The sequence below is a fragment of the Lentzea sokolovensis genome, assembly GCF_033949975.1.
Taxonomy (GTDB): Bacteria; Actinomycetota; Actinomycetes; order Mycobacteriales; family Pseudonocardiaceae; genus Lentzea; species Lentzea sokolovensis.
The window spans coordinates 1-57671 of the sequence record NZ_JAXAVU010000005.1 but is presented as its reverse complement, the minus strand read 5'-3'; the positions used below and the strand labels follow the sequence as shown (position 1 = coordinate 57671).

Below are 57671 nucleotides of genomic sequence, written 5' to 3'. Positions count from 1 at the left end.
GGCACGTTCGCCGCCAGCACGTCATCCAGATCCACGCTCACTCCGGACAGCTCAGAGAACCAGGCCCTCGATCACCCACACCATGAACGCCACGGCCAGCGCCGTGATCACCAGCCCACCGCAGACGAACAGGGTCAGCATCTTCCAGCCGATGCCCCCGACTCGCTCGTCGACCTCCTCGGGCGCTTCCTCGATCTCGAACTCTTGGACTTCGGCGTCCGGGTCGATCGTGTCCACATCACTGTTCTTGCCGTCGCCGAACAAGGCATCCAATTCCACGCACAAGAGGACGCGCGGAGTAGCCGTCTGGTTGCAAGATCAGGTTTGGGCCCACGCGGCAATCGGGAGGCTGAGGTAAACGCCCACGTCAGCGAGGCCACATGCGTCGGCGATGGTCTTGCACAGGTCGTCGACTCGGTCCTGGCGGTTGGCGGCGCGGCTCTCGAACCACTTCGAGCGGACCTCGACAACGATGTCCATGCCGCTGACGTCGAACGGGCCGCGCGGGCGGAAGCGCAGTTCCACGTCGCCAGGCTGGAGGTCGCCGTCGTAGGGCTCCTCCGGGCACTCGACCGCCACCGAGACGGCGTGCGGGAGCATTGCCGCCAGTTCCTTGAGCACTGCGTGAGGGACGTGGGGTGCGTAGGTGATCTCGACGAGCGGCACGGCGTCCAGCAAAGCAGAGGGGCGCGTCCCAGCTGGAACGCGCCCCTCGACCAGTTGATCTCAGCCGCGGATGGTCAGGCCGACCTTCTGGAACTCCTTGAGGTCCGAGTAGCCGGTCTTGGCCATGGCCCGCTTGAGGGCGCCGAACAGGTTCGTCACGCCGCGCGGGTCGGCGGACGGGCCGAACAGCAGCTTGCGCAGGTCGAGCTCCTGGTCCACCGCGTCGGCGACGAGGCTGCGCGGCACAGACGGGTGCGCGGACGACGCCGTCCAGTACAGGCCCTGGCCCGGTGCCTCGGTCGCGGCGGCCAGCGGCTCGCCGAGCATCACGGCGTCGGCACCGCAGGCGATGGACTTCGCCACGTCGCCCGAGGTCGTGACGCCGCCGTCGGCGATGACGTGCACGTAGCGGCCGCCGGTCTCGTCGAGGTAGTCGCGGCGCGCGGCCGCGGCGTCGGCGATCGCGGTGGCCATCGGCACGCCGATGCCCAGCACCGAGTCGGTGGTGGTGACGCCGGGCGTGTAGCCGTAGCCGACGATCACGCCCGCCGCGCCGGTGCGCATGAGGTGCATGGCGGTGCGGTAGTCGCCGACACCGCCGGCGATCACCGGGATGTCGAGGTCCGCGATGAACGACTTCAGGTTCAGCGGCTCGCCGTCACGCGACACGTGCTCCGCCGAGATGATCGTGCCCTGCACGACCAGGATCTCGACGCCCGCGGCCAGCAGGTCCGGCGTCAGCTCGGCAGCGCGCTGCGGGCTGACGCGGACTGCGACCGTGACGCCCGACTCGCGGATCTGCTTGACCGCCTCGGCGATCAGGTCCATCCGCAGCGGGGCGGAGTGCAGCTCCTGCAGGACCTTCACGGCCGCCGCCGGGTCGTCGCTGTCCTCGGTCGCCTGGACCAGGCGGAACAGCGCCTCGTCCACGTCGCCGTGGCGGGCCCAGAGGCCCTCGGCGTTGAGCACACCGAGGCCACCGAGCTCACCGATCGCGACCGCCGTGCCCGGCGACACGATGGCGTCGGTCGGGTGGGTGATCAGCGGGATGTCGAAGCGGTAGGCATCGATCTGCCACGTCGTGGAGACGTCCTTCGACGACCTCGTCCGACGCGACGGGATGATCTCGATGTCGTCCAGCTCGTAGGCCCGCCTCGCGGTCCGGCCCATGCCGATCTCGACCAGATCGCGCACCTGTGGTTCTCCTTCGTCCAGGGGTCTGGGGGCCGCCCCCAGAGAAAACACGGCGAGCGAACGTGGTCCGCGCTTTCTGCGGACACACGTCGCCCTGAGCGAGCCCAACGGCCCGCAGACCCTAACGGGTGGTGTAGTTCGGGGCTTCGACGGTCATCGTGATGTCGTGCGGGTGGCTTTCCTTCAGGCCCGCCGCGGTGATGCGCACGAGCTGCTGGTTCTGCAGCTCGGCGATCGTGTGGGAGCCCGTGTAGCCCATCGCCGCGCGCAGGCCGCCGTTGAGCTGGTGCACGACCTGCGACAACGGGCCGCGGAACGGCGTGCGGCCCTCGATGCCCTCGGGGACGAGCTTGTCCTCGTTGAGCACGTCGTCCTGGAAGTAGCGGTCCTTCGAGAACGACTTGTTCTCGCCACGGGACTGCATCGCGGCCAGCGAGCCCATGCCGCGGTAGGTCTTGAACTGCTTGCCGTTGACCAGGATCAGGTCGCCGGGCGCCTCCTGGGTGCCCGCGAGCAACGAGCCGAGCATCACGGCGGACGCGCCGGCCGCGATGGCCTTGGCGATGTCGCCGGAGTACTGGATGCCGCCGTCACCGATCACCGGCACACCGGCAGGGGTGCAGGCGAGCGACGCCTCGTAGATCGCGGAGATCTGCGGCACGCCGACACCGGCGACGACGCGCGTGGTGCAGATCGAGCCGGGACCGACACCGACCTTCACGCCGTCCGCGCCCGCGTCCACCAGAGCCTGGGCCCCGGCCCGCGTCGCGACGTTGCCGCCGACGACGTCCGCCGAGTCGCCGAGCTCCTTCTTGATGCGCGCGACCATCTCCAGCACGCCGCGCGAGTGCCCGTGGGCCGTGTCGACCATCAGCACGTCGACGCCGGCCTCGGCGAGCGTCATCGCGCGGACGAACGAGTCCTCGCCCACACCCACGGCGGCGGCGCACAGCAGGCGACCGTCCGGGTCCTTGGTGGCCATCGGGTACTGCTCGGTCTTGACGAAGTCCTTGACCGTGATCAGGCCCTGCAGCTTGCCGTCGCCGTCGACGATCGGCAGCTTCTCGACCTTGTGCCGGCGCAGCAGGCCGAGCGCGGCCTCCGCTGACACGCCGACCTGCGCGGTGACCAGCGGGCCCTTGGTCATGACCTCGATCACGCGCTTGGTGTGGTCGAGCTCGAACCGCATGTCGCGGTTCGTGATGATGCCCACGAGCTTGTTGTTCGAGTCCGTGACCGGCACGCCGGAGATGCGGTAGCGCGCACACAGCGCGTCGACCTCGGCCAGCGTGTCGTCGGGAGAACAGGTGACCGGGTCGGTGACCATGCCGGCCTCTGACCGCTTGACGGTCTCGGCCTGACGGGCCTGGTCCTCGATGCTCAGGTTGCGGTGCAGCACGCCGATGCCGCCCTGACGTGCCATCGAGATCGCCATCCGGCCCTCGGTGACCGTGTCCATTGCGGCGCTGGCCAGCGGAATCCTGAGGGTGATGTTGCGCGAGATCCTGGTGCTCGTGTCGACGCCACTCGGAACGACGTCGGACTCGGCAGGCAGCAGGAGCACGTCGTCGAAGGTCAGTCCCAGCATGGCGAACTTCTGCGGGACTCCATCAGCGTTGAGCTCGCTGGTCATAGCGGGTGACATGCCTTCCGTCGTGCGGTCTGCGCTCTGCCTGCCCTTTTGGGGTCCTGCGTGTCCAGTTTCCGCAGGCGGAGGCGGTGCGACCCATGGTATCTGGACGACCGAGGGGGTACGGCGGGTACCGTGCGGGGTCGTGCCGCACGACGCGTTGCCACCAGACCCCTTCGCGGGTGACCCAGAAGACCCCGCACTCTCTCTGGGCGAACCGCACCACGACCACCCCCCGATGGACGAAGACGAGCGAACAGAGCTGGTCAGCGACCTGAGCGACCTCGCCGTCTACCAAGCGCTGCTGGAACACAGAGGCGTGCGCGGCATCGTCGTGGACTGCGGCGAGTGCGAGGAACCGCACTATCACGACTGGGCACTGTTGCGAGCCTCACTCGAACAACTCCTCGCCGACGGCCGCATGCGCCCGCACGAGCCGGCCTTCGACCCGAACCCCGGCGCCTACGTCAGCTGGGAGTACTGCCGGGGATACGCGGACGGCGTCACGGCCAGCGAGTCGGCCCGCTGACCGCAGGACCGGTCACATTCCACCTGACGTGTGAACGCCTGAGCATGTGAACGGCCCCTGACCTCGAAGGATCAGGGGCCGTTCACACTGCGTCTCAGTTGGAGCCGGTCGTCTCGCCGATGGTCTCACCGGCGGTGCCGGTCGACCCGCTCTCGCCACCGGGGTCCGGCGGAGGAGGCGGCGGCGGGTTCTCCCCGCCGTTCGACGTCGGCGGTGCCGGAGTCTCCGACGAGGGCGGCGTCGACGGCTGCGTGGTCGACGGCTCGGTCGACGGCGTGGAGGACGGCGTCGTGGGCTCCGAAGACCTGGTCGGCTTCGGCGGCTTCGGCGTCGTCGTGGACGGCGGCGTCGAGGTGTTGGTGTCGAGCTCCTTCTCGAGCTCCTTGTGCTTCTCCTCGAGCTTCTGCTTGCCGTCGGCCGTGGACACCGACTCGAGGCTGGCGCCGATCTTGTTCAGCTTCTCGCGGGCCTCGTCGACCTTGCCCTCGCGCAGGGCGAGGCGGGCCGACTCGAGGTCGGTGTTGATGATGGCCGCTGCCTCGATCGACTTCGCGTGCTCGGAGTACAGCACTCGCGTGAGACCCCAGAGCGCGTCGCCGGGCTGGGCGTCGCGGGCCACGAGGCTCACGCCGGTGAAGGCGATGGCCAGGACCGCCGCGGCGCTCGCCAGCGGGATCAGGAAGCGGTGCCTGCTCACCGGCTGCGGGCGCGCGGCCTGGATCGTGGCGATCGCCGTGTCGGTGTCGACGAGCTCGCCGAACGGCTCGGTCTCCACCTCGTTGCGCCATGCGAGCAGCAACGCGTTCAGCTCGTCGTCGGCCACATTGCCGGCCGCGCCCGGTGTCGCCGACCCCAGCGCGTCCAGCAGCCTGTCATCAGCCTGTACAGCCGAAAGATCATCTGCGACGGGTTCGTGCGGGGCTCTATCGTCCTGTCCGCGCACTTCCTCGTCGTCCTTCCCGTGTTCGTCGGCCACTCAGACCACCTCCTCCGCTGCCAGCGACTTGCGCAGCCGAGCCAGCGCACGGTGTTGCGCCACCCGAACCGCACCCGGAGTCGAACCAACCGCCTCGGCAGTTTCCTCGGCGGACAGTCCGACCACCACCCTCAACAGCAGGATCTCCCGCTGCTTCTCCGGCAGGACGCGCAGTAGGACGGCCATCCGGTCGGAGAGTTCGCCCTGCATCGCCCGCTGCTCCGGACCAGCTTCGGTCTCCGGCGCGTCGGGAACTTCGGGAACGGGCTCGGAGCGATTCCTGGCGGCAGACCGATGTGCATCGGCGACCTTGTGCGCCGCGATCCCGTACACGAACGCGAGGAAGGGCCGACCCTGATCGCGGTAGCTGGGCAATGCCGTGAGCACCGCGAGACACACCTCCTGGGCCACATCGTCCGCCGAAGCGAAGCTTCGCTCCTGCCTTCCAACTCGGGCGCGGCAGTACCGCACCACCAGAGGACGAATGGAGGCCAGCAGGCGTTCGATCGCCTGGCGGTCGCCGTCGACGGCCGCGCCCACTTCGGCGTCCAGTCCGTCCCCCAAGTTGGTCATCGCAGACAACAGCCCTGGTGTTACTTGTTGGCGTACCGACATAGAACAGCACGAGTCACTCACAGCGACTCGTTGCAGCGCCTTCACCGTACCGGTCTTCAGGACTTCTGTTCATAGGCGGGGTATGGACACCCCGCGTGAACAGCAGACACGCCCGAACGACTGACAGCCCGGCGACATTGTCACCGGGCTGGGCTAATTGCGCGACCTGAAGAACCACCGGCCGCGTGAGTGAGCCCTCTCACGCCACCGGCCCCGCTTCCCCACATGCGGCATATGAGGACGCGGGGCCGGTGCGGCGAGAGCGACTACTGAACGAGGCCTCGCCGGAAGCCGTGCGCGACCGCCTGAGCGCGGTCACGAACACCGAGCTTGCGGAAGAGACGACGGGCGTGCGTCTTGACCGTGTCCTCCGACAGGTAGAGCTCGCGGCCGATCTGGCCGTTGCTCTTGCCCTGGCTCATGCCACGCAGCACCTGGAGCTCACGCTCCGTGAGCTGCACGCCCGGGTCGGAGGGCTGACGAGGTGCCGGCACCGAGGTGCTGGCGAGCGTGTGCGCGAGGGCCGCCACAAGCTCGGGACGCGACGCGTCCCACCTCAGATAGCCACGAGCACCGCCGGCGATCGCCGCGGCGATGCTCCCGGCGTCGTCGGGGGCTCCGAAGACGATGACGTTTGCCTGCGGATTCGCTGAGACGAGCCGACGGGTAGCTTCAACCCCGGTCGGGACAGCGCGCTGAGTTCCCACCAGCACGACGTCGACCGGCTGCCTTGAAAAGCGAGCCAACAACTCGTCACCGTGCGCTACGCAGTCGATGCGGCTAACCCCGGGGACAGCCGACATCACGCGGGTGAGACCCTCCCGCACACTGCGCCGGTCGTCGCAAATAAGGACCGTGGTCACGGGGACTCCTTTCCTGCAGCCGAGTGACGTTCCATCTCCCCTATCGGACGCTGGCGGCCCAACCTTGACACGATCCGGTGCTTAATCCGTCAAGAAGTTCGTCTGAGGGTCTGCGTTCGGGGGTTCCCCGGAACGGAGCAGCCCGGTCGGCACCCACGGGGAGTCAAGGGCGACCTGTCGGCTGACGGCATCAGCTCTGCGTAACACGCAGCTCAGGGCCTCCGTCGCCCGGTCGATGGCGATTGCGCCCACCGTGGGGGCATGGCCCGCCAGGACGAGAGCGCTCGGCCAGATCAACGGATGAAGTCCCTTCGCGGCGCTGTGATTTAGCTCACACTCGACCAGTTCAACCCCGCGGTTCAGGCCGTCGGGTGTCCCCCACACGACCAACGAGGTGCCCAGAACGAGTGCCGACTTGAGCTCGTGCCGGAGCGCCTTTCTGCTCGTCGCCACGGCGTGGGCGACCTCAGCGGGCGCCACCGCGGCCTGCGCGCGGCCGGACGCCAGCTCAATCTCTGCGGATACCCAGCCCTTGCGGACCTCACTCCTCCACGAGTGCGTCTCAACTCGTGCGAGCAACCCGCGGGCCTCTTCCAGGCGTTGAGCACCCAGCGAATCGGCCGCGAGACCGAGCAGGGCGTCCGTCCGGGCGCCTGCGGCGTCGATCCCGTCCGGGTCACCGCGGTCCGCTGACTGGACGCGGGCGAGCGCCGCGCCGTCGAGGGGACGGGCGAGGTGATGGGCGCCCAGCTGACGGTGGTGCGACGCGCGAGTCGAGAGGGAGAGGGACGCGATCACCGGGTCGGGGTCGTGACGGAGCGCGTCCAATGTGGTGGCAGCGGCCGCGTAATGGCCCCGACCACCCAGAACGACGGCCGCGAGCCACCGGGCGCGAGAGCTGGGGGACGCGAGCGCGGACCAGACGTCGAGATCGGGTGAGTCACCGAAGGCGGCTCGGCGCAGCTCCTCTTCCATCACGGCGAGGAGTCTGCCGTCAGATGAGGAACCGCGGGCGTGGGGTCAGGTGACCGCGGCCTCGACGGCCTCGACAGCGGTGGCGAGGTCCTCGACCCGCTCCGCCGGAGCCGTCACCACACCCCGTCGCCAGCCTGGCCCGCCCACGAACAACCTCACCTGCTGCCGGGTGCGCGGCAGAGCGGTGATCACCCCCGGATCGGCGTAGCGCGGCAACTGCGCCCACAGCACCACCGCGGCGGGCGCGGTACGGCGTACGGCGGCGGCCAACGCGTCCATCGGCAACGCCGCCCCGAGCTGCCGGGCGACGACTCCTCGGTGCGCCAGTTCCGCGGCCAACGGGTAGAGGGGAAGGTTGTGCCTCTCTTCCGGCATGCACGCCAGCAGCACGGGCCGATGGTTGCGTCCGGACGTGACGAGCGGTGTCGCGCGCACGAACGCCGCGAGCACGCACTCGTTCAACAGGTGCTCGACCTCGACGCCGGCCCCGGAGAGCTGCCACCGCGCGGCGACGGCCGTCAGCACCGGCCGCACGACCTCGTTCCAGGTGGTGATCACGCCGTCGGACGCCAGCGAGTCGGCGAGCATCCCCTGGACGGCGATGGAGTCCATCGCGACGGCCGCGCGGCCCAATCCGCGCGCCAATCGAGACGCTCCGGGCAATTTCAGTCCACGTCCACCCGATGGTGCGACAGGAGCCACTCCGTGTGTCATCGACGATTTCGAGTCGAGCGCGAAACGGGCGGCTTCCGCGGACGACGCGCCACGAAGAAGAGCGCGTTGCATCAATTCGAGCCGGGCCACGTCCGGGGGCCCGTATTTCCGGTGCCGCCCCACGGTGTGGCCGGTCGGACCGAGTCCGTAGCGGCGGTCCCAGGTGCGAAGGGTGGCGGGTGCCACGCCGAGTCGCCTGGCCACCGCGGCCACTGAGAGAAGGGGCTCACTCGTGTGACTCCCGGCAGAGGTGTGCTCCGGCGGTGTCATCACGAGAGCCATGTTCCGTTCACCTCATCCGGGCGGCAACTCCGGGCGGTGAGTGATCGAACACGCGTGCCGTCACCCATCAGTTGATAAGGGTCTTCAGCCTCTTGAACAAGTTTTGACGCGGTTCTACGGTGGATCATCGTTAAGCCGAATGGAGCAGTCGTCACGGAGGCGGTCTCGATGGCGGACACCCGAAGGCTCCCCGGTCCCAACGCAGACCTGTGGGACTGGCAGATGCGCGGTTCGTGCCGGGGCATGGACAGTGCGTTCTTCTTCCACCCCGACGGTGAACGGGGCCCGGCGAGATCTCGGCGGGAAGCTCGCGCCAAGGCCGTCTGCCTCGCCTGCCCGGTGTTGGAGATGTGTCGCAGGCACGCGCTCGCGGTGCAGGAACCGTATGGAATCTGGGGCGGGCTCTCGGAATCGGAGCGCGACCACATCATCAAGGCACGAAAGCGGCAATTGGCAATTGTGTAGACGATAAAACCGGGGCGGTGCCAAACGAAATGGCACCGCCCCGGTTTTATTTGAGTTCGAAGAACTCGGCAGGTCTCAGTGGCCGTGCCCGTGGCCGTGGCCGTGTCCGGCCGCGGAGGAAGCGGGCTCGTCCGCCTTCTTCTCGACGATGGCGCTCTCGGTCGTGAGCACCATGCGCGCGATGGAGGCGGCGTTCGCCACGGCGGAACGCGTGACCTTGACCGGGTCGATGATGCCCTGCTCGAGCAGGTCACCGAACTCCAGCGAAGCCGCGTTGATGCCGAAGCCCCACTCGCCCTCGCGGACCCTGTTCACCACGACGGCGCCTTCGAGGCCGGCGTTCGCGGCGATCCAGAACAGCGGCGCGGACAGGGCCTTCGCGACGAGCGCGACACCCGTGGCCTCGTCACCCGACAGGCCGAGGCCACCGTCGAGCACCTTGGCGCCGTGCACGAGAGCGGAGCCACCGCCGGGGACGATGCCCTCCTCGACCGCGGCCTTGGTAGCGGCGACCGCGTCCTCGATGCGGTGCTTGCGCTCCTTGAGCTCGGTCTCGGTGGCGGCGCCGACCTTGATCACGGCGATGCCGCCGGAGAGCTTCGCGAGGCGCTCCTGGAGCTTCTCGCGGTCCCAGTCGGAGTCCGTGGCCTCGATCTCGCGGCGCAGCTGCTCCGCGCGGCCGGCGATGTCGGCCTTGGTGCCGCCGCCGTCCACGATCGTGGTGTCGTCCTTGGTCACGACGACGCGGCGGGCGGTGCCCAGCTGGTCGAGCGTGGTCTCGGACAGCTTGAGACCGATCTCCGAGGAGATCACCTCGCCGCCGGTGACGACCGCGAGGTCGTCCAGGAACGCCTTGCGGCGGTCACCGAAGAACGGCGCCTTCACGGCGACGACCTTCAGGGTCTTGCGGACGGCGTTGACCACCAGCGTGGACAGGGCCTCGCCCTCGACGTCCTCGGCGACGATCAGGAGCGGCTTGCCGGACTCCGCGACCTTCTCGAGGATCGGGAGGACGTCGGCCAGCGCCGAGATCTTCTCGCGGTGCAGCAGGATGCGGACGTCTTCGTAGACGGCCTCCTGCGCCTCGAGGTCGGTCGAGAAGTGCGTCGACACGTAGCCCTTGTCGAACTGCACGCCCTCGGTGATGACCAGCTCGGTCGCGAGCGTGGACGACTCCTCGACGGTGATGACACCGTCTTCGCCGACGCGCTCGATGGCCTCGCCGAGCAGGGCGCCGATGGACTCGTCACGCGAGGAGACGGTGCCGACCTGCGCGATGTTCTCGCGGCCCTTGACCGGGGTGGCCTTGGCCTTGAGCGCGTCCACGACGGCGTCGGAGGCGGCCTGGATGCCACGGCCGAGCGCGGTCGGGTTCGCACCCGCGGCGATGTTGCGCAGGCCTTCCTTGACCAGCGCCTGCGCCAGCACGGTGGCGGTGGTGGTGCCGTCACCCGCGACGTCGTTGGTCTTGGTGGCGACCGACTTGGCGAGCTGCGCGCCGAGGTTCTCGAACGGGTCGTCCAGCTCGATCTCGCGAGCGATGGTCACACCGTCGTTGGTGACCGTCGGGCCACCGAACTTCTTGTCGAGCACGACGTGCCGCCCACGCGGGCCAAGGGTGACCTTGACCGTGTCGGCGAGCTTGTTGACGCCGCGCTCAAGCGCCCGACGAGCGTCCTCGTCGAAGCTGATCTGCTTGGGCATTGACTGAAGCCTCTCTGAGTAGCGAAACGCCCCGGACACCCCGGATGGGGCGCCGGGGCGTCAGGCATGACAGCCGAGCGTCTTAGTTGACGACGGCCAGCACGTCGCGGGCGGAGAGGATCAAGTACTCCTCGCCGTTGTACTTGACCTCGGTGCCGCCGTACTTCGAGTAGATGACGACGTCGCCGACAGCGACGTCCAGCGGGACGCGGTTGCCTTTGTCGTCGATGCGGCCGGGGCCCACCGCGAGGACCTTGCCCTCCTGGGGCTTCTCCTTCGCGGTGTCCGGGATCACGAGGCCGGAGGCGGTCGTCGTCTCAGCCTCGGAGGCCTGGACAACGATCTTGTCCTCAAGCGGCTTGATGTTCACGCTCACCGGGATGACCTCCACGGGTCGTTGGCAGGTTCGTCTGTTTAACGGCTCCTGCCACCCCGCCGTCGCGGGGGTCGGGGCGGTACTGGTGCCGTGCAATTGGCACTCTACCCACGAGAGTGCCAAGCCTTCAACGAGACCCCCGAACCGATCACCATCCGGGAGCCGTATTCAGGGCATGTCCCCGTTGACGCGCCGAACGCTGCTGCTCGCAGGCGTGGCAGGAGTCACAGCGTTCTCGACCGCCGCCTCGGCCCGGCCGAGCGACCCTTTCACACTCGGTGTGGCCTCGGGCGACCCGACACCCGACGGAGTGGTTCTGTGGACGCGGCTGGCCGTCGAACCCCTCGCGGAGGACGGCCTGGGAGGCATGCCGAGCCGTCCGATCGAGGTCCAGTGGCAGGTCGCCGACGACGAACGATTCACCCGAATTGTTCAGCGCGGCTCCACCACGGCTCGACCCGAGGAGGCGCACAGCGTCCACGTGGAGCTCGTCGGGCTGGAGCCCGGCCGCGAGTACTTCTACCGCTTCAAGGCCCTCAACCACCTCTCGCGGACGGGCCGGACGCGCACGACACCGCCTACTGACTCGTTGCAAGTCCCACTGACGATGGCCTTCGCGTCGTGCGCGCAGTACGAGCACGGCTACTTCACGGCCTACCGCAGGCTCGCGGAGGACGAGCCCGACCTGGTGCTGCACCTCGGCGACTACACCTACGAGTACGAGAGCGGCATCCACGTCGCCCCGAGCGGCAACGTCCGGCACGTCGAGGGTCCGACCACGGTGACACTCGCGGGTTACCGGCGGCGGCAGGCGCAGTACAAGACCGACCCCGACCTGCAGGAAGCGCACGCCGTGGCGCCGTGGGCGGTGATCTGGGACGACCACGAGGTCGACAACAACTGGGCGGGACTGCTGCCGGACAAGCCGCAGCCGGACTTTCCCGCGCGGCGGGCCGCGGCCATCCAGGCGTACTACGAGAACATGCCTTTGCGCAGGTCATCGAGGCTGTATCGGCGGATCGGCTGGGGCTCGCTCGCGACGTTCCACATGCTCGACACCCGCCAGTACCGGACCGACCAGGCCTGCGGCGACGGGCTGCAGCTCTGTCCCGAACGACTGGAGCCGGAACGCACGATGCTCGGCGCCGCGCAGGAGGAGTGGCTGTTCGACGGCCTGCGCGGCTCGCGGGCGCGCTGGGACGTGCTCGGCCAGCAGGTGTTCTTCTCGCAGTACGACTACATCCCCGGCGAGGTCGACAAGTTCCTGCTCGACGCGTGGGACGGCTACGTCGCCGACCGGGACCGGGTCGTGGCGGCGCTCGCGGACGTGCGGAACCCGATCGTGCTGACCGGGGACGTGCACGCGGCGTGGGGTGCGGAGGTCAAACAGCGGTGGAACGACCCGTCGTCGAAGACCTTGGCGACCGAGTTGGTGACCACGTCGATCACGGCCGGTGGCGACGGGTCGGAGGTGTACGCCGAAACACCGCTGTGGCTGCGCGAGAACCCGCACGTGAAGTACTTCAACAACCGGCGCGGTTACACGTTGTCGCGGTTCACGGCCGATGAGCTGCGCACGGACTTCCGCGGGCTGGACTACGTGACGAAGCCCGGAGCCCCGGTGACCACGAAGGCGTCGTTCGCCGTCGAGGACCGGAACCCCGGGCTGAACAGGCTCTAGAAGATCTGGACCGTGCTGACCGGAAGGCCGGGCGTGGTCGAGATGTCCATCGGGGACGGCTTGGCGCCCGCCGCGACGAGGTGGGCGCCGAGCGCCGCGATCATCGCGCCGTTGTCGGTGCACAGCCGTGGCCTCGGCACGCGCAGTTCGATGCCCGCCTCGGCGCAGCGTTCGGCGGCGAGCCCGCTCAGGCGCGAGTTCGCCGCGACGCCGCCGGAGATCACCAGCGTGCCGACGTCCAGGTCCTTCGCGGCACGGATCGCCTTGGCGGTCAGCACGTCCGCGACTGCCTCCTGGAACGACGCGGCGACGTCGGCGAGCGGGATCTCCTCGCCGGCCCGCTCGGCGCGTTCGACCCAGCGGGCGACCGAGGTCTTCAGGCCGGAGAACGAGAAGTCGTACTTCGCGTCGCGCGGGCCGGTGAGGCCGCGCGGGAACGCGATCGCGCAGCCGTTGCCCTGCTTGGCGAGCTTGTCGATGGGCGGACCGCCGGGGTACGGCAGGTCGAGCAGTCGCGCGACCTTGTCGTACGCCTCACCCGCCGCGTCGTCCACGGTGGACCCGATCTCGGTGATCGAGTTCGCGAGACCGCCCTCGATCAGCAGCAGCTGCGAGTGGCCGCCGGAGACCAGCAGCGCGAGGCAGCGCTGCGGCAACGGGCCGTGCTGCAACGTGTCCGCGGCGACGTGACCCGCGAGGTGGTTCACGCCGTAGAGCGGCTTGCCGAGCGCGGCCGCGTACGCCTTCGCGGCGGACACGCCGACCAGCAGCGCGCCGGCCAGACCCGGTCCGGCGGTGACGGCGATGGAGTGGATCTGGGAGAGCTCGACCTTCGCGGTGTCGAGCGCCCGGCGCAGGGTCGGGACCAGCGCTTCGAGATGGGCGCGCGAGGCGACCTCCGGCACGACGCCGCCGAAGCGGGCGTGCTCCTCGACGCTGGAGGCGACCTCGTCGGCGAGCAGTTCGAGCGAGCCGTCCGGACCGAGGCGGACGATGCCGAAGCCCGTCTCGTCGCACGAGCTCTCGATGCCCAGAATCAAACGATCAGACACTTTGAGCAGGCCTTCCCATCGTGTACGCGTCGGCACCCGACGGCTGGTAGTAGCGGCGGCGCAGGCCGAGTTGGTCGAAGCCGTGCGCCTTGTACATCGCGATCGCCGGCTCGTTGTCCGTGCGGACTTCCAGGTAGACCGGCACGTTGATCTCGTCGACGCGGGCCAGCAGGTCCTTCAGCAGCGTCTTGCCGACGCCCCTGCCCTGCCAGTGCCCGATGACGGCGATCGTGTGCACGCTGGCCTCGTACTGGCTGACGGCGAGCCCGGCGTACCCGATCAGCTCGGCGTCGGCGTACGCGCCGATGTAGTAGTTGCCGTTGTCGAGCTCGCTGTGGAACGCGTTCTCGCTCCACGGGTCGTCGCCGGGGAACAACGCCAGCTCGATCTCGTGGCACCTGGGCACGTCGGCGTGCCGCAGAGGCGCGAGCGTGACGGTGCCGGTGGTCATGCCCTGGTCACCCGCTTGCGCCCGGTGGGCTCGACGGCGTCGGGACGGCGCAGGTAGAGCGGGGTGAGCGCGGCGGGACGAGCCTTGGCGAGCACCTCGGCGGCCGCGGCGGCGACCAGGCCCTCCGGACTCGGGTGCTTGGCTTGGAGGAGCTCCAAGCCGAGGATCTCGGCGTAGATCTCGGCGCCCTCACCGGTCGCCTGGCGCACGCCCAGGCCGGGCAGCTTCTCGGCGAGGTCCTGCGGGCGCTCGACGTGCGGGCCGTCCGTGCGGCGACCGGCGGCGTCGTAGGCGGCCCAGTAGACCTCCTTGCGCCGCGCGTCCGTCGCGACGAGCAGCGGGTGGCCGCTGGCGGCGTCCTTGGCGATGGCGTCCGGGGTGGCGACCGGGTAGACCGGGCGGTTGAGCGCCTGGCCGAGCGCGGCGGCGGTGGCGAGGCCGACCCGCAGGCCGGTGAAGGGCCCGGGGCCCGCGCCCACGACGATGGCGTCGAGATCGGCGAACGTCTTCCCGGCTTCCGCGAGCGCGGCGCTGATGTGCGGGGTGAGCAGCTCGCCGTGCGCCTTGGCGTTGAGCGTCACCCGCTTCGCGAGCAGGCGCGGTGGGGAGTCTGGCGCGAGTTCGACCACACCGGCGGTGACTGCGGGGGTGGCCGTGTCGACGGCGAGCACTAGCACGATTGTCCAGAGTAGTACGAGGTCGTGTTGGTCATCCGGTCACCTCTCGCTGTCAACCGTCGGAGGCGATTCGGCGGCAAGCGGTGGCCGGATGACCAACTTCCCGGCGACCTCGTCGCCATCTGCGGAGCAGGGGCGATCAAACACAGTGTCTGAACCCACACTTCCGATGCGTCCTCAAGGGATGGGTACGACCCTGGATCCATGTTCGCTGAACCGAGTGACCGCGAGGCCCTGCGCTTCGGTGAGAAGTCCCTGAACTACGCCGAGCTGCACCAGGCCGCGGGCACTCTGGCGGAACGGTTGAAAGGCCACACGCGCGTAGCCGTCTGGGCGACGTCCACTCTCGAAACCTGCGTGTCCGTCGTCGCCGGACTGCTGGCGGGCGTGGCGATCGTGCCGCTCAACCCCAAGCTCGGCGAGCGCGAACTGGAGCACATCCTCGGGGACAGCCGGCCCGACCTGATCCTGCGAGACGAGACGGTCCGTCTCGTGAGCGACCCGGCGGAACCCGGGCGAGACGAGACGTCTCGTCTCGGGGAACCTCACCCGGAGACTCCCGCGCTGGTCATCTACACCTCGGGCACGACCGGCCCGCCCAAGGGCGTGGTGCTGCCCCGCCGGTCGCTGACCTCCAACATCGACGCGCTGGCCAAGGCATGGCAGTGGACGAGCGACGACGTGCTGGTGCACGGGCTGCCGTTGTTCCACGTGCACGGCCTGGGCATCGGCATCCTCGGTCCGCTGCGGCTCGGCGGTGCGGTGCGGCACGTGAAGTTCTCGCCGGAGGCCATCGGCCACGAGTTCGCGACCGGCGCCACGATGATGTTCGGCGTCCCGACGATGTACCACCGGATCGCGGAGGCCGTGGAGAACGACGCCACCTTGGCCGACCAGTTCCGCACGGCTCGGCTGCTGGTCTCCGGAAGTGCCGCGCTCCCCGCGAGTGACCACGAGCGGATCGCCAAGGCCACCGGGCAGGGGATCGTCGAGCGGTACGGGATGAGCGAGACGCTGATGAACGTCAGCGTGCGGTTCGACGGCGATCGCCGGCCGGGCGCGGTCGGGTTGCCGGTGGACGGCGTCGACGTCCAGGTGGTGGACGAGCAGGGCGACGGCGTGGACGACGGCGCGATCGGCGAGATCGAGGTGCGTGGGCCGAACCTGTTCCTGGAGTACCTCAACCGTCCGGACGCGACGGAAGCGGCGTTCCGGGACGGGTGGTTCAGGACCGGCGACATGGCGGTGCGCGATCCCGACGGCTACATCCGCATCGTCGGGCGGCGGGCCACCGACCTGATCAAGAGCGGTGGCTACAAGATCGGCGCGGGCGAGATCGAGAACGTCCTGCTGGAGCATCCGTCGGTGGCCGAGGTGGCGGTGACGGGCGAGCCGGACGACGATCTGGGCGAGCGGATCGTGGCGTGGGTGGTTCCAGCGGGCGAAGCGCCGGAACCATCAGCCCTCAGCGATCACGTCGCGAAGTTGTTGTCGCCGCACAAGAGGCCGCGAGTGGTGCGCTATCTGCAGGCCCTGCCGCGCAACGAGATGGGCAAGGTCCTCAAACGAGAGTTGTCCTGAAAGGACTGTCGTGGGGGATGGCCGACGGGCTCGTCCGGCCATCCCCCACGACGTTCCGGGCTGTCAGCCAGCCGAGTTGCCGTTGCAGGCGACGTAGGACGGCGAGTGGTCAACCGTGAAGACCTCGAGCGGGCCGTTCCACTGCCACGGCGCGACACACGCGTTGTTCAGCACGCTGATGTCAGAGCCACCGGCGGCGTGGTTGTCGTTGCACGCGGCGTAACCCGGGGCGTGGCCCTCGTGCAGCAGCGAGATCGGGCCGTTCCACTGCCACGGCGCGGCGCAGAGGTTGTCGGCAACGCTGATGCCACCGTGGCGGTCGTGCTCGCCGGCGGAGGCGGGAGCAGCGGCCGCGAGGAGCGCGCCACCGATGACTGCGGTTGCGAAGAGCGTCTTCTTGATCATGCGAGTCTCATCGACCGGTCACGCTCTGTCCTTAATGGACGTCACCCCATGAGTGAGAGAACGTCACACAGGCAGGGGACGTGAGCTCCACTCGCCGTGCGGGATCAGCTGAGCTGTGCGAACGTCGTCGGTTCCGCGTTCGAGCCGGATCAACAGATGATCTTCGTTGAGGCGTTCCGCGACACCTTCGCCCCACTCGACGGCCACCACGGCGTCGACCAGGTCCGTGTCCAGATCAAGATCGTCCAGCTCGTCCAGGTGTCCTCCGAGCCGGTATGCGTCGACGTGCACCAGCCGCACGCCACGCCCGTCCTCGGCAGGCTCGTGCACGCGGGCGACGACGAACGTCGGCGAGGACACCCGGCCCTGCACGCCGAGGCCGCGCGCGAGGCCGCGCACCAGCGCCGTCTTCCCCGCTCCCAACGGCCCGGCGAGCAGCAGCAGGTCGCCCGCCCGCACCACTTCACCCAGCTTGCGGCCGAACTCCTCGGTGTCCTCCACCAGGGGCAGTTCGACGGTCTTCACGCTCGGCGCCACCACTTCTTCCGACTCTCTCCGCGATCGGTCGCGCAGCGTTCGACGAGCGCGACCAGGTGGTCGTTGACGAGATCAGCCTGCTCCATCATCACCATGTGCCCGGCACCGGGGGCCCGCACGAGAGTGGCGTGCGGCATCTCCTCCGCCATCCGCTCGGCGTGCGAGAACGGCGTGAGCTTGTCCGCGTCACCGCTCAGGATCAGCACCTCGCAGTGCCGCAACCCGGCGAGCGCCTTGTAGCGGTCGTGCGTGCCGAGGGTCTCCAGGAAGTCGGTGAGCACCTTCACCGTGGTCCCGTTGATCATCTTCTCCATCAGGTCCACCAGGGACGGTGCGACCTTGCGGTCACCGAACGCCAGCGCGCGGATACCGCTCCACGTCAGGGTTTTCGTGCCCTTGCGCACCCACTCGACGAGTCCGGGCTGCATGCCCGCGATCCGGCCGACGCCGAGCGTCACCGGGTTGTACCGCGACAGCACGGACTTCGGCAGCCCCGCACCGCCCACGGCTCCGGCGGCCGTGCCGATCAACGCGACGCCGCGCACCCGTTCCTCGAAGAGCTCCGGGTGCTTCTCGGCCAGCGCCATGATCGTCATGCCGCCCATGGAATGACCGACGAGAACCAACGGGCCCTCCGGCACGACCGCGCGGATCACCGAGTCGAGGTCGAGCGCGAGCTGGTCGATCGTGCTGTTCTCGACGGAGGACTTCCCGGAACGGCCGTGGCTGCGCTGGTCGTAGAGCACCTGGTGAACGCGCGGGTCGAGCAGCTCGGCGAGATCGCGGCGCTGGAAGTGGAAGCAGCGGCGGTCCAGCGCGAACCCGTGCACCAGCACGACGGTGATGTCCGGCTCGCCGCCGTCCGCCGGGTCGACCTCCTCGACGGAGATCGGCACGCCGTCCTCGGCGGCGACCGTCGACTCACGGTCAGGCCTCAGTTGCCCCAGCGGCTCGTCAGCGAGGCTGTCGGACGCGGTCTTGCGCTCGTGCGAGACCTTCGCGGTCTGCGCCACGGCCGCACCGGCGACGACGGCACCGACCGCGCCACCGACCCACCCGACGACCTTCCACACCGGCTTCACGTGTAGATCCTCCGCACCCTGGGCCGGTACATCCCGCAGACGATCTCGTAGTCGATCGTCCCGGTCAGCTCCGCCCACTCCGTCGCCGTCGGCTCCCCCCGGCGCCCGTCGCCGAACAGGACGACCTCGGCACCCTCCGCGATCTCGTCGTCCCCGCAGTCCACGACGATCTGGTCCATGCAGACACGGCCGACCACCGGGCGGCGTCTCCCGTCCAGGAGCACCTCCATCCGGCCGGAGAGCGCCCTCGGGACACCGTCCGCATACCCCGCGGGCACCAGTGCCAGCGTCGTGTCGGTCTGCGCTGTCCATGTCATCCCGTAGGAGACCGACTCACCTGCGGGGATACGTTTCGTGAGAGCCACGTGCGACCGGTAGCTCATGACCGGCCTCAGGTCGTGGTCGGTCGGCACCGGGTTCAGCCCGTACATCGCGATGCCGGGCCTGACGATGTCGAAGTGCAGATCGGGCCTGGTCAGCAAGGCCGCGGAGTTCGCGATGTGCCGTTTCGGGGTCAGGCCGAAGCTCTTCGCCACCTCGTAGGCGTCGTCGAACCTCTTGGCCTGCAGGTCGATGGACGGATCGCCGATCTCGTCCGCGGACGCGAGGTGCGACCAGACGGCCACCACCTGATGCTTGCGCGCGGCCTCGACCAACTCGGGCCAGTCGTGCGGCTGGCAGCCGTTGCGGCTCAGACCGGTGTCGATCTTGAGGTGGATCCGCGGCCGGGCGTCGGCCTCCTCGGCGGCGGCCTCGACTCGGCGCAGGTCCGAGATCGACGCCACGGACATGTCGACGTCGGCCGCGAGACCGGCGGCGAGGTCCTCGTCCGGCGCGTCGAGCCAGGCCAGGATCGGGGCCTGGATGCCCGCCGTGCGCAGGGCGAGGGCTTCCTGCGTCGAACAGGAACCGAGCCAGGTCGCGCCGGCTTCCAGGGCCGCGCGGGCGACCTCCACCGCGCCGTGGCCGTAGCCGTCCGCCTTGACGACGGCCATCGTCTCCGCACCGGGAGCGAGGCCGGCGAGCAACGCGACGTTGTGCCGCAGCGCACCGAGGTCGACTACCACTTCTGAACGGGCCATAACCTGTGCATCGTGCCATGACTTCGCAGGCCACAAGTGTGAGCGAGCGCTCAGGACCGGCGAAGTGCCCTGATGGCGTCAGGTATGGCCGTCATGAGGCCCGACGCGGGCACCGGAGCCCCGTCCGCGCCCAGTTCGGCGGCCAGGACGTGCAGGTAGGCCCCGTAGCCCGCGGCCAGGAACGGATCCAGGCCACTCGCCAGCAGCGCACCGATGATGCCCGACAGGACGTCGCCCGATCCGGCCGTCGCGGGCCAGGACGAGGTCGCCGAGTTGACCAGCGCCCGTCCGTCCGGCGCCGCCACGACGGTCCGGTGTCCTTTGAGCAGCACCACGGCGTTGAACCGCCGAGCGGCCTTGCGGGCGGCCGCGACGCGATCCGGACCGACCGGGCCGGCCAGGCGTTCGAACTCGCGGTCGTGCGGGGTGAGCACCAGAGCGGCGTCGGGATCGCGGGCGTCCCAGAGCGACGGGGTCGAGGCGAGCAGCGTGATGGCGTCCGCGTCGGCGATCACCGGCACCCCGGCGTCCAGCACGAACCTCACGACCTCGGCGGACGAGGTGCCCGTGCCCATACCGGGGCCGACGACCCAGGCCTGGACGCGGCCGGCGTCGGTGGTCGAACCGGTGCAGATCGTCTCCGGCCAGCGGGCGCGGATGGCGTCGGCGGCCGGACCGGCGTAGCGGACCATGCCGGACGTCGCGAGCACGGCCGCGCCGGTGGAAAGCACTGCGGCGCCTGGATATGTGGCACTGCCGGCCGCCACTCCCGTGACGCCCTGGGTGTACTTGTCGTCGGACGGGCCCGGCACCGGCCAGGCGATGTCCTCGCGGTCCAGCAGCACGAAGTCGGGATCCACCGGCCGCAGCCCGATGTCGACCAGGTGCACCTCACCGCAGTCGGCCAGCGCGTGCACCGGCTTCAGGCAGCCGAACGTGACGGTGGTGTGCGCTTTGACGTGCGGTCCGGAGATCTCGCCGGTGTCCGGGTCGATGCCGGACGGCAGGTCCACGGCCAGGATCGGCGCTGTGACCGTGTCGACGAGTGCCGCTGCCTGAGGGCGCAGCGGACCGCGTGCGGAGAGGCCGACGATGCCGTCGATCACCAGGTCCGGCGACCCGACCTCGGAGACGATCCGCCCGCCCACACGCCGAAACGCTGCCAGGCCTTCCGCGTGCGCCTTGGCCGGGTTGAGCAACACCGCGGACACCGCGACTCCCCTGCGGCGCAGGAAGTAGCCGGCCCACAGGGCGTCGCCGCCGTTGTTGCCCGCACCCACGAGCAACGTGACGCGGCGACGTCCGGCAAGAAGCCGGAGGGCGTGGGTGGCCACACCGAACGCGGCCTTGCGCATCAACGAGCCAGGCGGGACCACCGCCATGAGCTCCTCTTCAGCGGACTTGACGCGTTCGGTGTGCCAGACGCCTCTCACTCACTCGACGGTAACGGACTTCGCCAGGTTGCGAGGCTTGTCCACGTCGTAGCCGCGGGCGGACGCGATCTCGGCCGCGAGGATCTGCAGCGGCACCGTCGAGATGAGCGGCTGCAGCAGCGTCGGGACGGCCGGGATCTCGATCAGGTGGTCCGCGAACGGGCGCACGGTCTCGTCGCCCTCCTCCGCGATCACGATCGTGCGGGCGCCACGGGCCTGGATCTCGCTGATGTTCGACACCAGCTTCGAGTGCAGGACGGCGCGCCCCTTCGGCGACGGCATGACCACGACGACCGGGAGACCCTCCTCGATCAACGCGATCGGGCCGTGCTTGAGCTCGCCCGCCGCGAAGCCCTCGGCGTGCATGTAGGCGAGTTCCTTGAGCTTGAGCGCGCCTTCCAGGGCAACCGGGTAGCCGACGTGACGGCCGAGGAACAGCACCGCCTTCGAGTCGGCGAGATCCCGGCCCAGGGCACGGACCTGGTCGGCCGTCGCGAGGACGCGCCGCACGGCCTCGGGCATGGCCTCCAGCTCGTGGAACTCGCGGGCGACCTCGTCCGGGTACTTGGTGCCGCGGGCCTGCGCCAGGGCCAGGCCCACCAGGTAGTTCGCGGCGATCTGGGCGAGGAACGCCTTCGTCGACGCGACACCGATCTCCGGACCGGCGTGCGTGTAGAGGACGGCGTCGGACTCACGAGGGATCTGCGCGCCGTTGGTGTTGCAGACGGCCAGAACGCGGGCCTTCTGCTCACGGGCGTGGCGCACGGCCTCAAGCGTGTCCGCGGTCTCGCCGGACTGCGACACGGCGACGACGAGCGTGTCGCGGTCGAGAACCGGGTCGCGGTAGCGGAACTCGGAGGCCAGCTCGACCTCGACGGGCAGGCGGGTCCAGTGCTCGATCGCGTACTTCGCGACGAGACCCGAGTGGTAGGCCGAACCACACGCGATGACGAAGACCTTGTCGACGTCGCGCAGGTCCTGGTCGGAGAGGCGCTGCTCGTCGAGGACGATCCGGCCGTTCGCGAAGTGGCCGCGCAGCGTGTTCGCCAGCGCCTCCGGCTGCTCCTCGATCTCCTTGAGCATGAAGTACTCGTGGCCGCCCTTCTCGGCGGCGCTGAGGTCCCAGTTGACCGTGAACGGCTTGGCCTCGGCGGGCTCGCCGGCGAAGTCGGTGACCTCGTAGCCGGAGCGGGTCAGCACGACCATCTGGTCCTGGCCCAGCTCGACGGCTTCCTTGGTGTGCGCGATGAACGCGGCGACGTCGCTCGCGACGAAGTACTCGTTCTCGCCGACGCCGACGACCAGCGGGGAGTTGCGGCGCGCGGCGACGACCGTGTCGGGCTCGTCGGCGTGCGTGAAGACGAGCGTGAACGCACCCTCCAGGCGGTTCACGATCTTGCGCACGCTGGCAGGCAGGTCGCCCTTCGTGTCGCCCTCGGCGTAGGCGAACGCCACGAGGTGCGCGACCGTCTCGGTGTCGGTGTCGGACGCCATCTCGACGCCGAGACCTTCGAGCTCGGCGCGCAGCGCGAGGAAGTTCTCGATGATGCCGTTGTGCACCACGGCGACGCGACTGGTGGCGTCGCGGTGCGGGTGCGAGTTCTTGTCGATCGGCGCGCCGTGCGTCGCCCACCGGGTGTGGCCCATGCCGACGGTGCCCACGAAGTTGTCGCGGCCCACCTCGTCGAGCCTCGTCTCCAGGTTCTGCAGCCGTCCGGCCTTGCGTTCGACGGCGAGGTCGTCGCCTGTCACGACCGCGACGCCCGCCGAGTCGTAACCCCGGTACTCGAGGCGCCTCAGCCCGTCCAGCACGACGTCGAGCGCCGACTGGTGACCCACGTATCCCACGATTCCGCACACGGAAAACAGACTAGCTAGACCACGCCGCTAACCCTAATGAGTGAGGGGGCTCTGTTTGCGCAGGTCACACGCCCATGTGGTGTAGACCAATCTCAGGTGTGGTGCGCGCGACAGGATCGACTACGGTTCACGGCATGGCTCGCCGCGTGATCACGCTGACCGCGAAACAGGCCCTTGAGCAGCTCAGCAGGCCTGGCCCGCACCCCGTGCTGCGCGGCGACCTCGCGCTCGTCGGCCTGCCGGGCGTGATCTTCACGCCCCAGTCCGGCCTCGGTCTGCCCGCCGTCGCGTTCGGACACGGCTGGATGCAGCCCGTGCGCCGCTACCACGGCCTTTTGCGGCACCTGGCGTCGTGGGGCGTGGTCGCCGCGGCACCGGCCGTGGAGCGCGGCCCGCTGCTGTCGTCGCGGGTGCTGGCGGCGAACCTGCTGACCACTTTGGACATCTGCACCGGCGTGCGGCTCGGCACCGGGGAGATCAGCGTCGACCCGTCGCGGCTGGCCCTCGCCGGGCACTCGATGGGCGGCGGCGCGGCGGTGCTGGCGGCGTCGACCGCGGACCGCATCAGGGCCGTTGTGACTTTGGCCGCAACGGAGACGCGGCCCTCCGCTCTGGACGCGGCACGGGAGGTGCGCGCGCCCGGACTGCACCTCGCGGCGGGCGAGGACCGCATCGCACCGCCCGTCGGCCACGCCGAGGCGATCGCCCAGGCCTGGGGCGGCCCCGTGCAACTGCGGCTGCTGCCCAAGGCTTCGCACCTCGGGTTCACCGAGGGCAGGCACTGGAGCGAGCTCATGCTCGACGGCAGCGGCGAGCGGGGGGCGCAGAAGCTCGGACGCGCGTTCGTGACGGCGTTCCTGCTCCGCGTGCTGACCGGCGACAGGACGTACGACGACCTGCTGGACACCGATCTGAAGAGCGCGAATCTCATCTTCCAGCGGGAAGCCCTGCGGCAGCGCTGACGGCGAGAGGCCCGCACCGGCGTCGGTGCGGGCCTCTCGGCCGGAGAAATCCGGTCAGCTGAGCCAGGTCTGGCCGCTCAGGTCGTCATCGTCGTCCACCGGGGCGGCCCTGCGCGGCCGGGCCGGCGGAGGCGGCGGCGCGACCGGAGGCGGCGCGACGGGCTGGGGCACGGGCGGCGGAGTGAACCCCTGCGGGGTGTAGCCGCCGTCGTCGTCCTCCGGCCCGAACGCCAACTCGCCCGCGCCGCGCTCGGGACGTTCCCACTGCGGCTTGCGCTGCTGCTGCTTCTCGCCCTGCTTGACGATGTTCTCGGCGCTCTTCTGAGCTTCCGCGACGTCCTGCTTGTGCTTTTCCTCGCGAGCCGCGATGTCGGCGGCCACCTTGTCCTGGCTCGCCTTGAGCTCCGCCGAGACCTCCGCGGTGGCACGGCGGGTCTTGGCGATGTTCTCGTCGAACAACGCCTGAACGCGCGGGTCCACTTCTCCGATCATCGCCATGGGTTGGCGGCCTCTCCTCGGTCTTCACCCAGCGTGGTCTGCATGGCGCTCAACGGGTTGCTGTTGTCGTCGTCGAACAACGTGCCCGTGGTGCGCCACTGGCTGGCTCCGCGCTCGGTGTCGCCGCCCTGCTGACCGCCGGCGCCGGCTCCGGCACCGCCGCCCATCATGCCGCCGCCACCCATCATGCCGCCGGAGGCAGCACCGCTCGGCGCCTGGCCCTGGGTTTCCTGCAGGGACGGCAGGTTCGCGGAACCCGCCTGGCCCGCCTCGGAGGGGTTCGTGTTGAACGAGCCGCCGCTGCTGTCGCTCGAGTTCGGGCTGCTCCACGCGCTGTCGGCGTTCGAGCCGCCGAGCACGGACTCGCCACTGCCCGCGCCGCCGGTGAACGAGACACCGGACGTCGACGTGCTGTCGGACGCCTGGGCGAACTGCGGGGCGCTCTCCGCAGAGATCCTGGGCTCGCCGACGTTCGGCATGATGCCGTTGTCCTCGATGTAGCTGCGGCCCATCGACTCCTGGAAGCGCTCCGCCACGTTCGGCGCGGTCTCCCCCGGCGGGCTCCAGACCTGGTCTCCCGCGGGTGCGGGCATCGTCTGGAAGCCGGCCTCGGCAGGCATCGGCTGGAAGCCGGCCTCGGCGGGCAGCGTCGTGACCGCGTCCTCGACGGGCTGCGGGAAGTCGGACTCCGGCGTGCGCAGGCCGTCCTCGAGCCTGCCGCCGTCGGAACCGCCCCCGCCGGGACCGGACTCGGAGCCCGGCGTCTGTGCGGCCGGGTTCTCGTCCTCGCCGAAGCCCACACCGATCTTGTCGGGCGTGCCGTCGCCGTTGTCCGCGGTCAGGTTGATCTCGCCGGTCTTGGTGTCCACCTCAGCGGTGAAGTTGACGCCGTCCTGCTCGATGTGGATCTTGCCGTCCTCGCCGACCTCGACCGGGATCGGGTTCGACTCCGAACCCAGCGGGCCCGTCGTCGGGGCGGCGCCGCCACCGGGTGCCGGCGTGCCACCCGCGGCAGGCGTCTGCGCGCCCGGCGTCTGGGCACCCGCGGTCTGGTTCGAGGCGGTGAGCTGGTTGGCCATGTTGGTGATGGCCTGCGTGCCGTTCTGCCCCATCAGGGCCTTGGCGGCCTCGGGGTTCTTGCTGAAGTCCAGGTCGTAGGTCTTCGGCTCGCCCTTGGGCGTGTCGATCGTCATCTTCACGTGCCCGTTCGAGTCGGGCTCCGTGACCTTGATCGTGTTGTCGCCCGCCGTGACCGTGACGGTCTCGAGCTCTTCCTCCGGCTTGGGCTGGTCCGGCTTGCCGTCGCCGTCGAGGTCGTCGGGCTTGCCGTCACCGTCGGTGTCACCGGGGACGTCGGGCTTGCCGTCGCCGTCCTTGTCGAGCGGGTTCTCCGGCTTCGGCATCTCCGGCGCGCCACCGCCGCCACCGCCGCTCGGGCTGCCACCACCGCCGCCACCGTTCGGGCTGCCGCCACCGCCACCGCCGCCGTTGTCGACGTTCTTGCGGCCGCCGCCCTGATCGGAGAACGCCGGGGGGTCGCCAATCGGGCCGAACGTGTCCTTGAACGCGTTCTTCAAGCCCGTGAACATGGCCTTGTAGTCGGCGTCGACACCGGCCTGCACGGCCTGGCAGTAGCCGTCGAACGCCTTCTTCTTGCCGTCGAACTCCTCGCAGAGCGCCTTCAGCTTCTGCTTGGCCTCGTTGATGATGGATTCCCGCCGGCCCTTGACCCAGGAATCCCAGCCGAGGCCCGCGAGAACGCCCGACAGGATGCCGCCGGTGAGAGCGCCCACGACGCCGCCGACGACCCAACCGGGCAGGCCGGAGAGTCCGTCGAGGATGCCCGCGTCGTTCTCGAAGATGTCGCCGTTCGCCTGACGGATCGCGGTCTCGGCCTCCTCGACCGTCAGACCGCCGCACTTCTCCGAGTACTGGTCGTGGATCTGCTGCGCGAAGTCCTTGACGTGCTTCTGCATGTTCGTCACGCCGGCGGTGATCGCGCCGGGAGCCGTGCCCGCCTGCTGCACGAACGTCTTCGAGGCGCCGGCGAACTTGGTCCGGTACTCGCCCGCGGCCTTCGCGGCGGAGCCCTCCCAGGAACCGAGCCCGTTCCAGGCGGAGCCCAGCGCGTTGTCGTGCGCCTCCGCCTTCTTCACGTTCTCGGTGAGCTTGTGGGCGTCTTCGCGGAACTTCGCGAAGTCGATGTCGCGAACCTCGTCGTACTGCCGGTAGATGTCGTTCTGCAGGTTCGGCGCGGCACCACCGTGACCGCACGCCTGCGCGGCCTTCGGGTAGATCGGGATGAACTTCTCGAAGAACCTGAGACCGGGGGCGCCGGCGTCGAGCAGCGTGTTGCTGTTCGGAACGTCGCCCTGCTCGTTCAGGACCTTCTGGGTGGAGCCGAGCTCGCGCTCCACCTTGGCCTGGTCGACGAGCTTGTCGGCGTCGCCGCCCTTCTTCTCCCACTGGGCGCGGTCGACCTCCTTGCCGGCGACCACCCCCATGCTCAGGCCGGCGGTAGGAACGGCCAACGCCGCGCCGAGCAGGTAGCTGCCGACGCCGGGATCGCTCGGAACATCGACTCCGTTGGCCTTCGCGTACCGTTCGACGTCCTCGTCCGAGGCGCCGGCACCGGCGAGCGCGGGTACGAGCTGCTTCTTGGTCTCCGGAGTGACGTTCGGGTCGTCGAGGAGCTTCTTGATCTCGGTCTGATCCGCCACGACTCGTTACCCCTTGAACTGGCTCGAGGTCTGCGCCTCGTTCGACTCGTACGTCTTGGCGACGTCCTTCAGGCGAGTGGCGATGCCGGTCGCCTCCTTGCCGAACTTCTCCAAGTCCTGGCCGAAGAGGTCGAAGCAGGCCTTGTACTCGGCAGCGACGCCCTGGAACTTGCGGCCGACCTGCCCGGCTCCCACACCCGGCACGGCCGCGGCCTTCATCTGGATCAGGGCTGATCCCTCTGCCTCGTACGTCCCCGCAGCCTTGGTCAAATCGCCGGACTGAACGCCGAACCCGGACATCTGCTCGCCTCCCCTAGTCCCCGATCTGACGCAATTCGGCCTCATCGGGTTCCGCCATACAGTGCCAGCTCGGATCACGCGGTGACCGGAGCTCCAGGATGTCGGTTGCCTTAGTAAACAGCCATTCGGCGCAAGACGCCGATGATCACCGCTGAACGGGTGGCGCCTGGTCACCAGCCGCCGGGCGCGGGCGGCTGCGTGCCGGGAGGGGGCTGCTGCGGGTACCCGTGGGACGGGTTCGGCTGCTGCTGGGGAAATCCTTGCCGGGGAGGGGCCTGCTGCGGAAATCCCTGCGGGTGCTGCTGCCCGTACGGCTGCTGCGGATGGCCGTGACCGGGCGGGAACGGGGGCTGGGCGACGGATTTGCGCTTCGACGTCGTGACGACGGCGATGATGACCGCTGTCACACCTCCCAGGAACACCAGGAGTACGAGCAACATCAACATGGTCATTCCCCAGCCCCCATCTGTCCTCAGTGCACCGAGGAAACCACACCCGCGAGGCGCTGCGCGGCCGACTCGGCCTGTTCGTGACTCGTGGCCTCGACCATCACCCGCACGAGCTGCTCGGTGCCGGACGGGCGCAGCAGCACGCGGCCGGTGTCGCCGAGCTCGGCCTCGACGGCGGCGACGGCCTCGCTGACCGTGGACGCCTTGGCGACCGCCGCCTTGTCGGTGACCTTCACGTTGATCAGGACCTGCGGCAGGCGGCGCATCACCGAGGCGAGGTCGGCGAGCGACTTGCCGGTCTCGGCCATGCGGGCCATCAGGCGCAGCGCGGTGAGCAGGCCGTCGCCGGTGGTGGCGTGCGCGGGCAGCACGACGTGGCCGGACTGCTCGCCGCCCAGCGAGAAACCGCCGGCCTTGAGGTCCTGCAGCACGTAGCGGTCGCCGACGGCGGTGGTGCGCAGCCGGATCTTGGACTCGCGCATGGCGATGTGCAGGCCGAGGTTGCTCATCACGGTGGCGACGAGCGTGTCCTCGAACAGCTCACCCGCGTCGCGCATGGCGAGCGCGAGGACCGCGAGGATCTGGTCGCCGTCGATCGGCTCGCCCTGGGCGTCCACGGCGAGGCAGCGGTCGGCGTCACCGTCGTGCGCGATCCCGAGATCGGCACCGTGCTCGCGGACCGCGGCGGCCACGACGTCGATGTGGGTGGAACCACAGCCGGCGTTGATGTTGAGGCCGTCCGGGTTCGCGTTGATCGCGATCACCTCGGCCCCCGCGCGGCGGTAGGCGTCCGGTGCGGCCACCGACGCGGCACCGTTCGCGCAGTCCACCACGACCTTGAGACCGTCCAGGCGGTGCGGTGTGACCTTGAGCAGGTGCTCGACGTACTGGGTCTCGGCGTCGGGAACATCACGCACCCGGCCGATCGCGGCACCGGTCGGCCGGTCGAACCCGGCGCCCATGTGCTGCTCGATCTCGTCCTCGACCGAGTCGGGCAGCTTGTGGCCACCGGCGGCGAAGAGCTTGATCCCGTTGTCCGGCATGGCGTTGTGCGACGCGGAGATCATCACGCCGATGTCGGCGCCGAGGGCTGCGACCAGGTACGCGACGGCGGGCGTGGGCAGTGCGCCGACGCGCAGCACGTCCGCTCCGGCCGAGGTGAGGCCCGCGGTGACGGCGGCGTCGAGCATCTCGCTGCTCGCCCTGGGGTCGCGACCGACGACGGCGATGGGGCGGTGGGTGCGGTCGTGCTCGGCGAGCACCCGCGCCGCCGCGGAAGCGACGGACATCGCGAGTTCAGGGGTGAGATCGGCGTTGGCGAGACCGCGTACACCGTCGGTGCCGAACAGGCGGGCCATGGAACCTCCGAAGTGGACACTGCAAGGCGGCGGGGACTGACCCGGAAAACCCGGAAACCCTTGAAAACACTGCGGGAGCAGCAGTTCGTAGTGAACTGCTGCTCCCGCAGGTACAGCTGTAACGCACTCGGGGTGCGGGGTGTCCCCGCAGTCGCCGGTTCGAGCAGTGGTCTGACGAAGCAGACACAGCTCGCCCAGCGACTGACCCGTCAGCGCTTGGAGTACTGAGGCGCCTTGCGGGCCTTCTTCAGACCGTACTTCTTGCGCTCCTTGACCCGCGGGTCACGAGTGAGGAAGCCGGCCTTCTTCAGGACCGGGCGGTCCTCGGCGTCGATGGCGATCAGCGCACGCGCGATGGCGAGACGCAGCGCACCGGCCTGGCCGGTGATGCCGCCGCCGTGCAGGTTGCCGATCACGTCGAAGGTCTCGGGCTTCTCCGTGGTGACGAGCGGCTCCCTGATGAGCTGCTGGTGCACCTTGTTCGGGAAGTAGGCCTCGAGGGTCTTGCCGTTCAGCGTGAACTTGCCGGTGCCGGGCACGAGGCGGACGCGGACGACGGCCTCCTTGCGGCGGCCGACGGTCTGCGCGAGGTGCGCGGCGCCGTTCAGCGAGGGCGCGACCACCGGAGCGGAGGTCTCCTCGACCTCGGCGTCGTCGGCGTCAGCCTCGACGGCCTCGGCCTCAACGGCTTCGGGAGCCTCTTCGGCCTCAGGAGCGTCGACGACCTCGGCCTCGACAACCTCGGCCTCGACCTCGGGGGTCTCGACCTCAGGGGTCTCGTTCTCAGGGGTGGTCACAGGAACTTCCTCGGTGTTCTCGTCGCTCACTGGGCGATCTTCTTGATCTCGAAGGCCTGCGGCTGCTGCGCCTCGTGCGGGTGGCTCGCGCCTGCGTAGACCTTGAGCTTGTTCGCGATCTGACGGCCAAGGCGGTTCTTGGGCAGCATGCCCTTGATCGCCTTCTCCACCAGGCGGTCCGGACGGGTGTCCAGGACCTCGCCGAAGGACTGCTTGCGCAGACCGCCGGGGAAGCCGGAGTGGCGGTACTGGAACGCCTGGTCGCGCTTCGCACCGGTCAGAGCGACCTTGTCAGCGTTGATGATGACAACGAAGTCACCGGTGTCAACGTGAGGTGCGTAAGTCGGCTTGTGCTTGCCGCGCAGCAGCGTCGCGGCCTGGGTGGCGAGCCGGCCGAGCACCACGTCCTGGGCGTCGATCACATGCCAGGTGCGGGTCACCTCACCGGGCTTCGGGCTGTACGTGCGCACGGATCTACCTCGTCGTCACTTGCGTCTGGGGTCACTGCGGCGGTTGCCCCAGACCGATCTTGGACGAACCAAGCGGAGGTTCCGAGACAGGCGCGACACATAGGGGTGCCAGCTACCGCACAACAACGTCAGAAGATACCGGATGGGTGGCTCCGGGACCAAAACGGCCCCTCCGAAGCCACCTCACCATGGACATACGCGAGCCCCGGACCACGTGGTTCCGGGGCTCGCGAGATCTTGCCTACTGCGATGACTTACCAGCGCTGAGCGTTCATGCGCTCGGACTGCTCGTAGGCCTCGCCGGCCTGCTGCACGGCGGTACCGATGGCGGCGAGCACGGCCTGCAGGTCCGCGGCGGCCTTGTCCCACTTGTCCTGCGCGGCCTGGTACTGCGTGGCGGCGTCACCGGTGTAGCCGGAGAGCGTGCTCGTCACCTTCGAGCGCAGGTCGTCCAGCTGCTGGTCGACGCTCTTGGCGGAGCTGCTGATCTGCGAAGCCGCGTTCGCCACCTCGGCGAAGGTAACCTGAATCTCACCAGTCATTGCTATCTCCCCTGGAATGTCTTTGAAGTCTGGAAACGCGAGAAGCGACTAACGAACGAAAGCGAGATCAGCTGCTGAGACGGCCGGTGATGCCGGTCATGCTCTGCGACTGCTCTTCCTCGTTGCGGGCGTAGACGTCAGCGGAGCTCGAGATCTGCTCGGCGATGGCCATCAGCGCTTCCTGCACCTTCGACGCGTCGTCGTGGAAGCGCGCCATCAGGTTGGCGAACGCGGTGGCCGCGTTGCCCTTCCAGGTGCCGGCCAGCGTGTCGACGGTGTTGCCGACCTGGCGGAGCGTGCCCTGCGTCTGCTCGTTGACGTCGGCGATGTGCTTCGCCAGGGCGTCGAGCTCTTCAGCGGTAACGGTCAATGCCATTGGGAGATGCCCCCTTCAGAGAAGTTCAAGTCGTACTTCTTGGTGCGTACGTCTCTTCCGACGAGGACCCTGCCACGTCGGTTCCGTCCTGTCGCGATTTCTTTCGAAGTAGTTGCGCTAGTAAACGGCTCCGGGTGAAACCAGGCGTCAGTAGAGGATTCGCGACTGCGAAAAGTCCTCGTCATCGTCACTCACACGGGGAAGCTGACCACTCGGACCGGCGACGGCGGAAGAACCGAGAGTCACCCGTTCCGTCTCAACTGGAACGGGCGCGGTGAGGTCGGCGGCACTCGGCACCTGCTCGACGGCCAGACCCCGGTCCGCGCGGAAGCCCGCGGCGGTCTCCCGGACCTCGGAGGAGGTGGCCTGAGCGCCGGGCTCGACCTTGCGCTCACGTGCCTGCGCGGCGAGGTCACGCGTGCGTTCCCGCAGCTTGGCGTTGCGTTCACCGACCTCACCCGACGCGCGACGGGCGCGGGTGACCGCGGCTCCTACCTCGGCGCGGAACCGGGCGAGGACCTCGGTGGCGGACATCGGCGACTCCCTGACGTTGCGACTGTCACTTGATGACGAGCGAGCTGACGATCCGCTCGCAGGCGGTGCGGACCTGGGCCCTGGTGGCCTCCGTCGCCTGGCACCCCACGCTCACCTGGACGTCGCCGGCGAACTGGATGTACCACTCGACCCCGGTCACTTCGACCACTTCGCGATAGTGAACAACAGACTTGCCCGCGAATGTGGTGTTGTCGACGAAGTCGGCGACCTCGTCTCCATTGTCCTTGCGTTGCTGATACAGGCCCTTCAACTCACTCAACGCACGAACTCGGTCCTGGTCGCTGTTGTACGTGAGAGTTTGCTCCTGCACAGCAATGCGCGCGTCCGGTTGTTTGCCTTCGGAATTCTTGCGCTCAATCGGTTGCAAAAGCACCTGCCGATCACCGGCCGCGCCGCCGGTCTGCTCCCACCCGTCCGGCCGGGTGAAGCTGTAGTCGTAGACGGCGATCTGATCGCCGGGCGGAGTCGGCTGCTGCGGCGGCTTGCGGTTCAGCCAGAAGTAGCCACCGACACCCGCCGCCGCGAGGACGATCACGACACCGATGGTGATGAACAGCGGCGCCCTGCTCTTCTTCCTCGGCGGCAACGACGGCGAGGCCGTCGCGAACGACACGGGGAACTGCCCGGGAGGCGGCGGCGTGATCCGGCGGGTGATCTTGCGGGTGGTGTCGTCGCCGACCCGCAGGTTGTGAGTCACCTCACCCGACGGGCCCTTCGGCGACTGGGCGACGCCGCCGGTCCGTTCCGGATCGAGACTGACCGCCCGCAGCGCGCCGCGGGCCACCACCGTCTCCGGCTGGTCGATGCTCGTCGGCACCACGCGGATCTGGTCGTGCACCAGGCGCGCGACGAGAGGGATCCGGCTCGACCCGCCGACCAGGAAGACCCCGGCGAGCTGCTGGGGCCGCAGACCGGCGTCGCGGACGGTGGCGGCGGCCAGCGCGGCCGCCCGGCTCAGCGGCGCGGTGATCAGCTGCTCCAGGTCCGACCGCGTCACGTGCGCGTCGGGGAACGGCTGCGGCATCGGCACGTCGGTGTAGGCGTGCCGGGACAGCGTCTCCTTGGCGCCCCGCACGTCCTGGCGCAGCACCCGCCGCTTGCGCCGGTCGGCCATCTCGCGGCCCTCGACGAGCTGCCGCCACGCCTCGGGGTCCTTGGCCGCGACCAGTCCGCCGACGTGTTCGAGCAACGCCTGGTCGATGTCGGCGCCACCGAAGCTCGGGTCGCCCTTGGCGGACAGCACCCGGAAGCTCTTGCCCGCGCGCGCCACCACGCTGGCGTCGACCGTGCCGCCACCGAGGTCGAGCACGGCGAGGGCGGCACCGTCCGGAATGGAGTGGCTCGCGGAGTGGAAGACGGCGGCGGCGACCGGTTCGGGCACCAGCACGAGTTCGCGGCCGAGCCCGCGGGCAGCCTGCAGCAGGACGCGGGTGCGGACCGTGCCCCAGTCCGCGGGGTGGGTGAGGACGAGAAGGTCGACAGGCGCTCCACCGCCAACGCGCCGTGCTTCCCCTACGGCTCGGGACAGCACCGCGCGCACAACGTCCACAACGGGCAGCACGGTGCTGCCGAGCAGCAACTCCCCCTCGTCGACGCGGCGCTTCGGGTGCGGCTCGTAACGGGCGGGGTCGACCGCGGCCTGGCGCTCGGCCTCCTGACCGACGAACAACGTCCCGTCGGCGGCGGCGAACACGGCGGACGGCACCAGCGGCTGGCCGTCGAACACGACGACCTGCGGCTCCCGGCCGTGCGCGGAGATCGCGACGCAGGTGCTCGACGTGCCGAAGTCGACCGCGACGTGCAGGCTCATGCACCTTCCCCTCTTCCGGGCACATGCTTACCCGATGCGACTGACCTGGACGACACGGATGGCAAAGGTCGCCGCGAGAGTTCAGCTCAGCGCCGCCACCCGCGCGGCCAGCGCGTCCGCCCGTGCGTCGTTCCTCGACCGGTAGACGTCGATGGCCTCCTGCCATGTCGCCGCGGCTTCGTCGAGCCTGCCCTGACCGACCAGCACGTCGCCGATCAGCACCAGCCCTTCGGTCACTCCGTCGGTGTCGCCGACGTCCTTCATGAACGCCACGACCGCCCGCAGTTCCGGCTCGGCCTCGGCGTACCTGCCCCACCCGGCGAGCGCGGCGGAGCGGTAGGCGCGCACGCGAACCACGAGGAACTCGTCGCCGTGCCGGGCGGCGAGCGGCGCGGCGAGGTCGGCCTCCCGCAGTGCCTTCTCCCACTGCCCGTCGCGGTTGAACCTGGCCGCCAGGTTGCAGTGGCTGACGATCTGCAGGTTGAGGTCGCCGATCTCGGCCGCGATGCCGAGGCTCTCGCGCAGGTAGGTCTCCGCCTCCTCACGGCGCCCGAGCGTGCTGTACAGCTTCGACATGTTGCCCAGCACCCCCGCGACCGAGACCCGCTCGCCCTCCGCCCGCACGAGCGCCAGCCCGATCTCGAAGTTGCGCAGCGACTCGTCGAAGCGCCCCACGCACTCGTAGATCGCGGCCAGCTTGGTGCGGGCGATGCCCTGCTCCGCCACCGAGCCGAACCCCTGCACCGCCTCGAACAGGTCGACCGCGTCGTGCCAGTGGGTGCTGTCGACGGTCAGGTAGCTGTGCAGGTGGACCGGGATCAGCAGAGCGTGCCGGTGCAGGCCCCGCGCGAGCGCGGCGAACGTGACGGCCTTGAGGTTGGCCCACTCCTCCCGGCGCCACCTCTGCGCGACGAACCACGACGAGAACTCCTGCGGCACCACACCGGACGTCACGGCGTCGGCACGCAGGACGATCTTGGCCGAGTCGAGCGAGGTCGCGTTCTCCAGCGTGTGGACGTACCACTCCGTCAGTCGCAACGCCGCTTCTTCTTCGTCACCGCACAGTTCCGCCGAGTACACGCGCAACAGGTCGTGCAGTTCGTACCGTCCCGGAGTCCGCGACTGCACCAGGTGATCAGCGACCAGCCGCTCCAGGAGACGACGGGCCTGGGCGACGGAGACGCCGGCGAGCGCGGCCGCGGCGCCGACGTCGAAGTCCGGGCCGGGATGCACGGACAGCAACCGGAACATCCGCGCCGAGCCGGCGTCCAAAGCCTGGTAGGACCACGAGAACACCGCGCGCACGTCGATGTCGTCGTAGTCGGTCAGCGCGTCGAGCCGAGCCTCGTCCAGTTCCGCGACGAACTCCCGCAGTGCCACGTCGGGGAAGCGCGCGACCCGTTCGGCGAACACCCGCAGCGCCAACGGCAGCCCGGTGCAACGCTCGACGATCTCGCGCGCGGCCTCCGGTTCGGCGTGCAGCCGCTCGGCGCCGAGCACGGCGGTGAGCAGTTCCAGCGCCGCGTCCAGGTCCAGCTGGCGCAGGCTGATCGAGGTGGCGTCGTGCTGCGAGACCAGCGAGCGCAGCTGGTTGCGGCTGGTGACCACCACGCGCACGCCGGCGACACCGGGCAGCAGCGGCAGCACCTGGCGAGGCGCGGCCGCGTTGTCGAGCACCAGCACCATCCGCCGGTCGGCGAACGTGGTGCGCAGCAAGGCGAATCGCGCGTCCGCGTCGGTGGGGACCTTCTCCACGCCCAGCCCCACCAGCAGGGTCTCCGCCGCGGCCGCCGGATCGACCGGCTGCGCCTCCGGGTCGAACCCGCGCAGGTTGAGGTACAGGTCGCCGTCCGGGAAGTCGTCCCGCGCCTCACGCGCCCAGCGCAGTGCCAGGGCGGTCTTCCCCACGCCGCCGACGCCGTGCACGACGGTGACACCGCTCGTCTCGCCGAGCAGGCGGAGCTCGTCGTCGCGGCCGACGAAGTTCCGGACACCGGCGGGCAGCTGCCGCGGCACCTGACGACCGCCGGAGGGCACCTCGCCACGCAGGATCTGCTGGTGCAGCTCCTGCAACGCCGGACCAGGATCGACGCCGAGCTCGTCCGCCAGCTGCTCGCGCACCCGCTGGTAGGCGGCCAGCGCTTCGGCCTGCTGGCCCGCGCGGCACAGGGCCAGCATCAGCTGCCGCCAGAACGACTCCCGCAACGGGTGGTCGGCGACGAGCGATCGCAGCTCGGCGACGAGCTCGCGGCCGAGTCCGCGGTGCAGGTCGGCTCCGATGCGCGACTCCAGCGCGTCGAGCCGTTGCCCCTCAAGTCGTGGCACGTCCTCGCGGTGCAGCGAGTCCGAGGCGACGTTGCCGAGCACCGGACCACGCCACAACGCCGTGGCGGTGGTGAAGTCCTGAGCAGCCGACAAAGCCCTGAACCGCAGCAGGTCCAGCTCGTCGGGGTCGGCGTCGAACCGGTAACCCCCTGGCACGGTGCGCACGCGGTTCGCGGCGCCGAGCGACTTGCGCAGGCGGGCCACGACCATGTGCAACGTCTTGTGCGCGCGATCAGCCGCCGGCGGCTCGCCGTCCCACAACCTCTCCACGAGGTCATCCACTGACACGAACTCGTTGGGCCGCAACAACAACGTCGCGAGCAACGTCTGCACCTGCCCGGCCGGCACCGCCACCGGCTTCCCGTCGGCCAGCACCTCCAGCGGGCCCAGCACCCGGAACTCGACGCTCACCGCAGGCTCACCCCTCTCCTGACGAGTGTGACATCCGACGTGGATCTAAGAGAGTTCAGCAATGCGGGCACGCAGCTTCTCCGCGGCCTTCTCGTTGCCCATGTCCTCACGGAGCAGCAACGCCTCCTTCAACGCGGCCACGGCGTCCTCCGCGCGTCCCGCACGGGCGTGTGCGTCGGCGAGGTTCTCCAGCGTCACGGTCTTGATGGCGTCCGGCAGCTGGTCGTCGGGCAGTGCGAGCACCCGCTGGAACGTCGCGACGGCCTCGGCGAGGTGGCCGCGTTCCAGGTGCAGCAGACCGCGAGTGTCCAAAGTGGAGGCCGCGAGTTCGGCCATGCCCTCCTGGGTGACGACGGCGTACGCCTCGTCGTTCGCGGCGAGTGCGGCGTCGAACTCCTTGAGGCCCACCAACGTCATCGAGTAGTTGTTCAGCGCCATGGCCAGCCCGGACGGCGAGCCCTGCTCCTGGCGCTTCTCGATCGCGCGTTCGTGCAGGGCCTTCGCCGACTGCAGGTCGCCGCTCATCGCGTGGTTGATGGCCCACTGGTCGAGGGTGACCGCGATGCCGTGCAGGTGGCCGATCTCCTCGCGCACCCGCAGCGCCTCGGCGTAGTGGACGGCGCCGTCGGCGAACGCTCCCAGGGCGGAGAAGGCGTTGCCGAGCGAGTGCAGGGTGATGCCCTCGGCGTACCTGTCGGCACTCGCGCGGGCGGCCGCGAGTGCGACGCGGTACAGCGCGATCCGTTCCGACGGCCGCCCGCGCAGGTAGAGGTAGCCGAACATGACGGTCGCGAGCTGCCAGGCGTGCTGGTGCAGGCCGCGCTCACCGGCGAGCCCGACTGCGGCAAGGAGGTTCTCGTGCTCGGTCTCGCACCAGGCGGCGGCCACCGCCGAGTCCTCGAACAACACCGGCTGCACGCCGTCGGACAACGGGCACAACGTGATGGCGACCCGGCTGTGGCGCAACAGCCGGTCGGCGCTGTCCACCGAGTGCAGGTAGAACTCCAGCAGCCGGCGGACCGCCGCGAGCCGCTCGGCGGCCGGATCCGTCTCCCGCAGCGAGCGCGCGTACTCGCGCAGCAGGTCGTGGGACGTGTACCGGCCAGGCGAGCGTTCGACGAGGAGGTGCATGCGCGCCAGCGTTTGCAACGACCTGCGCACCTCGGCGCGACGGCGGCCGTCGAGCGCGGTGGCCGCGTCCAGGGAGATGTCCGGGCCTGTCGTCAGGCCGAGCAACCGGAAGAGCCTCGCCGTGTCGTCGTCCAGGCGGCTGCAGGACGTGGCGAAGACCGCCTCGACGTGGGTCATCAGGCCGTCCGCGGCCCTGAGCTCGTCGACGAGCGCGCGCAGGCCGAGGCCGGGATCGTCGGCCGCCCTGGAGGCGGCGACGGCGAGGGCGAGCGGCAGGCCGCCGCAGAACGCGACCAGGTCCGCGACAGCGTCCGGTTCGGCGGCCACGCGGCCCGCACCGAGGCGGGCGGTGAGCAGTGCGACGGCGTCGTCCTCGCCGAGCAGGCCGAGCGTCACCGGGACCGCGCCCTCGCGGACGACGAGTCCGGTGAACCGGTTGCGGCTGGTGATCACGACCAGGCAGCCGCGTCCGGCGGGCAGCAGCGGACGGACCTGTTCGACGTCGCGGGCGTTGTCGAGCAGCACCAGCACCCGGCGGTCGGCGACGACGCTGCGGTAGAGCGCCGCGCGTTCGGGCAGGTCCACGGGAACCCGGCCGCCGGACACCCCGAACGCGCCGAGGAACGCCGCCAGCACCTCGGCGGGGTCGGCGGGATCGGCCGACGGCTCGAAGCCGCGCAGGTCGACGTACAGCTGCCCGTCCGGGAAGCGGTCCGCGACCGAGTGCGCCCACCGCACGGCCAGCGCGGTCTTGCCGATCCCCGCCGTGCCGTCGATCGCGGTGATCACCACCGCCGCCCCGCCCGTGGTGACCTCGGTCAGCCTGGCCAGTTCGGCGTCGCGACCGGCGAAGTGCACGGCCCCGACGGGCAACTGCCGCGGCACGCCGGCCCGCGAGGCCGGGTCGAGCAGCCGCGCGTGCAGGTCGCGCAACGGCTGACCGGGCTCGACGCCCAGTTCGTCGTCGAGGTGGTCGCGGATCTGCTCGTACGCGGCAAGCGCCTCCGCCGGCCGCCCCGCCTGGTGCAGCGCTTGCACCAGCTGCGCCCAGAACCCCTCGCGCAACGGGTGCTCGCCGGTCAGCTCCCGCAGCTCGTCCACCAGCTCGGCACCGCGCCCGTGCGCCAGGTCGGCCTCGATGCGCCGGCCGTGCACCACGAGCCGTTCCTCGACGAGCGGCGGCACGTCCTCGCGGTGCAGGTGCTGTGAGGCGACGTCGGACGCCACCTCACCCCGCCAGTGCGCCAGCGCGGCGGCGAACTCGCCCTCGGCGGCGAGCCGCCGGAACCGGGTCAGGTCGAGCCGCTCCGGGTCCACCTCGGCCAGATAGCCGCCGGTGGCCGTGCGCACGCAGTTGGCGTCCCCCAACGCCATCCGCAGCCGCCGAACGACCATCTGCAACGTCTTGTGCGCGCGGTCGAGCGTGGGCGGCTCACCGTCCCACAGCCGTTCCACCAGCTCGTCGACGGACACGAACCGGTTGGGCCGCAACAGCAACGTGGCGAGCAGCACGCGCCCACGCCCGGCGGGAACCGGCACGCGCACACCGTCGCGCAGCACCTCCAACGGCCCGAGGACGCGGTACTCGACGTTCATGGGCTCCTTCACCTGCTCGTCCACAGTGGATTCTCGAGGATGTGACCGAAGTGTGAGCGCCGCTCGGCAAGCTCATCATCAGCCGGGGACGACAGCGGCAGGGCTTCGCCTGGGGGGTCGCTGTCGCCCCGGCTGTTCCAAGGCCGTCAGCCTCTCGGCGAGGTACTCCGCCCGCCGGCTGCCGAGATCACGCCGGAGTTCGCCCGAGCGTTGCCACACCGCGGGAACTTCGTCACGCCGATCCAGACCCGGTAAGGCCTCGCCCGTGCGCACGCGGTCCGCCTCACCCGGCACGCGGTACTCGGCTCGCACAGATCCTCCCAGGTCGCGGCCAGTTTAGCGGCGTGTGATCGCGGTGTGAGCAAAGTGTGAGCGGGGTCGGGCAGAGTACTTCTCAGCGGTGCTGGTGGCTGAGTTACCTGGGGGGCCACCAGCACCGCTCATCAGTTTCCGGGGTCGGGCCCGTGACCGGAGTGTGAGCGCGACCAGCGACTCTGTGAACGGCCGGCCGCTCCGCGGTCACCTCCCTCTTCACCGCGGAGGGGCCGGTCTCAGTTCAGCGAGGCCAGCAGTTCGCGCACGTCGTCCGCCTGCGCGTTGCCCAGGTCGTCGTAGACGTCGAGCGCCGCGAGGTAGTAACCGCGGGCGGCGTCCAGTTCGCCGAGGTCCCGTTTCATGTCGGCCAGTCGCACGAGCGTGTCCGCCTGGTAGTGGCGGTAGGACAACGTTGCCTGCAGCTCGACCGACCTGAGGTAGTTCGCCTCCGCTTCCTCGTAGCGGCCCAGCGCGCGGTAGATGCTGCCGAGGGTGTCGCGGTTCGAGGCCACCACGGTGTCCCGCTCGTCCGGCACCAGCTCCAGGTACATGTCACGGGCCTGCTCGGCGTGCGCCGCCGCCTCGTGGTGGTCGCCGAGCTCGTGGTGCACGAACGCCAGCGACGCCGAGACGCTCGCCAGTTCGATGCGGTCGCCGCTGCGCATCGCCACGTCCAGCGCCCGCAGCAGCGGGTCGAGCGCACGCAGGTGTTCGTCCTGCCTGGCCAAAAGGTAGGCGAGGCCGCGCAGGTCGTTCGACAACCCGATGAGGTCGCCCAGCCGTTCGTCCAGGGCGACGGCCGCGCGGAGCTGGCGCTCGGCCTCGTCGAACTCCCGGCCCGGCACCAGGCAGGACACCAGGCCGCGGCGGGCCCGGCACTCCCCTTCCAGATCACCCGCCCGGCGCGCGGCGGTGACGGCGAGCCGTTGCAGGCGTTCGCCCTCGCGCCACCGTCCGGTGGCCAGCAGGAAGTGCCGGATCGCCCAGACCGTGCGCCACACGTGACCGTCGAAGCCCGCCTCGCCCGCCGCGACGACCGCAGGACCGAAGACCGCGCGTTCCTCGGCGTACCAGCGGTCGGCGTCGGTGCTCACCTCGAACGCCAGCACGACGGCGCCGGGAGCCGGGTCCGGCGTGGTGATGGGCTGGCGCAACGGGTCGGACCTCACCGCGGCGGCCAGTGCGGAGTGCATGAGGTGGTCGAAGAACCGCCGTTGGGCATCCGCGCGCTCAGCGGCCGACAGGCGCAGAGCCGCTTCCTCCGCCGCGTACGAACGCATCAGGTCGTGCAGCCGGTAGCGGCCGTTCTGGCTGTTGATCAGGCTGTAGCGGACCAGCTCGTCCAGTGCGTCGGCCGACGGCTGCGCCATGAGGCTGGTCGCGGCGGGCTCGGTCACGTCCGGGCCGGGGTGCAGGCCCAGCAGCACGAACAGGCGCGCCGCCACCGGGCTCAGCCACCCGAACGTCCACGAGAACACCGCCCGCACGCTGGTCAGCGGATCGTCGGTGTCCAACGCGTCGAGCGCGGCGTGTTCGAGCTCCTGCACGAGCATGCCGAGCGGGTGCTGGTCGAGCGTCGCCCGTGCCGCCACGACGGCGAGCGCCAGCGGCAGTCCCGCGCACAGCTCGACGAGCCTGGCGGCCGCCGCGGGCTCCTCCGCGACCCGGTGCGCGCCGACCCTGCCGCCGAAGAGCATCATCGACTCCTCCGGCCCCAGGACGTCGAGCTGAAACGCCCGGTCCTGCGTGACCAGGCCGCGCAAGCGGTTGCGGGACGTGATCACGGCCAGGCTCTGCGACCCGCCCGGCAGCAGCGGCCGCACCTGCGCCACGTCCCGGACGTTGTCGAGCAGCACCAGCACCTGCAGCCGCGACAGCAGCGTCCGGTAGCTCTCCAGCATCGCCTCGGTGGCGGCCGGGATCTCGTCCGCGGGCACGCCGAGCGCCAGCAGGAAGTCGCGGGCCGTGCTGATCGGGTTCACCGGGGCCCCGGTCGGATCGAACCCGCGCAGGTCGCTGTAGAGCTGCCCGTCCGGGAACCGGCCGGCGATCCGGTGCGCCCACTGCACCGCGAGCGACGTCTTGCCGATGCCCCCGCTGCCGTTGATCACCAGCTGCCCGGACGCGAGCACGGCGTCGAGCCGGTCGAGTTCCCGCTCCCTGCCGACGAAGTGCGGCAACGCGGTCGGCAGCTGCCGGGGGACGTGGTGATGCGACGGGACGAGCACCGCCCCAGAGGGGATCTCTCCCGCCAGGACCTGCTGCTGCGCTTCGCGCAGGCGCGGCCCCGGCGTGACGCCGAGCTGCTCGCCCAGCACGGCCGTGACCTCCTGGTAGGTCGCGAGCGCGTCCGCCTGCTGCCCGCTGCGGTGCAGGGCGAGCATCAGCTGCGCCCAGAACACCTCGTGCACCGGGTGCCGGGTGGTGAGCGTCCTGAGCTCCGGCACCAGTTCCGCCGCGACACCCAGCTCCAGGTCGTCGTCGATCCGCTTCTCCAGCGCCGCCAGGCGTTCCTCGACCAGCGCCGGCACGAGGTCGCGGTGCAACGACTCCGACGGGACGTTCGCCAGCACCGGCCCGCGCCACAACGCCGTCGCCGCAGCGTGCTCACCGGTCTTCAGGTGGGCGCGGAACCTGAGCAGATCGAGCTGCTCGGGCTCGACCACGGCCACGTAGCCGCCCGGACGAGTCCGCACGCAGCTCGCCACGCCGAGCGCCTGCCGCAACCGGGTCACGACCATGTGCAACGTCTTGCCCGCGCGGTCCGCACTGGGCGGCACCCCGTCCCACAGCCGCTCGACGATCTCGTCCACGGAGACGAACTCGTTGGCGCGCAGGAGAAGCGTGCCGAGAAGAACCCGGCACCGGCCGGCCGGGACGGTGACCGGGACACCGTCGAGCAGTACCTCGAGCGGCCCCAGCACGCGGTACTCGACTCGCACGTCGCCCCTCTCCCGCTCGGTGACCGAGCGCCGAGTGTAGGGGCGAGGACTCGGTGTGACCGAAGTGTGAGCGCCACCGGGCAAAGTGGTCATCAGCCGGAGCGACGAGAGTGACAGCGAAGTATTGGGGGGTTGTCACGATCGCCGCGCACCCTCCGGGCCGCCCCTCCCCAGTGGTGCGGTCCGGGAGGAATCCGGTCATGGGGGAACCGGACAGTCCCCTGCTGTTCGGTGAAGGCCCGCGGCTTCGGCTGCGGGCCTTTTTACTTGTCATCGAGGCGTGAGCGGCGCGTGAGCGGCGTCCGGCAGAGTCCTCGTCAGCCGGTTCGGAGGAGTCAGACCTGGGGGTGACTCGACGGAACCGGATCCAGTGCCCCGGTGCGGCCGCCTCCCTCTTGGCCGCGCCGGGGTGCCGATCCGGCACACGGACAAGGGCCCGCGGCTGATGCCGCGGGCCCTTGTCCGTGCACTGCTTCTAGTCCGACGGGATCCAGGCGAACTGGATGCGCTGCTGACCGTGCTTGCGGGTCACCATCGTGCCCCGGCCGGGAGGCTGCGGCGACGGCTTCAGGTTGCCGATGATGTTGCCCTCCTCCTTCGAACCGGAACCGACGAAGATCGGCGCCGAGATCTCCTTCAGCTTGCCGATGATCGGGTCGTACATCGCGCGGGACGCTCCACCCATGCGGCGGACGACGACGACGTGCAGACCGACGTCCTTCGCCTGCGGGATGAACTCGGCCAGCGGCTGCATCGGGTTCGCGGCACCCTGCGGAGCGACCAGGTCGTAGTCGTCGACGATGACGAAGACCTCCGGGCCCTTCCACCAGGAGCGGTTCTTGAGCTGTTCCTGCGTCACGTCCGGGCCGGGCATGCGGTTCGCGAGCGAGCCGCGGACCTCCTGGACGTTCTGCGTGAACTGCGTGCCCGACACCGCGTAGCTGAGCAGGTGGTCGGTGTCGATGAAACCGAGCATCGTGCGGCGGTAGTCCGCGAGCAGGATCAACGCCTCGGACGAGGTGTAGCTCTGCATGATGCCGCGGACGATCGTGCGCAGGATGTTGGTCTTGCCGGACTCGCCGTCGGCCAGCGCGAGGAAGTGCGGGTCCGCGTCGAAGTCCAGGTAGACCGGCGCGAGCTCGTCCTCGTTGACACCGACCGGGACCAGGTGGCCGCGGTTGGGCAGGATCTGCTGGACGTGCGCCATGAACTGCCCGTGGTCGAGCAGGTCGGGCAGCATCCGGACCTGCGGGGCGCGCGGGCCCTGCCAGGCCTGGTTCAGCTTGTGGCTGAGGTCCTGGACACCGGAGACCACCGTGCTCGCGTCCTGCGAGGTGTCGATGCGGGGCAGACCGACGAGGTAGTGCAGCTTGCGTCCCGTGGCACCGTCGATGGTGATACCGCGGCCAGGCCGGCCCGGCGGCACGTTGACCGCCACCTTGCGGTCGACCTCGGACTCGCTCGGGTCACCGAGCCGCAGCTCGAAGCGCGTACCCAGGAGGTCCTTCATGGCCGGCCGGATCTCCGCCCACCGGCTCGCGCCGACGATCACGTGCACGCCGTAGGACAGACCCTGCGCGGCGAGCGCCTGGATCTGCGGCTCGACCATCTCGAACTCCTGGCGGAAGTTCATCCAGCCGTCGACGATCAGGAACGCGTCACCGAAGCTGTCGTCCTTGATCTCACCGCGACGCTTGCGGGCGCGGAACTCGCCCAGCTCGATGCGCTGGTCGCGCCAGCGGAGCTCGCGTTCCGCGATCAGGCTCTGCAGCTCGGCCACCATGCGGCGGACCTTGTCGACGTCGAGACGACCGGCGAAGCCACCCACGTGGGGCAGGTCCTCCATCGCGGCGAGCGAACCACCACCGAGGTCGATGAGGTAGAACTGCACCTCCTCCGGCGTGTGGGTGAGCGCCATCGACGCGACGAGCGTCCTGAGCATCATCGACTTGCCGGACTGCGGGCCACCGACGACCGCGCCGTGACCGGCCGCACCGGAGAAGTCCGCCCACAGCAGGTCGCGGCGCTGCTCGAACGGCTTGTCGACCACGCCCAGCGGAACCTGCAGCGTGCTGTTGGCCGGGTAGCCCGGCGACGTCAGACCGCGGTCCGGCGTCACGTCGAGCGGCGGCAGCATCGTGTCCATCGTCGGCGGCTCGTTGAGCGGCGGCAGCCACACCTCGTGCGCGGGCGGGCCCTGACCGACGAGGCGGTCGACGATGAGCTCGAGCTGGGTCGGCTCGTTCGCGTCCTCCTTGACCGGCGCGGCCACGACCTGCACCGGCTCGACCGGACGCTCCGGCTCCTTCGGGATCTCGATGAAGTCCGGCACGAAGAACCGCGGCCGCTTGTCACTGCGCACGGCCACCGACTCACCGGCGGACTGCATGCCGGCGGGACGGTAGGTGCCCGAGACGTAGAGCGCCTTGAACCTGGTCAGCGGCATGCCCTGCACGCTCAGGTAGCCCGAGCCCGGGATCGGCGGGAGCTCGTAGGCGTCCGGCACACCGATCGCCGCACGGGACTCCGCCGCGTTGAAGGTCTTCAGACCGATCCGGTACGAGAGGAACGTGTCCAGACCGCGCAGCTTGCCTTCCTCGAGTCGCTGCGACGCGAGGAGCATGTGCATCTGCAGCGACCGGCCGACACGACCGATCTGCAGGAAGATGTCGATGAAGTCCGGCTTCGCCGTCAGCATCTCGGAGAACTCGTCGATGCAGATGAACAGCGCGGGCAGCGGGTCGAGCTGGGCGCCGTTCTCACGGGCCTTCTCGTAGTCCCAGACGTTCTTGTAGTTGCCCTTCGCCAGGACCTCCTGACGACGCGACACCTCGCCCTCGATGGCGTCCTTCATGCGGTCGACCAGGCTGAGGTCGCCGGCGAGGTTGGTGATCGTCGCGGCGACGTGCGGCGCCTTGTCCAGACCGAGGAACGTCGCACCACCCTTGAAGTCGACGAGGATCATGTTGAGCGCCGTCGACGAGTGCGAGGCCAGCAGGCCGAGCACCAGGGTGCGGAGGAACTCCGACTTGCCGGAACCGGTCGCGCCGATGCACAGGCCGTGCGGGCCCATGCCGTCCTCGGCCGCTTCCTTGATGTCGAGCTCGACCGCCTGGCCGTGCTCGCCGATGCCGAACGGGATGCGGTAGCGGTCGCGCTTGGGCCGCGGCCGCCACGCCTGCTGCACGTCGAACGTGATCGGGTCGCCGGGGATGCCCATGAACTCGAGCAGCGGCGGGTTGTTGGTCATCGCCAACGGGTCCTCGCCCGAGTCGCCACCGGCCTCACCGGCGGCGCCCATGCGGTACGGCGAGAGCCTGCGGGCCAGCGCCTCCGCCTCGACGACGGACAACCGGTCCGGGGCGCCGAACCACTCGACACCGCTCGCGGAACGGGCACCCAGCTGGTTGTTCTCGACGACCAGGCGCAGGCCGCGGCGTGCCGTCAGGTTGCCCAGGCACTCGTTGAGGTCCAGCAGAGTGACGCCGACCAGACCCTCTTCGAGGATGATCATCTCTTCGCGGCTGATGTCGCCGTCGTCGATGACGATCACGATGTGCGGCTGGTCCGGCGGCGGCGGGGCGTTGCGCGTGAACCGCTGGCGGTCGCGCAGGTTCTCGTCCAGCATCGCCTCGATCTCGGCGAGCGAGTTCGCCATCATGCGGCGCTGGCCGATGCCGTCGATGTCGGTGGGGTGCTGCGCGTGCGGCAGCCACTTCACCCATTCCCACAGCTGCTTGGTGCGGCCCGCGCTGACGACCGCGATCAACAGGTCGTCCGGGGCGTGGAAGGTGACGAGCTGGGCGAGCAAGGCCCGCGCGAGGTCGCGGCGGTCCTCGATCTCGCCGAGCAGGCCGACCGCGGCGAACCCGCGCAGTGCGATGGAGATCGGGAGGTCGGGCACGAGCGAGTGGGCGCGCACGAAACGGCGCAGCGCCAGCGTCGCGATCGGTTCGAGCTCCTCGACGGGACCGGTCTGCGGCGGCACCAGGCGGGTGGCGAGGCGCTGCGAGCCCCGTCCCGCGCGCAGGTGGCAGAAGTCGGGGTCGTTCTGGCGGCGTTCCCACATGCGACGGGTGGTGGCGAGCGACCACAGCATCTGCGGGTCCGGGTGCACCCACTCGCGTTCGGCGCGCTGCTCGTCGGCGGCTTCGCGGGCGCGGTCGCGCATCTGGCCGAGGTACCGCAGGTAGTCCTTGCGGTCCTCGTTCATCTCGGCTTTCTTCTGGCCCTTGCCCGAGCCCATGCCGCTCGCCATCATGCCGATGGTCGAGATCATCATCATGCCGGGCATGATCATCGCCGCGGGCTGCCGCGGCATGAACACGAGCATCATGCCCATCATGCCCATGGACGCGACGATCATGACGACGGGCATCGCCTTCATCATGATGTTGCCGGGGATGATCCGGGGGACCTCGGGTGGCGGTTCGAGGTGTACCTCACCGCCAGGAGGCCGGGGAGCAGCAAGGCGTGCCGTTCGCTTGAACTGCAGCGTGCTCAACTGACAGGCACCTCTTCGACTCGTTACGCCACCAGTAGCAACCGACACTATTGCGCATCCGCGCGCGTCACGAAGGTGGGTCGGGAAAAAACCCAGTCGAACGTGTTCTGCAAACGACACGTGCAAGAGACGTCGGTGCGGCCATACTAGGGCCGCCCGGCAACCGTCCGAGTGGACCAATAAGGTCGGGCACATTGTTTGCAAGGCTGATCTGACTTAGGGGGCCCTGGTGGCGACCGGTACGACGGTGTTCAGCCGTGTCACGGTGGTGGCACCTCGGACGCGTATCGACGTCGCGCTACCTGCCGACGTGGCGGTGGCCGATCTCCTGCCGATGCTGCTGGACATGGCGAGAGAGGCCACTCCGGACGGTGGCGTCCGGCACGGTGGCTGGTGCCTCGCCAAGCTCGGCGACAACCCGCTCGACCCGGCGCGCACGCTCGCGTCGCTCGGCGTCGTCGACGGTGAGCTGCTGCAGTTGCGGCGCCGCAACGAGAATCCGCCGCCGCCGTTGTACGACGACGTCGTCGACGCGATCGCGGAGTCCGATCCGGACTCGTTCCGGCCCTGGACCAAGGAGACCGCGCAGCGGTTCGGTCACCTGGCCGGCGCGCTCGCGCTGATCGCGTCCGCGGTGGCGTTGTTCCTGTCCGGCCCGATCTCGCAGGGCGACGCCGGCAGCGGTCTCGCGGCCGCCATCGCCGGCGGTGTCGGCGCGATCGCCATGCTGGCGGCGGGCGCGACCATCTCGCGGGCCTACAGCTCGGCGTCGACCGGTGTGCTGATCGCCGCGTGCGGTTCGCTGCCGTTGGCGTTCGTCGCGGGCTTCCACGCCGTGCCCGGTGTGGGCTTCAGCCCGAAGATGCTGCTCGCCTCCGCGCTGATGATGATCTTCGCGTGGGGCGGCATCCTGCTGATCGGGCAGGGCATCACGGTGTTCATCGCCGCGGCGACCGGCGGCACGCTCGTGGCGCTGGCGTTCCTCGTCTCGACGTTCGTCGAGCACCCGCTGTCCGGTGTGGCCGCCGCGACCGGTGCCGTGGCGCTCGCCGCGCTGTCGCTGCTGCCGGGTCTCACGCTGCGGCTGGCCAAGATCCCGCCGCCCGTCGTGCCGACGAACGCCGAGGACCTCAAGGAGGACAGCGGCTTCCCGGAGTACGCGGTCATCGAGCGTCGCACGGCCGTCGCGCACGAGTACCTGACGGGCATGATCATCGGTACCGGCGTGGTCGCGGCACTCGCCGCCATCGTCGCCGCGTCCGCCGACACGGTCTGGGGCCCGATCTACGGCGTGGTCGTCGCGATCGTGCTGATGATGCGCGGCCGGGCGTACGCGAACGGCGCGCAGGCCGTCGCACTGCTGTCCACCGGCATGTTCGCCAGCGGCGGCATCCTGATCGGCTGGCTGATCGCGTCGACGTCGTTCGACCGCATCGCGTTCGTCTTCGGCGCGCTGCTGGTGCTGGGCGCGCTCGCGCTGGTGCTCGGCGTGATCTTCCCCGGCCAGAAGTTCTCGCCGCCGCTGCGCCGCACCGTCGACATCATCGAGGCGATCCTGATCGCCTCCGTGCTGCCGCTGGCGCTGGCCGTCATGGACATGTACCAGGTGTTCCGAGGCCTGATCACGCTATGAGGGCGGGCATCAGGCGCACCACGGCGGCAGCGACCGCCGGACTGCTTCTGCTGACGGGGGCGTTGCCGCAGGCCTCCGCTCAGCCGTCCTCGACACCGTCGGCCGCACGGCCGAACTCGGTGCCGCCGGACCTGCCAGCCGATGTCGGGCCGCCCGTCGACGAGGGCAAGGCGGACGTCAAGTACGAGCGCACCTCGAAGGGGTGCGTGGAGTCCGACACCAAGAGCGAACTGATCGAGTACATGCCCTGGGGCCAGGTCTACCTGAACCTGGAGCAGGCGCACCGGTTCGCCAAGGGCAAGGGCATCAAGATCGCGATCATCGACACCGGCGTCGACCCGCGCAACCCCCGCTTCGGCGGCAGGGTCCAGGGCGGCGGCGAGTACGTCTTCGGCAACGCGAACGGCACGGACGACTGCGACGGCCACGGCACCGAGGTGGCCGGTGTCGCCGCCGCGGCCAAGACCGAGGGCGACTTCGTCGGCGCCGCACCGGAAGCGACGATCCTCGCGATCCGCCAGACCAGCGACCGCTTCGAGTTCAAGGGCGACGCGAACAACGAGAAGCGCGCCTCCGCCGGCAAGGTCGGCACGCTGGCGATGGCCATCGTGCGCGCGGCGAACCAGGACGCCAAGGTCATCAACATCTCGCTGACGAACTGCAGCTCCCCCAAGGGCTTCAGCGCGGACGACCGGAAGCTGCAGGCCGCGATCCGGTACGCCGTGGACGTCAAGGACGTGGTGATCGTCACGGCGGCCGGCAACCTGAGCGACCAGGGCACCGGCTGCGCCGCCCAGAACAACAACCTGGACCCGGCCAACGTCAACTCGGTGTCGTCGCCGGCGTGGTTCGCGGACGACGTGCTGTCGGTGGGGTCGATCGCGCGTTCCGGCGACGTCTCGTCGTTCAGCGTCTGGGGCCCGTGGGTCAGCATCGCCGCACCTGGCGAGGAGATCATCTCCGTCGACCCCAAGGGCACCGGCCTGACGAACGCGAACGTCACCGCGCAGGGCGTGCAGGACATCAAGGGCACGAGCTTCGCGTCCCCGTACGTCGCGGGGATCACGGCGCTGGTGCGCGAGCGGTTCCCGAACCTCAAGGCACGCCAGGTGATGGAGCGTCTCAAGGCCACGGCGCTGCACCCCGGCGGGCTGACCGGCAAGGACAACAAGGTCGGCTTCGGCATGATCAACCCGGTGGCGGCGCTGACCGCGGTGCTGCCCGCCGAGGCCGCCGGTTTCAAGGCGCAGCAGCCGAAGGAGCTGACCACCAGCGTCACTCCGCCGCAGGGGCTCGACTGGCCGCCGATCATCGTCGCGCTGGGCGGCATCGGTGCCGGCGGCATCCTGCTGGCCCTGACGTTGTTCGTCCGCAACTCGCTCAACCGCAAGCGCAGAAGCACCGCGTAGCGTTCAAGACTCAACGAGAAGGGCCCCGCCGGAACTCACCGGCGGGGCCCTTCTCGTCGTCCGGGAAGAACGTCAGTCGTCGTCACCGATGGTCTTCGGCGCGGCCTTCTTGGGTTTGCCGAGCAGATCGTCGATCGAGCCGCTGAGCCGCTGCTTCGGCTTGTGCTCCTTGTCGCCGCCCTGCTGCCCGCCGCCCATGCCACCCATCATCGGCGCCATGCCACCGCCCATCATGCCGCCGGAAGCGGCCCCAGGACGGCCACCAGCGGCCGCGGCGGCCTGTCCGGTCCCAGCACCCTTGTCCGCCAGCGGAACCTGCTCAGCGACGCCGGTAGCGCCTCCGAACTGCATCGGCTGCTGCGCCGCCGCGTCAGGCGCGCCGACCGAGCCGACTCCACCGGCACCCACACCGCCGCCACCGCCACCGACCGGGGCGCCACCGGACGCGGCACCGCCCGACGCGGCGCTGCCCGCGGCGGCCGTGGCCGAGGCCTTCGCCGGCTCGGGCATCCTGGTCTCGGGCTTGGCCGGCGCCGTGTAGGTCCAGTTCTGCTCGGGGTACCTGTGCTCCATCCGCACGGCCTCGAAGCCGCCGGCCTCACCGGAAACCCCGTCGCACAGCTTGAGAAACGCCTCCAGCACCTGACGCGCGGACTCGTGCAGCTCGCGGACCGGGTCCTTGAGCTCCTCGATGTGCCTGATCGCGCGCTGGTCGCCCTCCATCGGCAACGAGGCCGTGCCGGACACCGAGTCAGCGGCGTCGGCGAGCACGTGCGCCATGTCCTGCACGATGACGCGCACGCCGTCCGCGGTCTCCTCCAGCGCGTCCGCCATCGCGTTCATCGCGTCGGACAGGTCGCCGCCCGCGAGGCCCACCTTGCGCATGTGGTCGAGGAACGCGTCGGCATCCTTGCCCTCCCACCGCGCGTCGACCCCGCCCAGCGGCTCGGAGACGTGCTTGTTGACCGCCTCGGTCACCTTCGCGGCCTTGCGCCAGCGTTCGGCTTCCTCACGCAGGTCGTTCCAGTCGCCCACCAGCGGGTCGAAGAAGTCGTGCACGAGGTCCACGACACCGAGCTTGCGACTCACCCGTGAGAGGTAGTCGAGCTCGGGACCCACCTCGGCCGCGATCTGCTTGCCGTCCTTGGCCACAGCTCCCCCTACCGCCGGTCGGCCTTCTTGATGGCCTGCAGACTTTCCTCGTCGCCCTGCCCGTGCTGCTCGGCGACGGCGTGCAGGCCCTTCGAGGCCGCGTCGAGCGCGTCACAGGCGCGGCCGAGCTGCGAGTTGAGCAGTTCGGCGGCGCGCGCGTACCCCTGGGCGGTACCGACGGTTCTGCCGATCTCGCCGAACGACTGCGGGCGCAACGGGGACACCTTCATGGCGTCCCGCACCCGCCTCAGATCGTCCGTCGTCCCGTCGATGCGGTCGGCGTACTTCTCCAACCACTCGGCATCGACGCTGATACGACCGGCCAAGACTCTGTCCCCCCTACAAAAACTCCGGGTGCTGAGCGTGGTGGCCACAATCGCCACCGCGTGTTTCGGCGCTCAGCAGGGCACCTCGCGGCGTCGGCCCCCGCCCCCCATATGCCCGATATGCAGGGCGGGGGCCGACGCCGCGATGCACCCGTCTGACCGGCGAAACACGCGGCGGCGGTTAGTGCCCACCACGCTTTCGTCGCATTTGACGGTGATGCACCCGGAGCGGTTCCGCTACTTCTGAACGGCCGCCTGCGGATCCTTGATGGTGCCCTTGGGCGCCGGGATCGAGTCGTAGCTGCGGTTGGCCTCGTTCTTGTTGAGCTGCGGTCCCATCGGCAACAGGCTCAGGATCTGGTTCGGCGCCGGCGGGAACGTCCCGTCGAGACCCAGCGCCGCCGCGGTGCCGCCGTCCGGAACGCCGTAGCGCACGCCGCGACCCGTGACGACCTGCACCGGTCCGGTGCCGAAGTCGCCCTTGCCCTGGCTCGCCCGCACGACCGCGGCCTTGCCCGGCAGCATCAGGAACTGGTCGATGATCTCGCCCGCCGCACCCGCGGCGTTCAGCTCCACCGGAGCCATGTCCTTGGGGCCGGGCAGCTTCGAGCCGATCGTGACCGTCGTGTGCTCGGCCTTGGTCTGCTCGGTGTAGTTGTCGGCCTTCCAGCCCAGGCACAGCACGGTGTTGCCGGCGTTCGCCTCGAGCGTGGCGGGGATCTGCTTCGGGTAGGAGTCGAGCTTCAGCGGGTTCTTCGGGTCCTTGTGGTTCGCGATCGCGCTCGGCGAGAGCCTGACCGACTTGTTGTTGTTCGAGTACGCCCAGCGCAGCAGGTCGCCGACGGTCTCGTCGACGGTCTGGAAGCCGTCCTCGAGCGCCACCATGGACTCGAAGCCGTTCTGCCGCTCGACCTGGACGACCTCACCGATCTTGACGTTGGTCTCGGTGACGTAGGTGGCCTGCTTGCCCTGGTTCGGCATGGTCGGCGCGGCCAGCGGGGCGACCTCGGGGATCGTCGTGAGCAGCGCCGTGCTGATCGACCGCGCCTGCTTGCCGCCCAGCTTCAGGGCGTTGACGACCTTGTCGTTCTTGAGGTCCACCTCGGCGCGGACCGTCGACGACGAGATGTCGGTGCGGCTGTCGGGCTTCTTGTAGATCAGGTAGGCCTTCTTGGCGCCGGTGCGCTGCTGCACCAGCACGGCCTCCTCGCCCAGCTGGGAGTTGCCCTCGCTGACGCCCGCGATCACGGAGGTCTTGATCTGGTTCTCCGCCGCCTGGTTCTCGCGGAACTCGTCCAGGTTCAGGGTGTCGCAGACGGACCACTGCGCGTCGATCCGCAGGTTCGGCTTCGGCAGCACGTCCGGCGCGTCCGGCAGACCGGTGAGCCTGCCACGCGGGAGGTTCGCCAGCGCCGACTCGCTCACGAGCTTCGGGGTGCCGCCGGCCGCCTCCTGCGGAGCGCCCGCGGTGCCGGCCGGTGCGTCGCCGCCGCCCTGACCCTGCTGCGCGTCCGGGTTGTTGCGCGAGTACCAGAGCAGCCGGGCCGAGGCCAGGTTCGTCATCGGGACCAGCCGCCGCGGCGCGCTGTCGACGACGTAGACCTGGCCGGTCTCCTTGCTGATGGCGATCTGAGTCTGGTCGTCCAGCCGCGGTGCCGGGCTGAAAAGACCGACCACGAGAAAGCCGATCAGACCGACTACGCCCAGCACCACACCCACCGCTGTCGCGCGCGAGTGGTTGCGCATGGGGTCGTGCAGCATCACTGCGTCTCTGCGGACAAGCGCTGACTGCATCCGCCGCAGGACGAATTGGTAGGCCTGGACCTGTGACTTGGTCGTGGGTGTTGATGCCATTCTCGGCTCGCTGCTCTCCCAGTCGCGGTACGGTTCGGCAGGATAGCCGGACGCAGGTTGCTCCGTGGGCCGGTTCGCCAAGCCCACCGACCATCGAGGGGAAAGAGACCACAACGGATGTCCGTGACCACTCCACATCCGCCCCGGCCCAACCCAGGGATGGCACGGCCGCAGGGACCCGCAGGTCCTGGCCAGCAGGCACCCGCGCCTCCGCGTCCGGTCGGGCGTGTCCGTCGCAGAGCCGCCGGCGTGAGCCTCGGCTCGTTGCCCGTCTCGAACGTAGTCACGATCGAGGTCGGTCTCGCCATCGCCCTCCTCGTGCTCGCGATCATGGGCGTCAAGGAGGCCAACGGCGCGCTGAACGTCGTCTCCGTCTCGATCGCCGGCGGTGTGCTCTTCATCGCACTGATCCTGGCGTTCACCCGATCGCGTGGCCGCTGGCTCACCCAGTGGATCGGTGTCCGTCTGCGCTACAACTTCCGGTCGCACGGCCGCACCGCGAAGCGCCTGGACTCGCAGGAGTCCAAGCCCGGTGACGACGAGATGCAGGTGCTCGGCCCGGAGGACCCGCGCGTCGCGTTGCTGCGCCTCGCGATCCCGGACCTGGTGATCGCGAAGGGCGTCGACCACGAACGCCGTCCGCTCGCGCTGTCGTGGCACGACGGCGTGTGGACCGCGGTGCTGCTGGTCGACCCGACGCCGCCGCTGATCTCCGCGGTCGGCTCGGCACCGTCACTGCCGCTGGGAGCGCTCACACCGTGCCTGGAGGACCGCGGTGTCGTGCTCGACGCGATCACGGTGATCTGGCACTGCTACCCCGGCAGCGCGGCACTTCCGCCGAACTCGCCGGCCATCAGCTCGTACATGGAGGTGCTCGGCCCGCTGCCCGCGGCGGCCCGGCGCACCACGTGGATCACGGTCCGGCTGGACCCGCGCCGCTGTGGCGAGGCGATCCGGGAGCGCGGCGGCGGCGTCGTCGGCGCGCACCGCGCGTTGATCGGCGCGTTGTCCCGCGTCCGCAACGCCCTGGAGTCCGCCGGTGTCACGATCCGCCCGCTCGACTCGGACGAGCTGCTGCGTGCGGCGATCTCGTCGGCCGAGCTGACCGCGGCCGTCGGCAGCACGAACCCGGTGTCGTTGCGGGAGAAGTGGAAGGGCGTCACCGCTGGTGGCGTCGGTCACGCGAGCTACGCGATCACCGGCTGGCCGTCGAAGGGCCTCAAGGGCAACCTGAACTCCCTGACCGGTGTGCGCGCTCTCTCGTCGACGCTCGCGATGTCCATCTCACCGTCCCGTGAGGACGGTCAGGTCTCCCTGCGCGGCCTGGTGCGGGTGAGCGCCCGCACGCCGAGCGAGCTGGACCGGGCCGAGGACCAGCTCTCGAAGCTGGGTGACAAGCTCGACATCACGCTGACCCCGTTGCGGGGCATGCAGCTCGCGGGCCTCGCCGCGACGCTGCCGCTGGGAGGTGTGGCATGAGCTCGTCGTCCCGTCTGCTCGACACGCGCGGCCGAGGCGCGGTGGCACCGGAGTTCCTGGTGTCGCCGAACATGCTCGACCTGGTCAGCCCCAGCGGTGACCGCGGCGGCATGATGCTCGGCCAGGGCGTGAAGGGCGAACCGCTCGCCGTGTCCGTCCTGCGCCCGACGCCGACCCGCATGGTGGTCGTCGGCGGCCTGTACCTGGCCCGTCAGATCGCGTTGCGCGCCATGGCGACCGGAGCGTGGATCATCATCGCGACGGGCCGCCCGCAGGCGTGGCAGCCGGTCGTGCGCGCCGCAGGCCAAGGTCCGGACGGCCGTCCGTCTCAGTTGGTGCAGCTGCGCCGACTGTCCCCGGCGGACCTCCCGCGCCCGACCGAGGACATGCCGCTGCTCGTGATCCACGACGGCGGCCACGTCCCGCAGGAGCTGTTCCCGCCGCGCGCGCCGTGGCAGACCACGATGTACGTGCTGCCGTACCTGCACCCGCAGGCGTCGTCCACGGCGAACAACGCGGACCTCGTGCTGCTGCAGCGCCTCCCGATGGGCCAGGCCCAGCTCGCCGGCCAGATGTGGCGTCTGCGCCCGCAGATGTTCCAGCAGCTGACCCAGCTCAAGGACGACCAGGTCATCGCGATGGGCCAGGACATGTGGGCGCACCTGCGCCTCTACACGACCCCGGCCGAACAGCAGATCCTCGGAGCAGTGCGCCGAGGCGATTGAGACGCTCGGCAATATAGGCGAAACTTGCGCCCCGAACGGACAACCGTTCGGGGCGCAATTGTTTTGTAAATAGATCAGCTGCACCAACTAATTCACATCACCGAGCAAATCTGTTGATTCGCCATTAGAAGGCAATTTCGTGGACCGTCTTGTGTGAAATCCGCCCGCGCCACTAAGAAAACTCTCACTGCACAACCCTGCGACGAGGGAGCTTGCTGCTATGGGAGAATCGTGGGCCAGACGAGCGGCCGGAATCGGACTGGTGGCGGGCACTGCGCTCGTCCTGTCGTCCGTCTCCGCCACCGCTGCGCCCGAGGGGGAGATTCGCAACCTCGGTGCGTCCAACGCGGTCAAGGACAACTACATCGTCGTGCTGAAGGACATCAGCACGTCAAGCGTGGAGAACCTCAGCGCTAAGTACGGCGCGAAGGTGAAGCACTCTTACAAGTCCGCTTTGCGCGGTTTCTCGGCGCAGATGTCCGAGACCCAGGCCAAGCGCCTGGCGGCAGACCCGGCCGTCGCCTACGTCGAGCAGGACGGCGAGGTCCGCGCCTCGGACACGCAGACCCCGACCCCGTCCTGGGGCCTCGACCGCATCGACCAGCGCGCGCTCCCGCTGGACAACAGCTACACCTACCCGAACCGCGGCGCGGGCGTCACCGCGTACATCATCGACACCGGCATCCGCCTCACCCACACCGACTTCGGCGGCCGCGCGGTGTCCGGCACGGACACCGTTGACAACGATGCCGACGCGACCGACTGCAACGGCCACGGAACCCACGTCGCGGGCACCGTCGGCGGCACGAAGTTCGGCGTCGCGAAGGACGTGAAGCTGGTAGCCGTCCGAGTCCTGAACTGCTCGGGCTCCGGCACCTTCGCGGGCGTCATCGCGGGCATCGACTGGGTCACCGCCGACGTCCAGGCCAACCCGGCCCGCAAGCCCGCGGTGGCCAACATGTCCCTGGGCGGCGGCGCCAACCAAACCGTCGACGACGCAGTGGCCCGCTCCATCGCCGCAGGCGTCACCTACGGCCTGGCAGCCGGCAACGACAACGGCGGCAACGCCTGCAACACGTCCCCGGCCCGCACCCCAGCAGCCATCACCGTGGGCTCCACGGACCGCACCGACGCCCGCAGCTCGTTCTCGAACCTCGGCACCTGCCTCGACATCTTCGCCCCGGGCCGCGACATCACCAGCGCCTGGCTCACGAACGACGAGGCCACCAACACCATCAGCGGCACCTCGATGGCCACTCCTCACGTAGTCGGCGCGGCGGCCGTCTACCTGGGCTCGGCCCCCACCGCAACCCCGCAGCAGGTCCGGGACGCCCTCGTCGACAACGCCACCTCCGACGTCGTCACCAGCCCCGGCACCGGCTCCCCGAACAAGCTCCTCCACATCACCGGCACGGCCCCCGGCAACCCCCCGGGCCAGTGCCCGGCAGTCACCAACGACACCGACACCGCCATCCCGGACGCCAGCGAGGTCAAGTCGCCGATCACCATCGCCGACTGCAACGGCAAGGCCAGCACCACCGGCTCCGTGAAGGTGGCCATCAAGCACACCTACCGAGGCGACCTGGAACTGTCCCTCATCGCCCCCTCAGGCACCGTGAAGGTCCTGAAGGTCCCCAACGGCTCCGACGCCGCTGACGACCTCAACGCCACCTACAGCGTGAACGTGGCGGCCGAGGACGCCAACGGCACCTGGCAACTGCGAGTCCGCGACCTCTACCGCCAGGACACGGGCCACATCGACTCGTGGACGCTCGACATCTAAAGCCAGCCGCACCACCCTCGGAGCCCCCGGTCCCCCCGCCGGGGGCTCCTCCTTTGCCGGAGGAGGGGTCAGCCACAACACGGGCAGGCTCGCGCAGGGGTCCCCTCGGGTTCAGCGTCCCCCGCGACCCAACCTAGCGAGCAGGTCTGACACTCCAGCGAAGCGAAGCCGAGCCACAGAGCGCATGCCAGGGCAACGGCAGGCAGGCTCGCGCAGGGGTCCCCTTGGATTCAGGATCCCCCGCGACCCAACCTAGCGACGGGGCCTGACACTCCCGCGAAGCCGAAGGCGAGCAGACAGAGCGCGCGGCACGGCAAACCCACGCCCGCCCGCGATGCCGGAGGCGAGCCGTCCTTACCGCGCGGTCCGGGTGGGGTGGCTTCGTCACGAGTCGTGCCACAGCTCCTGCTGCAGCCAGG

Annotated in this window: 49 protein-coding genes (1 of these 49 running past the window's edge); 10 read left to right on the top strand and 39 right to left on the bottom strand. The window is 69.8% G+C overall.

What is annotated here, in order from left to right; translation table 11 throughout:
• The 5 genes from SK854_RS11030 to guaB form a co-directional block, all read right to left on the bottom strand.
• Positions 1-35, bottom strand: partial view of a hypothetical protein gene (locus tag SK854_RS11030; protein WP_319974963.1) — the 5' end (the start) only. 160 nt of this gene lie to the left of the window's left edge; 35 of the gene's 195 nt are visible here — the first part of the coding sequence; it begins with the start codon at positions 33-35; its stop codon lies off the left edge, out of view.
• Between the two features lie 16 nt (positions 36-51).
• Positions 52-279 (bottom strand): hypothetical protein, encoded by a 228-nt coding sequence (locus SK854_RS11025; protein WP_319974962.1) that lies wholly within the window; start codon positions 277-279, stop codon positions 52-54.
• 39 nt (positions 280-318) lie between these two features.
• Entirely contained in the window at positions 319-666 is a 348-nt protein-coding gene (locus tag SK854_RS11020; protein WP_319974961.1) for a hypothetical protein, read from the bottom strand.
• 60 nt (positions 667-726) lie between these two features.
• Positions 727-1860: a GuaB3 family IMP dehydrogenase-related protein gene (locus SK854_RS11015; RefSeq protein WP_319974960.1), complete on the bottom strand. Its 1134-nt coding sequence runs from the start codon at positions 1858-1860 to the stop codon at positions 727-729.
• A 121-nt stretch (positions 1861-1981) separates the two neighbouring features.
• Complete coding sequence (gene guaB, locus SK854_RS11010) at positions 1982-3493, bottom strand: IMP dehydrogenase (RefSeq protein ID WP_319974959.1); 1512 nt, start codon at positions 3491-3493, stop codon at positions 1982-1984.
• Between the two features lie 142 nt (positions 3494-3635).
• Between guaB and SK854_RS11005 the strand changes: the two genes are divergently transcribed.
• A complete protein-coding gene (locus SK854_RS11005; RefSeq protein WP_319974958.1) occupies positions 3636-4019 on the top strand; it encodes a DUF5319 domain-containing protein in 384 nt (127 codons plus the stop codon).
• Positions 4020-4113: 94 nt separating this feature from the next.
• Here SK854_RS11005 and SK854_RS11000 read toward each other — a convergent pair whose 3' ends face one another.
• From SK854_RS11000 to SK854_RS48210, 5 genes are all read right to left on the bottom strand, one after another.
• Positions 4114-4995, bottom strand: a complete 882-nt coding sequence (locus SK854_RS11000; protein WP_319974957.1) for an anti-sigma-D factor RsdA — start codon at positions 4993-4995, stop codon at positions 4114-4116.
• Positions 4996-5568 (bottom strand): sigma-70 family RNA polymerase sigma factor, encoded by a 573-nt coding sequence (locus SK854_RS10995; protein WP_030471987.1) that lies wholly within the window; start codon positions 5566-5568, stop codon positions 4996-4998.
• A 308-nt stretch (positions 5569-5876) separates the two neighbouring features.
• A complete protein-coding gene (locus tag SK854_RS10990; RefSeq protein WP_030471988.1) occupies positions 5877-6473 on the bottom strand; it encodes a response regulator transcription factor in 597 nt (198 codons plus the stop codon).
• 81 nt (positions 6474-6554) lie between these two features.
• Positions 6555-7448, bottom strand: coding sequence for a hypothetical protein (locus tag SK854_RS10985; RefSeq protein ID WP_319974991.1), 894 nt, complete (start codon positions 7446-7448; stop codon positions 6555-6557).
• 45 nt (positions 7449-7493) lie between these two features.
• Complete coding sequence (locus tag SK854_RS48210) at positions 7494-8432, bottom strand: MerR family transcriptional regulator (protein WP_406601761.1); 939 nt, start codon at positions 8430-8432, stop codon at positions 7494-7496.
• Positions 8433-8612: 180 nt separating this feature from the next.
• Here SK854_RS48210 and SK854_RS10970 point away from each other — a divergent pair, with 180 nt between their 5' ends.
• Positions 8613-8909: a WhiB family transcriptional regulator gene (locus SK854_RS10970; RefSeq protein ID WP_086663892.1), complete on the top strand. Its 297-nt coding sequence runs from the start codon at positions 8613-8615 to the stop codon at positions 8907-8909.
• A gap of 75 nt (positions 8910-8984) precedes the next feature.
• Here the strand turns inward: SK854_RS10970 and groL are convergent, their stop codons facing one another.
• Complete coding sequence (groL, locus tag SK854_RS10965) at positions 8985-10613, bottom strand: chaperonin GroEL (protein ID WP_319974956.1); 1629 nt, start codon at positions 10611-10613, stop codon at positions 8985-8987.
• Between the two features lie 82 nt (positions 10614-10695).
• Positions 10696-10989, bottom strand: coding sequence for a co-chaperone GroES (groES, locus tag SK854_RS10960; protein ID WP_030478362.1), 294 nt, complete (start codon positions 10987-10989; stop codon positions 10696-10698).
• A gap of 175 nt (positions 10990-11164) precedes the next feature.
• On the opposite strand from groES, the gene SK854_RS10955 reads away from it, so the two are divergent.
• Positions 11165-12670, top strand: a complete 1506-nt coding sequence (locus SK854_RS10955) for an alkaline phosphatase D family protein (RefSeq protein ID WP_319974955.1) — start codon at positions 11165-11167, stop codon at positions 12668-12670.
• On the opposite strand, the gene tsaD is transcribed toward SK854_RS10955, so the two are convergent.
• The 3 genes from tsaD to tsaB are packed head-to-tail and all read right to left on the bottom strand — an operon-like array spanning position 12667 to position 14850.
• On the bottom strand, positions 12667-13722 hold the full coding sequence (gene tsaD / locus SK854_RS10950; protein WP_319974954.1) for a tRNA (adenosine(37)-N6)-threonylcarbamoyltransferase complex transferase subunit TsaD: 1056 nt from the start codon (positions 13720-13722) through the stop codon (positions 12667-12669). The genes SK854_RS10955 and tsaD overlap by 4 nt on opposite strands.
• Entirely contained in the window at positions 13715-14173 is a 459-nt protein-coding gene (gene rimI / locus SK854_RS10945; protein ID WP_319974953.1) for a ribosomal protein S18-alanine N-acetyltransferase, read from the bottom strand. The genes tsaD and rimI overlap by 8 nt, the downstream gene beginning before the upstream one ends.
• On the bottom strand, positions 14170-14850 hold the full coding sequence (gene tsaB / locus SK854_RS10940; protein ID WP_319974952.1) for a tRNA (adenosine(37)-N6)-threonylcarbamoyltransferase complex dimerization subunit type 1 TsaB: 681 nt from the start codon (positions 14848-14850) through the stop codon (positions 14170-14172). The genes rimI and tsaB overlap by 4 nt, the downstream gene beginning before the upstream one ends.
• 204 nt (positions 14851-15054) lie before the next feature.
• Here tsaB and SK854_RS10935 point away from each other — a divergent pair, with 204 nt between their 5' ends.
• A complete protein-coding gene (locus SK854_RS10935) occupies positions 15055-16431 on the top strand; it encodes an acyl-CoA synthetase (RefSeq protein WP_319974951.1) in 1377 nt (458 codons plus the stop codon).
• A 63-nt stretch (positions 16432-16494) separates the two neighbouring features.
• Here SK854_RS10935 and SK854_RS10930 read toward each other — a convergent pair whose 3' ends face one another.
• The 6 genes from SK854_RS10930 to glmS form a co-directional block, all read right to left on the bottom strand.
• A complete protein-coding gene (locus SK854_RS10930; RefSeq protein ID WP_319974950.1) occupies positions 16495-16836 on the bottom strand; it encodes a hypothetical protein in 342 nt (113 codons plus the stop codon).
• 63 nt (positions 16837-16899) lie between these two features.
• The gene (gene tsaE, locus SK854_RS10925) at positions 16900-17361 is read right to left on the bottom strand and encodes a tRNA (adenosine(37)-N6)-threonylcarbamoyltransferase complex ATPase subunit type 1 TsaE (protein WP_319974949.1); all 462 of its coding nucleotides are present in this window, start codon (positions 17359-17361) and stop codon (positions 16900-16902) included.
• Positions 17358-18455 (bottom strand): alpha/beta fold hydrolase, encoded by a 1098-nt coding sequence (locus tag SK854_RS10920; protein ID WP_319974948.1) that lies wholly within the window; start codon positions 18453-18455, stop codon positions 17358-17360. Before SK854_RS10920 ends, tsaE begins: the two co-directional genes overlap by 4 nt.
• The gene (alr, locus tag SK854_RS10915) at positions 18452-19537 is read right to left on the bottom strand and encodes an alanine racemase (protein WP_319974947.1); all 1086 of its coding nucleotides are present in this window, start codon (positions 19535-19537) and stop codon (positions 18452-18454) included. Before alr ends, SK854_RS10920 begins: the two co-directional genes overlap by 4 nt.
• Positions 19538-19587: 50 nt before the next feature.
• Complete coding sequence (locus SK854_RS10910; RefSeq protein WP_319974946.1) at positions 19588-20970, bottom strand: NAD(P)H-hydrate dehydratase; 1383 nt, start codon at positions 20968-20970, stop codon at positions 19588-19590.
• A complete protein-coding gene (glmS, locus tag SK854_RS10905) occupies positions 20971-22830 on the bottom strand; it encodes a glutamine--fructose-6-phosphate transaminase (isomerizing) (RefSeq protein ID WP_319974945.1) in 1860 nt (619 codons plus the stop codon).
• A 134-nt stretch (positions 22831-22964) separates the two neighbouring features.
• On the opposite strand from glmS, the gene SK854_RS10900 reads away from it, so the two are divergent.
• Positions 22965-23792 (top strand): dienelactone hydrolase family protein, encoded by an 828-nt coding sequence (locus tag SK854_RS10900; protein WP_319974944.1) that lies wholly within the window; start codon positions 22965-22967, stop codon positions 23790-23792.
• Positions 23793-23846: 54 nt separating this feature from the next.
• Here SK854_RS10900 and SK854_RS10895 read toward each other — a convergent pair whose 3' ends face one another.
• The 15 genes from SK854_RS10895 to eccCa form a co-directional block, all read right to left on the bottom strand.
• Positions 23847-24290 (bottom strand): hypothetical protein, encoded by a 444-nt coding sequence (locus tag SK854_RS10895; protein WP_319974943.1) that lies wholly within the window; start codon positions 24288-24290, stop codon positions 23847-23849.
• On the bottom strand, positions 24281-27010 hold the full coding sequence (locus tag SK854_RS10890; protein ID WP_319974942.1) for a hypothetical protein: 2730 nt from the start codon (positions 27008-27010) through the stop codon (positions 24281-24283). Before SK854_RS10890 ends, SK854_RS10895 begins: the two co-directional genes overlap by 10 nt.
• A 6-nt stretch (positions 27011-27016) precedes the next feature.
• On the bottom strand, positions 27017-27310 hold the full coding sequence (locus SK854_RS10885) for a hypothetical protein (protein WP_093591261.1): 294 nt from the start codon (positions 27308-27310) through the stop codon (positions 27017-27019).
• Between the two features lie 170 nt (positions 27311-27480).
• Positions 27481-27756: a hypothetical protein gene (locus SK854_RS10880; RefSeq protein WP_319974941.1), complete on the bottom strand. Its 276-nt coding sequence runs from the start codon at positions 27754-27756 to the stop codon at positions 27481-27483.
• Positions 27757-27782: 26 nt separating this feature from the next.
• Positions 27783-29117 (bottom strand): phosphoglucosamine mutase, encoded by a 1335-nt coding sequence (gene glmM, locus SK854_RS10875; RefSeq protein WP_319974940.1) that lies wholly within the window; start codon positions 29115-29117, stop codon positions 27783-27785.
• 209 nt (positions 29118-29326) lie between these two features.
• Positions 29327-29914: a 30S ribosomal protein S9 gene (gene rpsI, locus SK854_RS10870; protein ID WP_319974939.1), complete on the bottom strand. Its 588-nt coding sequence runs from the start codon at positions 29912-29914 to the stop codon at positions 29327-29329.
• Positions 29915-29940: 26 nt separating this feature from the next.
• Positions 29941-30384, bottom strand: a complete 444-nt coding sequence (rplM, locus tag SK854_RS10865) for a 50S ribosomal protein L13 (protein WP_030478339.1) — start codon at positions 30382-30384, stop codon at positions 29941-29943.
• A gap of 254 nt (positions 30385-30638) precedes the next feature.
• Positions 30639-30926: a WXG100 family type VII secretion target gene (locus tag SK854_RS10860; protein ID WP_319974938.1), complete on the bottom strand. Its 288-nt coding sequence runs from the start codon at positions 30924-30926 to the stop codon at positions 30639-30641.
• A 67-nt stretch (positions 30927-30993) separates the two neighbouring features.
• Positions 30994-31302 carry a WXG100 family type VII secretion target gene (locus SK854_RS10855; protein ID WP_319974937.1) on the bottom strand — a complete coding sequence of 103 codons (309 nt, stop codon included), beginning with the start codon at positions 31300-31302 and terminating at the stop codon, positions 30994-30996.
• 147 nt (positions 31303-31449) lie between these two features.
• Positions 31450-31836, bottom strand: coding sequence for a hypothetical protein (locus SK854_RS10850; protein ID WP_319974936.1), 387 nt, complete (start codon positions 31834-31836; stop codon positions 31450-31452).
• 25 nt (positions 31837-31861) lie between these two features.
• Positions 31862-33667, bottom strand: coding sequence for a type VII secretion-associated protein (locus SK854_RS10845; protein WP_319974935.1), 1806 nt, complete (start codon positions 33665-33667; stop codon positions 31862-31864).
• Between the two features lie 81 nt (positions 33668-33748).
• Positions 33749-36403 carry an AfsR/SARP family transcriptional regulator gene (locus SK854_RS10840; RefSeq protein WP_319974934.1) on the bottom strand — a complete coding sequence of 885 codons (2655 nt, stop codon included), beginning with the start codon at positions 36401-36403 and terminating at the stop codon, positions 33749-33751.
• A 45-nt stretch (positions 36404-36448) separates the two neighbouring features.
• On the bottom strand, positions 36449-39154 hold the full coding sequence (locus SK854_RS10835) for an AfsR/SARP family transcriptional regulator (protein ID WP_319974933.1): 2706 nt from the start codon (positions 39152-39154) through the stop codon (positions 36449-36451).
• 527 nt (positions 39155-39681) lie between these two features.
• Entirely contained in the window at positions 39682-42387 is a 2706-nt protein-coding gene (locus SK854_RS10830) for an AfsR/SARP family transcriptional regulator (RefSeq protein ID WP_319974932.1), read from the bottom strand.
• A 475-nt stretch (positions 42388-42862) separates the two neighbouring features.
• The gene (eccCa, locus tag SK854_RS10825; protein WP_319974931.1) at positions 42863-46891 is read right to left on the bottom strand and encodes a type VII secretion protein EccCa; all 4029 of its coding nucleotides are present in this window, start codon (positions 46889-46891) and stop codon (positions 42863-42865) included.
• 229 nt (positions 46892-47120) lie between these two features.
• Here eccCa and eccD point away from each other — a divergent pair, with 229 nt between their 5' ends.
• Entirely contained in the window at positions 47121-48524 is a 1404-nt protein-coding gene (eccD, locus tag SK854_RS10820) for a type VII secretion integral membrane protein EccD (protein WP_319974930.1), read from the top strand.
• Entirely contained in the window at positions 48521-49933 is a 1413-nt protein-coding gene (mycP, locus tag SK854_RS10815; RefSeq protein ID WP_319974929.1) for a type VII secretion-associated serine protease mycosin, read from the top strand. Before eccD ends, mycP begins: the two co-directional genes overlap by 4 nt.
• 72 nt (positions 49934-50005) lie before the next feature.
• Here the strand turns inward: mycP and SK854_RS10810 are convergent, their stop codons facing one another.
• From SK854_RS10810 to eccB, 3 genes are all read right to left on the bottom strand, one after another.
• Positions 50006-51085: a WXG100 family type VII secretion target gene (locus SK854_RS10810; RefSeq protein WP_319974928.1), complete on the bottom strand. Its 1080-nt coding sequence runs from the start codon at positions 51083-51085 to the stop codon at positions 50006-50008.
• Positions 51086-51093: 8 nt separating this feature from the next.
• Positions 51094-51411, bottom strand: a complete 318-nt coding sequence (locus tag SK854_RS10805) for a hypothetical protein (RefSeq protein WP_319974927.1) — start codon at positions 51409-51411, stop codon at positions 51094-51096.
• 237 nt (positions 51412-51648) lie between these two features.
• A complete protein-coding gene (gene eccB, locus SK854_RS10800) occupies positions 51649-53265 on the bottom strand; it encodes a type VII secretion protein EccB (RefSeq protein WP_319974926.1) in 1617 nt (538 codons plus the stop codon).
• A gap of 159 nt (positions 53266-53424) precedes the next feature.
• Here eccB and eccE point away from each other — a divergent pair, with 159 nt between their 5' ends.
• The 3 genes from eccE to SK854_RS10785 all read left to right on the top strand — a co-directional run bounded on the left by eccE (position 53425) and on the right by SK854_RS10785 (position 57252).
• Positions 53425-54744, top strand: a complete 1320-nt coding sequence (gene eccE, locus SK854_RS10795; protein ID WP_406601760.1) for a type VII secretion protein EccE — start codon at positions 53425-53427, stop codon at positions 54742-54744.
• Positions 54741-55469 (top strand): hypothetical protein, encoded by a 729-nt coding sequence (locus SK854_RS10790; protein ID WP_319974924.1) that lies wholly within the window; start codon positions 54741-54743, stop codon positions 55467-55469. The genes eccE and SK854_RS10790 overlap by 4 nt, the downstream gene beginning before the upstream one ends.
• A 220-nt stretch (positions 55470-55689) precedes the next feature.
• On the top strand, positions 55690-57252 hold the full coding sequence (locus tag SK854_RS10785) for a S8 family peptidase (protein ID WP_319974923.1): 1563 nt from the start codon (positions 55690-55692) through the stop codon (positions 57250-57252).
• The last annotated feature ends 419 nt before the right edge of the window (positions 57253-57671 follow it).

Excerpts from the sequence above, each read along its gene's own strand:
- SK854_RS10785 (WP_319974923.1), top strand. The coding sequence starts at position 55,690 with ATGGGAGAATCGTGGGCCAGACGAGCGGCCGGAATCGGACTGGTGGCG.
- guaB (WP_319974959.1), bottom strand. The coding sequence starts at position 3,493 with ATGACCAGCGAGCTCAACGCTGATGGAGTCCCGCAGAAGTTCGCCATG.
- SK854_RS10935 (WP_319974951.1), top strand. The coding sequence starts at position 15,055 with ATGTTCGCTGAACCGAGTGACCGCGAGGCCCTGCGCTTCGGTGAGAAG.
- SK854_RS10900 (WP_319974944.1), top strand. The coding sequence starts at position 22,965 with ATGGCTCGCCGCGTGATCACGCTGACCGCGAAACAGGCCCTTGAGCAG.
- SK854_RS10970 (WP_086663892.1), top strand. The coding sequence starts at position 8,613 with ATGGCGGACACCCGAAGGCTCCCCGGTCCCAACGCAGACCTGTGGGAC.
- SK854_RS10885 (WP_093591261.1), bottom strand. The coding sequence starts at position 27,310 with ATGTCCGGGTTCGGCGTTCAGTCCGGCGATTTGACCAAGGCTGCGGGG.
- alr (WP_319974947.1), bottom strand. The coding sequence starts at position 19,537 with ATGGCCCGTTCAGAAGTGGTAGTCGACCTCGGTGCGCTGCGGCACAAC.
- eccE (WP_406601760.1), top strand. The coding sequence starts at position 53,425 with ATGGCACGGCCGCAGGGACCCGCAGGTCCTGGCCAGCAGGCACCCGCG.
- SK854_RS10855 (WP_319974937.1), bottom strand. The coding sequence starts at position 31,302 with ATGGCATTGACCGTTACCGCTGAAGAGCTCGACGCCCTGGCGAAGCAC.
- SK854_RS10895 (WP_319974943.1), bottom strand. The coding sequence starts at position 24,290 with ATGGCGATGATCGGAGAAGTGGACCCGCGCGTTCAGGCGTTGTTCGAC.
- mycP (WP_319974929.1), top strand. The coding sequence starts at position 48,521 with ATGAGGGCGGGCATCAGGCGCACCACGGCGGCAGCGACCGCCGGACTG.
- SK854_RS10930 (WP_319974950.1), bottom strand. The coding sequence starts at position 16,836 with ATGATCAAGAAGACGCTCTTCGCAACCGCAGTCATCGGTGGCGCGCTC.
- SK854_RS10985 (WP_319974991.1), bottom strand. The coding sequence starts at position 7,448 with ATGGAAGAGGAGCTGCGCCGAGCCGCCTTCGGTGACTCACCCGATCTC.
- SK854_RS10790 (WP_319974924.1), top strand. The coding sequence starts at position 54,741 with ATGAGCTCGTCGTCCCGTCTGCTCGACACGCGCGGCCGAGGCGCGGTG.
- eccB (WP_319974926.1), bottom strand. The coding sequence starts at position 53,265 with ATGGCATCAACACCCACGACCAAGTCACAGGTCCAGGCCTACCAATTC.
- groL (WP_319974956.1), bottom strand. The coding sequence starts at position 10,613 with ATGCCCAAGCAGATCAGCTTCGACGAGGACGCTCGTCGGGCGCTTGAG.
- SK854_RS10860 (WP_319974938.1), bottom strand. The coding sequence starts at position 30,926 with ATGACTGGTGAGATTCAGGTTACCTTCGCCGAGGTGGCGAACGCGGCT.
- glmM (WP_319974940.1), bottom strand. The coding sequence starts at position 29,117 with ATGGCCCGCCTGTTCGGCACCGACGGTGTACGCGGTCTCGCCAACGCC.
- SK854_RS10995 (WP_030471987.1), bottom strand. The coding sequence starts at position 5,568 with ATGACCAACTTGGGGGACGGACTGGACGCCGAAGTGGGCGCGGCCGTC.
- SK854_RS48210 (WP_406601761.1), bottom strand. The coding sequence starts at position 8,432 with ATGACACCGCCGGAGCACACCTCTGCCGGGAGTCACACGAGTGAGCCC.
- rimI (WP_319974953.1), bottom strand. The coding sequence starts at position 14,173 with ATGACCACCGGCACCGTCACGCTCGCGCCTCTGCGGCACGCCGACGTG.
- SK854_RS10880 (WP_319974941.1), bottom strand. The coding sequence starts at position 27,756 with ATGTTGATGTTGCTCGTACTCCTGGTGTTCCTGGGAGGTGTGACAGCG.
- SK854_RS10955 (WP_319974955.1), top strand. The coding sequence starts at position 11,165 with ATGTCCCCGTTGACGCGCCGAACGCTGCTGCTCGCAGGCGTGGCAGGA.
- SK854_RS10850 (WP_319974936.1), bottom strand. The coding sequence starts at position 31,836 with ATGTCCGCCACCGAGGTCCTCGCCCGGTTCCGCGCCGAGGTAGGAGCC.
- SK854_RS10845 (WP_319974935.1), bottom strand. The coding sequence starts at position 33,667 with ATGAGCCTGCACGTCGCGGTCGACTTCGGCACGTCGAGCACCTGCGTC.